Raw genomic sequence first — 57,671 nt, forward strand, 5'->3', positions numbered from 1 at the left:
CGCGCTGAACGCTTTCGACATCACCTTCGACGGCCGACTCTCAGCAGCCCGTCAGTAACCAACAACCCCAGTTACACCGCTCGTTTGACAGACCCCGAGCTGGAGCCCTGTACACGAGGAACGGGGATCCGTCGCGGTGGAAGGTTGAAGGAGTAGTGGACGGCGTGAACATCAGGGTCATTTATGAACCTGCAACGGACCGAATTGTGACCGGCTTCCCGTACCGACCCTGACTGGAGGCGCAGTGGAAGCCGTAGAGTACGCCGCCAAGATCGAAGCACTGCTAGAGGAATCTCCCATCACTGCGCCTTCAGTCGCAGTTGACGTGCGAGACCTTCTGGCGGCCGGAGAGTTCGCCCTAGCTTTCGACACGATGTGCTCATGGATTTACGAAGACGAGTTGTCGATTAGCGAGGAGTATTACGAGCGGCTTGTTCGGCTGTCGGGAGACCTCGGATCTCGTGATCTAATCGCGCGAATGCGTGAGCTGGTAACGGGATAAGCGAGTGCGTGCGCTCCCGCTGACGGCAGTAGCGACGGCAACACCCACGGATTTCCCTGCACAACCACGGACACCAGCGGAACCCGAAACCGCTGCTGATCTGCGAATACGCAGATAGAGAGGGGCCGCGTAGCACACGTACTATGTGCTGGCGGGGGCCACGCCGGTTCTGGTCCACAATTCCAACTGCACGGTTTACCGGACGCAGACTTCCCACCCTGATAGTCAGCGCCTTGGGATCGATGCGGACGGAAACGTCTCGTTGAGTGGAGAAGGGCGCCTGTACTTGAACATGAGTGGCGACGCCTCGCATTCACTGCAGTTCCGTGGTGCTGACGGTCAGGTTTTGGGATTCGATGTGGATAGCTCATTCGTTAACCGGGTGCGAGAGTCGGCTCTTCCGCAGCGAAAGCCGCGAGGATTCGCAGGAAGTACACGAGAGTGGAATCAGCTCCGAAGGACGCGTCCGGACATTGCGGACCCCTCAGTTTCACCTGGGCTATATGGAATCCCGTCGAATATGTTCGGTGATCTCATGGGGTCAATCGCTCAAGGTTCTGGTCGGGTGATTCGATGAGCACCAGTAAGTTCGTTGACGAACTGGAGCGAATCGACTTTCCGCCCGCGAAGGGGGCCGAGGGGCCGCCGGTCTTCGCTACGTTCCTGGTCACCGCCAACGTCGACGCGGTCGACTACGTCACCAAGTTCCGGGCGGTATTGTCTGCTGCAATCCGTACGGCGAATCAGGCTGACTTCGATTCGGAAGTCATTCCAGAAACCCTGATCCCTGATTGGTTCGCAGAGGTGACTCGTGGCTCCGTTGTGGTTGGTCGTGACCATGCGGCATCCTCGGGGAGTCAGTATTATGTTTCCCGTCGCGGTGAAGAGCCGTGGGAACTTCAGGATTGGCTCTTCTGCTTTGATCCACAGTTGAGGGGTTGGGCATGGTGGGATGTGACCCAACTTTCGAATGATTTGGTGCTGCTATGGGTTGACTCGTCTGGCGAGCCAGCGTTTCCGTGTGAAGAGTTCCGCTGGCTGGCTTATGCCTGTGGCGCGAAGAACGTTGAGGGGCCTGTCCTCATGCGACTCTCGGAATGGCAGCAATCACACCAAGATCCGACGACGTAGAGAAGCGCTCCCTTGGCCCCTCTGGCGCGTTCTACAGAGGGGCCAAGAGCACTCGAGTGGCGGAGATCGTGGAAGCGGACGTTCGGAGTCCGGCGTTGTGGAGGAGGCGACGGAAGCGGCGGTTGAGGTTGCCAGGGTCGAGCGGCCTGCCCTTTGAGGTGGTGAAGACGAGCCCGTTGTTCGTCCAGCCCGTTCCGGCTGCCTGGCGTTCTTCCTGCTGCTGTTCCTGTTGGTTCTTGAGGGAGTTGATGCATTCGGTGGGGAGGGCGATGCGGCGTTCCGAGGCGAGGGTCTTGGTGTGCAGGACGGTCAGGCCCTGGCTGCGGGTGCGCTGGAGGGAGCGGTGGATGGTGGCGGTGCCGCCGTCGAAGTCAAGGGCGTCCCGCTGACGCGGGCCGCCGCCCGCTCCTGTCTGCCGCCCCGCTGGCGACGGCCCCCGTCCGCTCAGCGCGCAGTGTCAGGCAAGCGAGCTGATGATCTAGGAAGTAACAACATCGTGCGCAGCGCCGCCAGGAAGACTGCGCCGAACACCACGCAGCGCCACGTCGGGCCGCCGCAGCCGGAAGCCGCGATTGTCTCTGTCAGGCGGGTCGCGAGCGAGGGCACGGCTGAGCAGCCCAGGCCACTGCCACCGGTCAGGTGGAAGCCGGGCGGATGCCGTGACGGATCGAAATGGCGTGGCTGAGGCCGGCGCGGATTGCTTGAGACACACGTGGCGGGTGATCTCTCGGCGCACCCGCCGTCGTGGCTGACTTTCTGTGGCTGAGCTTGAAGCCGGGGCGGGGATCAGGCGACCAGCGACGGTGGTGCGATTGTCCGTGCTCGCTCATACAGGTCGCGGGCCGCCGCGTTCTTCAGGTGAGGGCGCAAGAGGCCGAACATCGACTTCACGCGGTCGTCGGCGCGGCCGGACTGCACCTTGGGGTAGTCGTCGAGAGCCTGGTGCCAGGTGGTGCAGGCCGCTTCCAGGTGGCCGAGTTCCAGCTGCCGCTCAGCCAACAGACCACGACGGTGTACTCGCGTGCGTTGGTAAACGCTGGGGCGGAGCCGGTCGGCTTGTTGCATGGCTTCGACGGCTCCGGACCTGTCGCCGAGTTCGTAACGTACCTGGCTGACGTGATAGTTGAGCGAAGAGGGGTCGTACGAGCCGAACGCCTTGCCGCGCGACTCAGCACGGTCCATGGCCGCCTCAGCCTCCCGGATGTAGCGCAGCGCGCCAGTACGGTCGCCGGTCTGCGCGGCGGCATGAGCCTGCTGACCGGAGAGGAAGGCCAGCATCCGGGGGCCGGCCTTCGGGGAGGCGGCGGCAGCGACGTCGGCCAGTTCCATGGCTTTCGCCCCATGGCGGAGGTCGACTGCCTGGACGCTCATGCCGCGCAGGGTGGTGCAGTAGGTCAGGTGGTCCTCGGCCGCCCCCGCCAGTTCGAGGGCCTTGACGTAGTAGCGCTGCGCCAGGCCGTGTAGTCCTTCGTCCACGGCCATGTAGCCGGTCAGGTACAGCAGATCCGAAGCCCCGGACAGCATCGCTTTTCGCACGTCCTCGGGGGCGTCGGCGCGGAGGTAGGAGGCCACGGTGTTGACCATGAACGAGGCCGCCATGGGCCGTGCGTGGCGACCGCCGAACTGGTCGTCCAGTTCTGAGACGCGCTCGGTCATGGCGATGACCATGTCCACTTCGTTCATGCCGATGTGGGTGGTGCGGCCGGACTGGATGGCTTCGGCCCGTGCGATCACGTCGGGCCATCCAGGGATGGTGAGGGCCACGGAGAACAGACTGGCTCCCAGGACGCTGCGGCGGGACGGGTCCATGTCGTGCCTCCCCAGGTCGATCACCCCTTCCACGGTATCCGCGGCAGTGGGGGAGTGATCGCGGGGGACGGGCAGTCCGGCTTCGCCATGGGTGACCGGTCGGCCGAGGCGGCGGGCGAGGGCTTCGAGGATGCATGCGCGCACCGCACAGCGGGGGACGGTGCCGCTGAGCCAGTGGCTCACCGCCGATTCGTCGTAGCGCAGGGGAGTGCCGGTCTCGGTGCCGACGCGGTTCACCGCCCGCGCGAACTGGCGGTGGGTCCAGCGGCTTTCGGCGAGCAGGCGCCCGAGTGCCACGTTCGGTTCACGCTTGGCCATGCCCTCAACTCCCCGCGCCTTTGCGAACTTTCAAGGCTTTCAAGTCCTGCTGCTGCGCAAACGGTACCGCTGTGCGTGGTCACACGGTTGCGTAGAGACAGCAGGGAAACGGCGAGACCTCGCCGCAGCCGTCGTCTGAGGGACTGATGGATGAGAAGCGAAGCACGGGCCCGCCTGGCCCGAATGACCGAGGAGCTGGGCACGGACGGGGTGTTGAGGATCGACACCTACGAGGGCGCGGATCTGCCGCCGGGTTCGAATCGGTTTTCGCCATGCCGCTGCCCGCAGCACCGGCGCACCACGCCTGAGGATGGGGCGAAGTTGAGCGCCGCAGTACGCGAGGTCAACGAGCGCAGCCGTGGAGAGCGACTGTGAAGGGGCTGGCCGCAGTCGTCGGCCGCTACGCCGGACCGCTCCTGATCCTCACCATCTCGGGATCGGTCGGCTTCGGCGGCATGGCCGCCGCGTCCACACCCACCTGACTCCTCCCCGTCACGCGTCCAGGCTCCCCGCCTGTGACGAGGGAGGGCCCACCGCTTGAAGCGGCGGGCACCCCGTCCGGCTGCCTTCTTCGCAAGGGTCCGGCAGCCGGACGGGTCCAACTCCGCAGCATCAGCCGCGGAGTCCACTGAAAACCGTAAGGGAGAAAGCGATGAACGTGGACGAGCTGTTCACCGGCGACCTGATCACCGGCGTCCCGACCGTCGAGGCCGCGCTGTTCGACAAGATGCCGGGCGGCGGCGACAACAACGGCGACCACTGCAGCAAGTGATCCAGGACTGACACCAGGCGGGGCGGGGCCATTCGCGGCCCCGCCCCGCCGCACGACATCGGAAAGGGACGACATGCTGTCGATGCGTTTGCGCCTGACCGATCTCCAGGATCCCAAGTGGAGTTCGCAGGGCGGCCGTTGGATCAACGGCGAGAGTTGGATCGAGCCCGCCAACGTGTCCACGCTGGTCATGGAGGTCAACGACGACCAGGCACCGCGCGTACGGGTCCGAGTGAAGGAGTGCAAGCGGGACGAGGCCGACTTCGTCGAACTCACCATGGAGCCCGGACAAGCCCGCCTGTCGGCAGGCGCCTTCGGCACAACTCCGCTCTACCTGACAGAGAAGGCCGGCGAACTGCACGCGTCATGGGACCTGACGATGCTGCGACCGCATTTGCGGGCTGACCGCCTGGTGTCGCGCGTCGTCGCCCGAACGCTGACGAGGCAGCACCGCTACACGTCCGAGACGCTGTTCGAAGGCGTCTACCGCCTCACCGAGCGGGCATCGGCCACGTTCACCACCTCGGGACTCAGAATCCACTATCCGAAGCCTGCCGAACACGTCCTTGAGCCGCGTACGCTGCGGCCCGGTGTTGATCCACTCGCGGCTCTGGACGAGTTGCTGACCGACGTGATCCGCCAGGCGCCGACAGCAACTGGATGCGTGGGCGTCGAACTGTCCGGCGGCGCGGACTCCGGGAATGTCGCCCTGGCTGTGAAGGCCGCCCGCTTCCCCGAGGTGCACAGCTTCGGCCTGCTGGTGGGAGGAAGCACCGGCAGGCAACAGAGCGAGCGACGTCGGGCCTTTGCGGAGCACTGCGACTTCCGGGACACGGCCACCCCCGCCATGCAGCACCCGCCCTTCTGCCCCGGAGGCGTACGCGCCCTGCGCAAGCCGCACGATCCGGCGGGAGCCTTCTACCAGGAGGCGTTCGACGTCGTACGCGAGCAGGCAGCCGCCCGGCGGTGCGAGGTCATGTTCACGGGCAGCGGTGGGGACGAGATCAACGCCCACCACTCCCGGACGCAGGCCGAACTGCCGAAGCCGGAACCCGTGCCATGGCTCGGCAACTTCGCGACCCGGTCGCTCGCCGAGGCGAACGAGCACCTGGCCCCCATCCCGGTGCTGCCCGTACCGACCCTGATGGCGTTCGGGATGCACAACCCCGGATTCCTCCGGGCCCGGGTCTGGCCGGTGAGCCCGCTCGTGCACCCGCGGATCGTGCGGTTCATGGAGCAGCTACCGCATGAGCACAAGCGCGGCAAGGCGCTGTTCCGTGAACGGATCAGGCGGGCCGGGCTGCCCGGGTGGGTGGCAGCGCCGGCCGAGCCGGAGAACTTCCTGGCCGTCCTGCAGAAGGGCCTGCGTTCCTACGGCCTGCCCGTCCTGGACGACATGGTGAAGGCGTCCATCCTGGTGGATCTCGGATACGTTGACGGCAAGGCTCTAGACCAGGCACGCAAGGACGCCGATGCCGCCTCGGTCGTGCCTGACCCGCTGTGCGATGTGCTCGCCCTGGAGGTCGGACTGCGGAGCCTCATGTGACCAGCCCCAACATGGAAGCCGAGCACGTGGAAGCTACGAACCTCCTCTATCGGGACCCGGCGCTTTACGACGTGGTCCAGTCCGACAGCACGAGCGCCGAGACGTGCCAGACCCTGATCGAGTCGTACAGGCCACACGCCCGAACACTGGTCGACTTCGGATGTGGCACCGGCCGCGATCTGGAGATCCTGGCCAAGCGCTTCGAGTGCATCGGCGTGGACATCCAGCCCGGCATGGTCGACCACGCCCACCAGGCCCGGCCGAGGCTGGACATCCGTGCCGGGGACATGCGCACCGTACGACTTGGCAAGCGGATGGACGTGGTGACCTGTATGGGCAACAGCCTGGCCTACGTGCACGACAACGAGGAGATCAGCCAGGTCTTCGCCACCTTCGCGGACCACGCCCGGCCGGGCGCGCTGCTCGTACTGTGCTCCCCCGTCGCCCCGATCACCCGACCCGAGCCGGCCACCGCCACGGTGGACACCCCGAGGGGATCCGCGACAGTCACCATCCGCCACGCGTGGGACCTGCGGACCCAGATCAACACCATGCACCGACACTGGGCGCTCCCCTCGGGCGACGAGGCCCAGGACGAGATCCGCAGGCGCGTTCTGTTCCCCCGCGAACTGGAGCACTACGCGGAGGGCGCCAGCTTCGAGGTCCTGGACATGACCGACGGCATAGGAGAAGGGCTCACCGGCCCGACCGCGTACACGGTGGCCCGATACACCCGGCGGTGAGCAGCCGGGGCGGACGACAGCTCCAGTGCCCGCTGCCCGCGCCCCTGGCGGCAGTAGCGACGGAGGGCGTTGCCGAGGAGGTCGATGGCGTCGCGTTGGAGGCGCAGTCGAGTCGGCACCACCGTCCGCCAGTTCAGCGTGCAGCTCTCCGCCACCCGCAGAGGCGCCCGTCTCGCACGTTTGCTTGCGACCGAGCAACTCCGCTCCTGGGGGCTGCGGTTCGGGACGGCGGCACAGGTGGTCGCCGAGCTGGCCGCAAATGCCGCGCTGCACCGGCGCGTACCGGGACGGGACTTCCGCCTCGCCCTCACTGCCACCGAACGCAATCTCCGTATCGAGGTGACCGACACTCGCGGTGACCGTCTCCCCGTCGCCCGGCACTCCGCAGACGACGAGTCGGGACGCGGCCTCATCCTCGTCGACGCCTTCGCCGACCGCTGGGGAGTCGCCCGGGGCCCCGCACCCCGCAAGACCGTATGGGCCGACTTTGATCTTGAACCCTGACGTCGACCCCCGGCCGGGACGAACGATCCCGATCGAGGACCTGGCCTGCCGGAGGAGTCGGCAGGTGCCGGATGGCAGGGCCAACCACTTTGAGCGAGCCGTACTCCCGCCACCTTGGTGGCAAAGTACGCGAGCTCCGGTTCACCATGGACGGCAATGCTGTGCGCATCACATACTGGCTCGCCCCCGACCAGCGCATCGTGTTACTGACAGTGTTCCGCAAGACCAGACAGCGCGAGGCCGCTGAGGTCGAGCGCGCCCGGCAGGCCCAGAAGGTGTGTCAAGCGGATCACGGTCCCGCCGAGCACAGCTACGACCGGATCAAGGAGGAAAGCCCATGAACCACTCCCCGTGGAAGACCCGCCGGAGCAGGAAGCTCATGGGCGAGTCGGTCGAGGAGTCCCCGGCCTACGTCGAGGCCGGGTATGCGTTCGCACTTGGCCAGGCGGTCTACGACCGGAGAACCGGACTCGGCCTGTCACAGACGGAACTGGCCCGGCGTGCCGAGATGACACAGCCGCAGATCTCCAACATCGAGGGCGGCGACTCCGTACCGACCCTGCCCCTGCTGACTCGCCTGGCCAAGGCCCTGGACGCGTCGCTGACCATTGACCTGGACGGCGACACCTCGGCATTTGCCTTCATCGCGCACGACAGCCACCAGCCTGATGAAGCGTCGCCGGATGGGCGCTCCTCAGCGGCTTGACGCGACTACGCCACCCCCAGCGGGCCCCTCGCGGCATGAAAAAGCGCTCGCCGTGGCGTCGTTGAAGACACCACGGCGAGCGCTCAGAAGCCGCTCAGGAGCCGAACTACCGCACAAACACTCCCGCCTGGCTCGCCAGGTCCAGGAAGTACTGCGGCGCCACACCCAGCACCAGCGTCACCGCCACACCCACCGCGATCGTCGTCATCGTCAGCGGCGACGGCACGGCGACCGTCGGGCCGCCCTCCTTCGGCTCGCTGAAGAACATCAGGACGATCACCCGGATGTAGAAGAACGCCGCGATCGCCGAGGAGATCACACCGACCACGACCAGCGCGCCCGCGCCGCCCTCCGCCGCCGCCTTGAAGACCGCGAACTTTCCGGCGAAGCCCGAGGTGAGCGGGATTCCGGCGAAGGCGAGCAGGAAGACCGCGAAGACGGCCGCCACCAGGGGTGAACGGCGGCCCAGGCCCGCCCACTTGGACAGGTGCGTCGCTTCGCCGCCCGCGTCCCGTACCAGGGTGACCACCGCGAACGCGCCGATCGTCACGAAGGAGTACGCCGCCAGGTAGAAGAGGACGGACGAGACGCCCTCGGGCGTCGCCGCGATGACACCGGCCAGGATGAAGCCCGCGTGCGCGATCGAGGAGTACGCGAGCAGTCGCTTGATGTCGGTCTGCGTGATCGCGACGATCGCGCCGCCCAGCATCGTGACGATCGCGATGGCCCACATGACCGGCCGCCAGTCCCAGCGCAGGCCGGGGAGGACGACATACAGAAGGCGCAGCAGCGCACCGAACGCGGCGACCTTGGTGGCCGCTGCCATGAAGCCCGTGACCGGAGTCGGCGCGCCCTGGTAGACGTCCGGCGTCCACATGTGGAACGGCACCGCGCCGACCTTGAAGAGCAGGCCCATCAGGATCATCGCGCCGCCGATCAGCAACAGCGCGTCGTTGCCCATGGTGTCGGCCAGCGCCGGGTCGATCGTGCGGACGCTGCCGTCGACGACGTCCGCGATCCTGGCGTAGGAGACCGAGCCCGCGTAGCCGTACATCAGCGCGATGCCGAAGAGCAGGAAGGCGGAAGAGAAGGCGCCGAGCAGGAAGTACTTCACCGCCGCCTCCTGCGACATCAGCCGCTTGCGGCGGGCGACGGCGCACAGGAGGTAGAGCGGGAGCGAGAAGACTTCCAGCGCGATGAAGAGCGTCAGCAGATCATTGGCGGCCGGGAAGATCAGCATGCCGGTGATGGCGAACAGCACCAGCGGGAAGACCTCGGTCGTGGTGAATCCGGCCTTGACCGCGGCCTTTTCGCTGTCGCTGCCGGGCACGGAAGCGGCCTGCGCGGCGAAGGAGTCGATGCGGTTGCCGTGCGCCGCGGGGTCGAGCCGGCGTTCGGCGAAGGTGAAGACCGCCACCAGCGAGGCCAGCAGGATCGTGCCCTGCAGGAAGAGCGCCGGGCCGTCGACCGCGATGGCGCCCATCGCGGCGAGATGCGCCTTGGTGGTGCCGTATCCGCCGGCCGCGAGGGCCACGACCGCCGCGAAGGCGGCGGCGAGCGCGACGACGGTCAGGAACACCTGGGCGTAGTAACGGGCCTTGCGCGGGACGAAGGCCTCCACGAGCACACCCACCACGGCGGCGCCGACAACGATCAGCGCGGGTGCCAGCTGGGCGTATTCGATATGAGGGGCCGGGATCTTGTCGATCGGCCCGGCCGCCGTCGTCCACAGGCTGTGGACAGCCGTAGTGCTCACTTGGCCGCCTCCGCGTTTTGAATAGGCACAGTGGGCTGGGGGTCCTTCTGCTGTACGTCCGACATCGTTCGCTCCACGGCCGGGTTGATGATGTCCGTCAGCGGCTTCGGGAAGACGCCGAGGAACAGCAGCAGTGCGATCAGCGGTGCGACCACCACCAGCTCACGTGCCCTGAGGTCGGGCATCTTCGAGACCTCGGCCTTCACCGGGCCCGTCATCGTCCGCTGGTAGAGCACGAGGGTGTAGAGCGCGGCGAGCACAATGCCGAAGGTCGCGATGATTCCGGCCACCGGATAGCGCGAGTACGTGCCGACCAGGACCAGGAATTCACTGACGAAGGGCGCGAGGCCCGGCAGTGAGAGGGTGGCCAGACCGCCGATCAGGAAGGTGCCCGCGAGTACCGGGGCGACCTTCTGCACTCCGCCGTAGTCCGCGATGAGCCGCGAGCCGCGCCGGGAGATCAGGAATCCGGCCACCAGCATCAGCGCGGCGGTCGAGATCCCGTGGTTGACCATGTAGAGCGTCGCGCCCGACTGCCCCTGGGAGGTCATCGCGAAGATGCCCAGGATGATGAAGCCGAAGTGCGAGATCGAGGCGTACGCGACCAGACGCTTGATGTCCCTCTGGCCGACCGCGAGCAGCGCGCCGTAGACGATGCTGATCAGGGCCAGTACGAGGATCACGGGCGTGGCCCACTTGGATGCCTCCGGGAAGAGCTGGAGGCAGAAGCGGAGCATCGCGAACGTGCCGACCTTGTCGACGACCGCGGTGATCAGCACGGCGACCGGGGCGGTCGCCTCACCCATGGCGTTGGGCAGCCAGGTGTGCAGCGGCCACAGCGGCGCCTTCACAGCGAAGGCGAAGAAGAAGCCGAGGAACAGCAGCCGTTCGGTGTTGGTCGCCATGTCGAGCGAGCCGTTCGCCCGGGCCGCCGCGATCTCGGTGAGCGAGAAGCTGCCCGCGACGACATTGAGCCCGATGACGGCGGCCAGCATGATCAGTCCGCCGACCAGGTTGTAGAGCAGGAACTTCACGGCCGCGTACGAGCGTTGGGTCGCCGCCGCCTCGTCGCCGTGCTCGTGGGCCCGGTCTCCGAAGCCGCCGATGAGGAAGTACATCGGGATGAGCATGGCTTCGAAGAGGATGTAGAAGAGGAAGACGTCGGTGGCCTCGAAGGAGAGGATCACCATCGCCTCGACGGAGAGGATCAGGGCGAAGAAGCCCTGCGTCGGCCGCCAGCGCGAGGATTCGGTCTCCAGCGGGTCGGCGTCGTGCCAGCCCGCCAGGATCACAAAGGGGATCAGCAGGGCGGTCAGCGCCAGCAGCGCGACCCCGATGCCGTCCACGCCCAGTTCGTAGCGGACGCCGAAGTCCTTGATCCAGGTGTGGGATTCGGTCAGTTGATACCGGTCGCCGCCGGGCTCGAAGCGTACGAGCACGATCGCGGCCAGCACCAGCGTGGCGAGTGAGACGAGCAGCGCCAGCCACTTGGCGGCGGTGCGCCTCGCGGCCGGGACGGCGGCGGTGGCGATGGCGCCGACCGCCGGGAGCGCCGCCGTCACCGTCAGGAGTGGGAAGGACATATCAGACCGCCCTCATCAGCAGGGTCGCGGCGATGAGGATCGCCACACCGCCGAACATCGAGACCGCGTAACTGCGGGCGTAGCCGTTCTGCAGTTTGCGCAGCCGGCCGGAGAGCCCGCCGAACGAGGCGGCCGTGCCGTTGACCACGCCGTCGACCAGGGTGTGGTCGACGTAGACCAGGGAGCGGGTGAGGTGCTCGCCGCCGCGCACCAGGACGATGTGGTTGAAGTCGTCCTGGAGGAGATCGCGGCGGGCGGCCCGGGTGAGCAGCGAACCCAGCGGCGCGGTGACCGGCACCGGCCTTCGTCCGTACATCGCCCAGGCGATTCCGGCGCCGATGACCAGGACGACCATGGTGGCGCCGGTGACGGTGGCCGCGCTGACCGGCGAGTCCCCGTGGCTGTGCCCGGTGACGGGCTCCAGCCAGTTCAGGAACCGGTCGCCGATGCTGAAGAACGCGCCGGCGAAGACCGATCCGAAGGCCAGGACGATCATGGGGATGGTCATGGACTTCGGGGACTCGTGCGGATGCGGCAGCTCACCCGGGTGCGCCTCGACACCGGGCTCGATGCCGGGTGTCTTGGCCGGGTCGGGGGCGGGCTGCCAGCGCTTCTCGCCGAAGAAGGTCAGCAGCATCACGCGGGTCATGTAGAACGCGGTGATGGCCGCGCCCAGCAGAGCCGCGCCACCGAGGATCCAGCCCTCCGTGCCGCCCTTGGCGAAGGCCGCCTCGATGATCTTGTCCTTGGAGAAGAAGCCGGACAGACCCGGGAAGCCGATGATGGCCAGATAGCCGAGACCGAAGGTGACGAAGGTGATCGGCATGTACTTCCGCAAGCCGCCGTACTTGCGCATGTCGACCTCGTCGTTCATGCCGTGCATGACCGATCCGGCGCCGAGGAAGAGCCCGGCCTTGAAGAAGCCGTGCGTCACCAGGTGCATGATCGCCCAGACGTAACCGATCGGGCCGAGGCCCGCCGCCAGGATCATGTAGCCGATCTGCGACATCGTCGAACCGGCCAGCGCCTTCTTGATGTCGTCCTTCGCGCAACCGACGATCGCACCGAAGAGGAGCGTCACCGCACCGACGACCACGACCGCCAACTGGGCATCGGGCGCGGCGTTGAAGATCGCGCCGGACCGGACGATGAGATACACGCCTGCGGTCACCATGGTCGCCGCGTGGATCAGGGCCGAGACCGGAGTCGGGCCCTCCATCGCGTCCCCGAGCCAGGATTGCAGCGGCACCTGGGCGGACTTGCCGCAGGCGGCCAGCAGCAGCATCAGCCCGATGGCCGTCAGCTTGCCCTCGCTCGTCTCACCGGTCGAGGACAGGACCGGCCCGAAGGCGAAGGTCCCGAAGGTGGTGAACATCAGCATGATCGCGATCGACAGACCCATGTCGCCGACCCGGTTGACCAGGAAGGCCTTCTTCGCCGCCGTCGCCGCGCTGGGCTTGTGCTGCCAGAAGCCGATCAGGAGGTACGAGGCGAGGCCGACGCCCTCCCATCCGACGTACAGCAGCAGGTAGTTGTCGGCGACGACCAGCAGAAGCATCGCCGCGAGGAAGAGGTTCAGATAGCCGAAGAAACGGCGGCGGCGCTCGTCGCGCTCCATGTACCCGATGGAGTACATGTGGATCAGCGAACCCACGCCGGTGATCAGCAGGACGAACGTCATGGACAGCTGGTCCAGCTGGAAGGCGACGTCCGCCTGGAAGCTCTCGACGGGGATCCAGGTGAACAGCTTGACGTGCAGGGCGCGGTCGTCCGCGTCCTTGCCGAGCATGTTGACGAAGAGCACCGCGCCGATCACGAAGGACGCGGCCGCGAGCAGCGTGCCGATCAGATGGCCGCTGCGGTCGAGCCGCCGCCCGCCGCACAGCAGGACCGCCGCTCCGAGCAAGGGCGCCGCGACGAGCAGCGCAATCAAGTTCTCCACGATTCAGCGACCCCTTACAGCTTCATCAGGCTGGCGTCGTCGACCGAGGCCGAGTGGCGTGAACGGAACAGCGACACGATGATCGCGAGCCCGACCACGACCTCCGCGGCGGCGACGACCATCGTGAAGAAGGCGATGATCTGGCCGTCGAGATTGCCGTGCATCCGGGAGAAGGCGACGAACGCGAGATTGCAGGCATTGAGCATCAGCTCGACGCACATGAAGAGGACGATCGCGTTCCGCCGGATCAGCACTCCAGCGGCGCCGATGGTGAACAACAGCGCCGCGAGATACAGGTAGTTGACGGGATTCACCGAGTGGCCTCCTCTTCGTCCCGGTCACGGCCGAGCCGCTCCTCCGCGCGCTGCTCCAGCGCCTTGAGGTCGTTCAGCGCGTCGGTCGACACATCGCGGATCTGGCCGCGCTCCCGCAGCGTCTTGCTGACGGTGAGCTGGGAGGTGGTGCCGTCCGGCAGCAGGCCGGGGACGTCCACGGCGTTGTGCCGGGCGTAGACACCGGGCGCGGGCAGGGGCGGCAGGTGCTTGCCTTCCCGTACGCGCTGTTCGGACATCTCGCGCTGGGTCTTGGCCCGCTCGGTGCGCTCCCGGTGCGTGAGCACCATCGCACCGACGGCCGCGGTGATCAGCAGCGCGCCGGTGATTTCGAAGGCGAAGACGTACTTGGTGAACAGGAGCGCCGCGAGTCCCTCGACATTGCCGCCGTATGCGCTGTTGGCCGCGCTCAGTCCGTTGAAGTTCTTCAGCGAGGCATTGCCGATACCGGCGATCAGCAGCACACCGAAGCCGAGACCGCAGGCCGCGGCGAGCCAGCGCTGGCCCTTCAGCGTCTCCTTCAGCGAGTCGGCGGCGGTGACGCCGACCAGCATGACGACGAAGAGGAACAGCATCATGATCGCGCCGGTGTAGACAATGATCTGGACGACTCCGAGGAAGTACGCCCCGTTGGCGAGATAGAAGACCGCCAGGACGATCATGGTCCCGGCGAGGCTGAGGGCGCTGTGCACGGCCCGCTTCATCAGCACCGTGCCGAGCGCCCCGGCGACGGCGATGATGCCGAGGACCCAGAACTGGAAGGCCTCACCCGTCGAAGTGGCAGTGGCCGCGAGGGTGTTCATACGTCCGCCTCCTCGCTCTTCCCGGCCTTCTCGTCCTTGGAGACGGCGGCCTGCTGGACGGTGCCGGGAGCGGCCTCGGTGACCAGACCCCGGTAGTAGTCCTGCTCGTCCATGCCCGGGAAGATCGCGTGCGGGGAGTCGACCATGCCCTCCTCGAGACCGGCGAGCAGCTGCTCCTTGGTGTAGATGAGGTTCTCGCGGGTGCTGTCTGCCAGTTCGAACTCGTTGGTCATCGTCAGCGCCCGCGTCGGACAGGCCTCGATGCACAGCCCGCACAGAATGCAGCGTGCGTAGTTGATCTGGTAGACCCGGCCGTACCTCTCGCCCGGGGAGTAGCGCTCCTCGTCGGTGTTGTCCGCGCCCTCCACGTAGATGGCGTCCGCCGGGCAGGCCCAGGCGCACAGCTCGCAGCCGACGCACTTCTCGAGCCCGTCGGGATGACGGTTGAGCTGGTGCCGGCCGTGGAAGCGCGGCGCCGTGACCTTCTGCTGTTCCGGGTACTGCTCGGTAAGCCGCTTCTTGAACATGGCCTTGAAGGTCACGCCGAAGCCGGCAACCGGATTCTGGAACTTGTCCTTGGGTTCCTCAGACATCGTCAGCCTCCTTTCCGTCACCAGGACCGTCACTTTGAGTATCCGTGCCACCACTGACAATCAACTCGCGCTCACGGCGCGGCCGCCTGCGCGGCACCGGCGGCAACTCCTGCCCGGGCAGCGGCGGTACGGGGAATCCGCCCGCCATCGGGTCGAAGGCAGGGGGCTCGCCCTCGGCGGCTTCCGCCTCTTTCTCCTTCTTGCCTCGGAAGATGTCGGCGACGAAGGAGAGCAGCAGGACCGCGATGACCGCGCCGCCTACGTACAGCACGATCTGCTGGAAGTCGTAGTTCTCGTTCCGCAGCGCCCGTACGGTCGCGACCAGCATCAGCCAGACCACCGACACCGGGATGAGGACCTTCCAGCCGAGCTTCATCAGCTGGTCGTAGCGGACGCGGGGCAGCGTGCCGCGCAGCCAGATGAAGAAGAAGAGCAGCAGCTGGACCTTGATGACGAACCAGAGCATCGGCCACCAGCCGTGGTTCGCGCCCTCCCAGAAGGTGGAGACGGGGTACGGAGCCCGCCAGCCGCCGAGGAACAGGGTGACCGAGACCGCGGAGACGGTGACCATGTTGACGTACTCGGCCAGCATGAACATCGCGAACTTGATCGAGCTGTACTCGGTGTTGAAGCCGCCGACCAGGTCGCCCTCGGACTCCGGCATGTCGAAGGGGGCGCGGTTGGTCTCGCCCACCATCGTGACGACGTAGATGATGAAGGACACCGGCAGCAGGATGATGTACCAGCGGTCCGCCTGCGCCTCGACGATCGCCGAGGTCGACATCGACCCGGAGTAGAGGAAGACGGAGGCGAAGGCCGCGCCCATGGCGATCTCGTACGAGATCATCTGCGCGCAGGAGCGGAGTCCGCCGAGCAGCGGGTAGGTCGAGCCGGACGACCAGCCCGCGAGGACGATGCCGTAGATGCCGACCGAGGCGACCGCGAGGATGTAGAGCATCGCGATCGGAAGGTCGGTGAGCTGCATCGTGGTGCGGTGGCCGAAGATCGAGACCTCGTTGCCGGACGGCCCGAAGGGGATCACGGCGATCGCCATGAAGGCCGGGATCGCGGCGATGATCGGCGCGAGGACATAGACGACCTTGTCCGCGCGCTTGACGATCACGTCTTCCTTCAGCATCAGCTTGATGCCGTCGGCGAGCGACTGGAGCATGCCCCAGGGGCCGTGCCGGTTGGGGCCGATGCGCAGCTGCATCCAGGCGACGACCTTGCGCTCCCACACGATGGAGAAGAGCACGGTGACCATCAGGAAGGCGAAGCAGAACACGGCCTTGATGGCGACGAGCCACCAGGGGTCGCGGCCGAACATCGAGAGATCCTCAGCCGCGAGGACGCTCCGCTGGGCTTCGGCGAACTGAGCGAGGGCGGTCATGCGCGAACCTCCGCGTCCGTGGCGGCAGCCTCCGGCGCCGCCGGGCCGATGCGGACCAGCTGTCCGGGTACGGCTCCGGTGTCCGAAGTGACGCCGCCGCCCACGGAGTTCAGCGGCAGCCACACCACCCGGTCGGGCATCTCGCTCACCTGGAGCGGCAGCCGCACCTCACCGGCGGGCCCGCTGACGGCCAGGACGTCGCCGTCCTTCACGCCCGTCTCGGCCGCCGTGACCGCGGAGAGCCGGGCGACCGCGGCGTGGCGAGTACCCGCCAGCGCCTCGTCGCCCTGCTGGAGCAGGCCCAGGTCGAGCAGCAACCGGTGGCCTGCGAGAACCGCCTCGCCCTCGCCCGGGCGGGGCAGGGACTGGGCACTCTTTGCGATAGAGGGGCCGACCGGATCGGTTGCCCTGGGTCCGTCCCAGTTGCCGAGCCGGTCCAGCTCTCTGCGTACGGACTTGAGGTCCGGCAGCCCGAAGCTGACGTCGAGCGCGTCGGCGAGCATGTGCAGCACCCGTGCGTCGGTCGGCGCGAGGCGGCGGGTCATCTGCTCGGGCTTGAGCGCGGCCTCGAACAGCCTCGCCCTGCCCTCCCAGTTGAGGAATGTGCCGGGCTTCTCGGCGACGGCCGCGACCGGGAAGACCACGTCCGCCCGCTCGGTGACCTCGCTCGGCCGCAGCTCCAGGGAGACCATGAAGCCGACCGCGTCGAGTGCTTCACGCGCGCGTGCCGGGTCGGGCAGGTCCGCGAGCTCGACACCCGCCACCAGCAGAGCGCCCAGTTCGCCGGTGGCCGCGGCCTCGACGATCTGGCCGGTGTCGCGGCCGTAACGGTGCGGGAGTTCGCGTACGCGCCAGGCCGCCGCGGTCTCCTCGCGCGCCCTCGGGTCGGTCGCCGGACGGCCGCCGGGCAGCAGCGAGGGGATCGCGCCCGCCTCGACGGCGCCGCGCTCACCCGCCCTACGCGGGATCCATACCAGCTGCGCGCCGGTCGCGGTTGCGGCCCGTACGGCGGCGGTCAGTGCGCCGGGCACGGCCGCCAGTCGCTCGCCGACCACGATCACCGCACCTTCGGTGCGCAGCGCCTCGGCCGCCTTGGCGCCGTCACCGTCGAGACCGGTGCCTGCGCCGAGTGCGTCCAGCCACTCGGTCTCGGTCCCGGGGGCCGCGGGCAGCAGCGTGCCGCCCGCCTTCGTGAGGCCCCGCGTGGCGTGGGTGGCCAGGGCGAAGGTGCGCTGGCCGTGCTTGCGGTTGGCCTTGCGCAGCCGCAGGAAGACGCCGGGGGCCTCCTCCTCCGACTCGAACCCGACGAGCAGGACAGCCGGTGCCTTCTCCAGCGAGGTGTACGTGACGCCCTCGCCGTCCAGGTCCCGGCCGCGGCCTGCGACTCGGGCGGCCAGGAAGTCGGCCTCCTCGCTGCTGTGCACGCGTGCCCGGAAGTCGACGTCGTTGGTGTCGAGCGCGACCCGGGCGAACTTGGCGTACGCGTAGGAGTCCTCGACGGTGAGCCGGCCGCCCACCAGGACACCGGCCCGGCCGCGGGCCGCGCTCAGCCCGCGGGCCGCCGCCTCCAGCGCCTCGGGCCAGCTCGCCGGTTCCAGAACGCCCGCGTCATTGCGTACGAGCGGAGTCGTGAGGCGGTCCGGCTTCTGCGCGTAACGGAAGCCGAAGCGCCCCTTGTCGCAGAGCCACTCCTCGTTGACCTCGGGGTCCTCGGCCGCGAGGCGCCGCATGACCTTGCCGCGCCGGTGGTCCGTGCGCGTCGCGCAGCCGCCCGCGCAGTGCTCGCACACCGAGGGCGACGAGACCAGGTCGAAGGGGCGGGAGCGGAAGCGGTACGCGGCCGAGGTCAGCGCGCCGACCGGGCAGATCTGGATGGTGTTCCCGGAGAAATACGACTCGAAGGGGTCGCCCTCGCCGGTGCCGACCTGCTGCAGCGCGCCCCGCTCGATCAGCTCGATCATCGGGTCGCCCGCGACCTGGTTGGAGAAGCGGGTGCAGCGGGCGCAGAGCACGCAGCGCTCACGGTCGAGCAGCACCTGTGTGGAGATCGGTACGGGCTTCTCGTACGTGCGCTTCCTGCCCTCGAAGCGGGTGTCCGGGTCGCCGACCTGCATGGCCTGGTTCTGCAGGGGGCACTCGCCGCCCTTGTCGCAGACCGGACAGTCCAGCGGGTGGTTGATCAGCAGCAGCTCCATCACACCGCGCTGGGCCTTCTCGGCGACCGGCGAGGTGAGCTGCGACTTGACGACCATGCCGTCGGTGCAGGTGATGGTGCAGGACGCCATCGGCTTGCGCTGGCCCTCGACCTCGACGATGCACTGGCGGCAGGCGCCGGCCGGGTCGAGGAGGGGGTGGTCGCAGAACCGCGGGATCTCGATGCCGAGCAGCTCGGCGGCCCGGATGACCAGGGTGCCCTTGGGCACGCTGATCTCGATGCCGTCGATCGTCAGCGTGACGAGGTCTTCCGGCGGAACCGCCGCCTCCCCGCCCCCGGAGGGAGCGCTGTTTGTCGTGACCGTCATGCGTTCACCTCCAGGTGCTTGTCGGCCCAGGCGGTCGACTTGGCGGGGTCGAAGGGGCAGCCCTTGCCGGTGATGTGCTGCTCGTACTCCTCACGGAAGTACTTGAGCGAGGAGAAGATCGGGGACGCGGCACCGTCGCCGAGCGCGCAGAACGACTTGCCGTTGATGTTGTCGGCGATGTCGTTGAGCTTGTCGAGGTCGGACAGGACGCCCTTGCCCGCCTCGATGTCGCGCAGCAACTGCACCAGCCAGTACGTGCCTTCACGGCATGGCGTGCACTTGCCGCAGGACTCGTGGGCGTAGAACTCCGTCCACCGCGTGACGGCCCGCACCACACAGGTCGTCTCGTCGAAGCACTGCAGCGCCTTGGTGCCGAGCATCGAACCGGCCGCGCCCACGGCCTCGTAGTCCAGCGGGACATCGAGGTGCTCGTCGGTGAACATCGGGGTCGAAGAGCCGCCCGGCGTCCAGAACTTGAGCCGGTGTCCGGGGCGCATGCCGCCGCTCATGGAGAGCAGCTGACGCAGTGTGATGCCGAGCGGGGCCTCGTACTGGCCGGGGCTGGCGACATGGCCGCTGAGCGAGTAGAGCGTGAAGCCCGGGGACTTCTCGCTGCCCATCGACTTGAACCAGTCCTTGCCCCGATTGAGGATCGCGGGAACGGACGCGATGGACTCGACGTTGTTCACCACAGTGGGGCACGCGTACAGACCGGCGACCGCGGGGAAGGGAGGACGCAGCCGGGGCTGACCGCGACGGCCCTCGAGGGAGTCCAGCAGCGCGGTCTCCTCACCGCAGATGTACGCGCCCGCGCCCGCGTGCACGGTGAGTTGGAGGTCGAGTCCGCTGCCGAGAATGTTCTTGCCGAGGAAGCCCGCCTCGTACGCCTCGCGTACGGCTTCGTGGAGCCGCCGCAGTACGGGGACGACCTCACCGCGCAGATAGATGAACGCGTGAGACGACCGGATCGCATAGCAGGCGATCACGATGCCTTCGATGAGCGAATGCGGGTTGGCGAAGAGGAGCGGGATGTCCTTGCAGGTCCCGGGCTCCGACTCGTCGGCGTTGACAACAAGATAGTGAGGCTTGCCGTCGCCCTGCGGAATGAACTGCCACTTCATTCCGGTGGGGAAGCCGGCGCCGCCGCGGCCGCGCAGACCGGAGTCCTTGACGTACGCGATGAGGTCGTCCGGCGACATGGCCAGCGCCTTGCGGAGCCCCTCGTATCCCTCGTGCCGCCGGTAGGTGTCGAGCGTCCACGACTCGGCCTCGTCCCAGAACGCCGACAGGACAGGGGCGAGAAGCTTCTCGGCGCTCGTTTCTCCCCCAGCCTCCGGCTGGGAGGTGCCCCCATGTTGAGTGGACAAGGTCATCACTCCCCCTCCTCGGCGACGGGACCGGCCGGGTGGTCGGGGTCGGAGGCCGATGTCTGCTGCGGTGCGTCGTGCGAGCTGAGGTGCTCGGAACCGGGCTGCGGAGGCTCGTGGCGGGCCTCGGCGCGCGGCGAGACCACGCGGGCCGCTGTCGACTCGCCCTTGGCGAGCCGCAGGCCCACCAGCGAGGCGGGGCCCGCGCCGCCGCCCGCCTCGACCGCGCCCGGGCGCTCGTCGGGGAAGCCGGCCAGGATGCGGGCGGTCTCCTTGTACGTGCACAGCGGTGCTCCGCGGGTGGGAGTCACCTGCTCCCCGGCCAGGAGGTCGTCCACCAGTTGCTTCGCGGACTCCACGGTCTGGTTGTCGAAGAACTCCCAATTGACCATCACCACGGGGGCGAAGTCGCAGGCCGCGTTGCACTCGATGTGTTCGAGGGTGACCTTGCCGTCCTCGGTCGTCTCGTTGTTGCCGACACCGAGGTGCTCCTTGAGCTCCTCGAAGATGGCGTCGCCACCCATGACCGCACACAGCGTGTTGGTACAGACGCCGACCTGGTAGTCGCCGCTCGGCTTGCGGCGGTACATCGAGTAGAAGGTGGAGACCGCGGTGACCTCGGCGGTGGTCAGCTCCAGCATCTCGGCGCAGAACCTGACACCGGTGCGGGTGACGTACCCCTCCTCCGCCTGCACCAGGTGGAGCAGCGGCAGCAGGGCCGACCTGCTGTCGGGGTAGCGGGCGATGATCTCCTTGCCGTCCGCTTCAAGCCGGGCGCGCACATCGGCCGGGTAGTCGGGCGCGGGGAGCTGTGGCATCCCCAAGCTGGTCGGGGGTTCGGGGGTTGCCCCCCGAGAAGGCACAGTTGTCACCGGTCGACGCCTCCCATCACGGGGTCGATGGACGCGACGGCGACGATGACGTCGGCGAGCATGCCGCCTTCGCACATCGCCGCCATGGCTTGCAGGTTGGTGAAGGACGGGTCACGGAAGTGGACCCGGTAAGGGCGCGTGCCGCCGTCGCTGACGACATGGGCTCCCAGTTCGCCCTTGGGCGACTCGACGGCGGCGTAGGCCTGTCCGGCCGGGACCCGGAAGCCCTCGGTCACGAGCTTGAAGTGGTGGATCAGGGCCTCCATGGAGGTGCCCATGATCTTCTTGATGTGGTCGAGCGAGTTGCCGAGTCCGTCCGGGCCGAGCGCGAGCTGCGCCGGCCAGGCGATCTTCTTGTCGGCGACCATGACCGGTCCCGGCTCAAGCCGGTCCAGGCACTGCTCGACGATGCGCAGCGACTGCCGCATCTCCTCGAGGCGGATGAGGAAGCGGCCGTACGAGTCGCAGGTGTCGGCGGTCGGGACGTCGAAGTCGTACGTCTCGTAGCCGCAGTAGGGGTCGGTCTTGCGCAGATCGTGGGGGAGGCCCGCGGAGCGCAGGATCGGGCCGGTCGCGCCGAGCGCCAAGCAGCCGGTCAGATCGAGGTAACCGACGTCCTGCATACGGGCCTTGAAGATGGGGTTGCCGGTGGCGAGCTTGTCGTACTCCGGCAGGTTCTTGGTCATCTTCTTGACGAACTCGCGCACCGCGTCGACCGCGCCCGGCGGCAGGTCCTGGGCGAGTCCGCCGGGACGGATGAACGCGTGGTTCATGCGCAGGCCGGTGATCAGCTCGTACAGGTCCAGGATCATCTCGCGGTCCCGGAACCCGTAGATCATGATCGTGGTGGCGCCGAGTTCCATACCGCCGGTGGCGATGGCCACCAGGTGCGAGGAGAGCCGGTTGAGCTCCATCAGCAGGACCCGGATGATCGTCGCCCGGTCCGGGATCTGGTCGGTGATACCGAGCAGCTTCTCCACGCCCAGGCAGTACGCCGTCTCGTTGTAGAACGAGGTGAGGTAATCCATGCGCGTGACGAACGTGGTGCCCTGCGTCCAGGTCCGGTATTCGAGGTTCTTCTCGATGCCGGTGTGGAGGTAGCCGATGCCGCAGCGGGCCTCGGTGACCGTCTCGCCGTCGATCTCCAGGATCAGTCGGAGCACGCCGTGCGTGGAGGGGTGCTGCGGGCCCATGTTGACGACGATGCGCTCGTCGTCGGCCTTGGCCGCCGACTGGACGACCTCGTCCCAGTCACCGCCGGTGACTGTATACACAGTCCCCTCGGTGGTCTCGCGTGCGTTCGCAGATGGGGTGGTCACGAGTACGACCTCCGCTGGTCCGGAGCCGGGATCTGGGCGCCCTTGTACTCGACGGCGATGCCGCCGAGCGGATAGTCCTTGCGCTGCGGGAAGCCCTGCCAGTCGTCCGGCATCATGATCCTGGTGAGGGCAGGGTGGCCGTCGAAGACGATCCCGAAGAAGTCGTACGTCTCGCGCTCGTGCCAGTCGTTGGTCGGATAGACCCCGACCAGGGACGGGACGTGCGGGTCGCTGTCCGGGGCGGAGACTTCGAGCCGGATCAGCCGCCCGTGGGTGATCGAGCGCAGATGGTAAACGGCGTGCAGCTCGCGGCCCTTGTCCTGCGGGTAGTGGACCCCGGATACGCCCGTACAGAGCTCGAAGCGCAGTGCCGGGTCGTCGCGCAGGGTGCGGGCCACCTGGAGAAGGTGCTCGCGGGCGATGTGGAACGTGACCTCGCCACGGTCGACGACCGTCTTCTCGATGGCGTTCTCGGGGACGAGTCCTTGTTCTTCCAGTGCGCCTTCGAGCTCGTCGGCGACCTCGTCGAAGTAACCACCGTAGGGGCGGTGCGAGGCGCCCGGCAGGGTCACGGTCCGGGTGAGCCCGCCGTAGCCACTCGTGTCCCCACCGTCGCCGGCGCCGAACATGCCCTTGCGTACGGCGATGACCTCGGCGGAATCGTCGCGCGGCGCGGGGATGTTGTTACCGTTGGTGTTTTCGCCGTCACTCACCGGAGCAGCCCCTTCATCTCGATGGTGGGGAGCGCCTTGAGGGCCGCTTCCTCCGCCTCGCGGGCCGCTTCCTCCGCGTTCACACCGAGCTTGGAGCTCTGGATCTTCTGGTGGAGCTTGAGGATCGCGTCCATCAGCATCTCCGGACGCGGCGGGCAGCCTGGCAAATAGATGTCAACGGGAACAATGTGGTCAACGCCCTGCACAATCGCGTAATTGTTGAACATTCCGCCAGATGACGCACAAACACCCATGGAGATAACCCACTTGGGGTTGGGCATCTGGTCGTAGACCTGTCGCAGGACGGGAGCCATCTTCTGGCTGACGCGTCCGGCGACGATCATCAGGTCGGCCTGGCGCGGCGAGCCGCGGAAGACCTCCATGCCGAAGCGGGCCAGGTCGTACCGTCCGGCGCCCGTCGTCATCATTTCGATGGCGCAGCAGGCCAGACCGAAGGTGGCCGGGAAGACGGATGACTTGCGCACCCAGCCCGAGGCCTGCTCGACCGTGGTCAGCAGGAAACCGCTCGGCAGCTTCTCTTCGATTCCCATTGGTGTGCCCCTCAGCCCCTCAGTCCCATTCCAGGCCGCCGCGCCGCCACACATAGGCGTAGGCGACGAAGACGGTGAGCACGAAGAGCAGCATCTCCACGAGCCCGAAAATCCCCAAGGCGTCGAAGGTGACCGCCCAGGGATAGAGGAAGACGATCTCGATGTCGAAGACGATGAAGAGCATCGCCGTCAGGTAGTACTTGATGGGAAAGCGGCCGCCTCCGGCCGGCGTGGGAGTGGGCTCGATGCCGCACTCATACGCTTCCAGTTTCGCGCGGTTGTACCGCTTTGGGCCGATAAGCGTGGCCATGACCACGGAGAAGATCGCAAACCCTGCCCCGAGGGCGCCGAGCACAAGGATGGGCGCGTAAGCATTCACCCTCCCCGCTCCTTCCAGTCGTCCTTGACCGTTGGACCGCACCGGGCATCCGCCTCGCCGCCTCGCGAAGATCGCGTACATGTGAGGCAGTTCACAAGCCCGACTGCTCCGCATCCTATGCCTGCCGGTCTGTGATCTGCGACACGGGGTAGGTCACCGCCTTTGTGATCTCCACCACCTGGCGAACGATCATGAAGTCGGATGAGCGGTGATCTTCATACGCGAAGCGCCCGAGTGATCACCAGACGTGACATCCAGTGGTGTTACCGCTGGTCGGGGAGGTGGAGCTCTATCAAGGGGTGTCCCGTACAGGCAAATTGGCGATGGACCGCATCGGGTGATAGTGGACGCCCCCTCACCCGACCGGGCGCCAGGGTGGATTGAGGTGGACGCGTGCGCGCGTTCACGAGCGCGCACCCGTCCCGGCGGTGACCTTTCTGTGACCTGCACCACTCGCTCACGGCTTCAACAAAAGCGGGCTTGGCCAAGGGTGTGAAGCGATGGTAAGCGCCAGGCAATTCGGACCTTTCACGGAAAGCCCATGATCACAGCCCTGATCGCGGCCGCCCGTTTTGCCCGTTACGGCGTCAATAAGGGCGCAAGGCAAGCGGATTCAGACGTTCCGAACCTAACTGTGGCGCAACACACGTTTCTTGAAGGGAACCGCGAGCCCCTGATAGCGGTTGTACTCATGTCCCACACCGCTCACATACCCAGCCACCGGAAGCCCCGCCGCAGCAGCTCGAAGCTCGCGCTGCGGGCCGGAGTTGCCGGTGGCGTCCTCAGCACCATCGCAGTGGCTTCAGGTGCCGGGGCGGCGACCGCCGACCCGGTGACCGAGACCATTGAGATGCCCACGCTCACCTCCGGCCTCTCCGCCGCCGTCGCGCAGTCGGCCGAGGCCACTCAGCAGGTCGCGCTCGACCTCGAGTTGCAGGCCCAGGAGGACGCGGCGGCCGCCAAGGCCGCGAAGACCGCCAAGCAGGCCAAGGCCGAGGCCGACCGCAAGGCCGAGGCCAAGAAGGCCGAAGCGAAGAAGCGCGCCGAGGCCGCGGCGCAGGAGCGCGCCTCCCGCTCCTCGGAGCGCACCACGCTCTCCGCCCCCAGCAGCAGCTCCTCGACCGCGACGGGCTCCGCCGCGACCGTTGTCGCCTTCCTCAAGGCGCAGCTCGGCGACGCCTACGTCATGGGCGCCACAGGACCCAACTCCTGGGACTGCTCCAGCCTCGTCCAGGCCGCGTTCCGTCAGGTCGGCGTCGACCTCCCGCGCGTCTCGCAGGACCAGTCGGTCGCCGGTACCCAGGTGGGCACCAGCAACCTCCAGATCGGCGACATCCTCTACTGGGGCGGCGCCGGCAGCGCGTACCACGTCGGTGTCTACATCGGTGACGGCCAGTACCTCGACGCCGCCAACCCCGGCAAGGGCGTCGTGATCCAGGACCTGTCGGGCTACCCGGCGAGTGGCGCGGTCCGCGTTCTCTGAGCGCATCAATGCCTTGAAGGGCCGCGCCTCCCCCGCTCGGGGGTGGAGCCGCGGCCCTTCGGCCGTTCACCCGGGTCAGCCCAGGTCGAAGGTGTTGGGCAGGCCGAGCCGGAAGCGGGCCTCGTCGATCCGCTTGAGCGGCTCCAGCTCCGGCGGCCGGTAGTGGCCCCAGGTGGTGCAGCGTGCGGCGGCCGAGGCATCGGCGTCCAGCAGCGCGTTCACGGCGTGCCTGGCCGCTTCGTTGGCGCCCTCCATGGACGCCAGGTTCATGCCCGTACGGATGTAGTCCCCGGCGAGGAAGAAGTTCGGCACTCTGGTCCTGGCCGACGGCCGGTCGTAGAGGGACCCCACCGGGTGGATCAGCAGCTGCTCGCGGTTGGCCGGGGCGGGGCCGCCGAGGCCGGTGACGGCCGGGTCCAGGAACCAGCCGAGCCGGTCCTCGTCCCGCAGCACCGGGTCGCCCGCACTGCCCACCGCGTCCTGGAGCTGGGCCCAGACCTCGGCCACGAACTCCTCACGCGTGCACTGTTTCGCGATCTTCCCATAGAGAATGCCTGGCTTGTCCCATTCCGACGCGATCGCCGATACGCAGTCGACGGCTCGGCCGTCGCCGTATTCGGCGGGGAAGTCGTGCGCGTCCCAGAACTGCGCCTGCCCGACCGCCGTGACCGACCACGGTGAGTCCAGACAGTTGACGTGCCCGTGCACCATGGGGCTGGGCCTACGCAGATAGAACTGCACCCCCACCATCCAGTCGGTGCGCAGGGCGTCGCAGCGCGCCAGCTGCGGATCGGCCGCCCGCAGCGCGGGACCCCAGGTCGGCCTGGCGTGCTCGACCGGCAGCGCGGAGACGTAGTGGTCCGCGGTGACGACCCGGCCGCCGGTGCCGTCCGGAGCGCCGACGCGGACGCCGGTGACCAGGCCGTCTCCGTGGAGCACCTCGCGTATCTGCGTGGAGAGGACGAACTCCACGCCGAGAGATCGCAGATGGGACACCCACGCATCGAGCCAGGCCTCGTTGGTGGGGCCGTTGAGCACCCGGTCGATGTCGCCGTCACCGTCGTGGCCGAGCCCGAGCAGGCCGAAGACCAGGAAGTTCTCCATGTAGACCCCGGCGACCGTGCGGGTCGAGGACTCTTCCGCCTTGGTGGCCGTGAGATTGCGGCTCTGCCCGATGCCGAAGATCCGCTGGTACTCCTCGCTGAAGTCGGCCGCCCGGATGAAGTCCCACCACGGGACCCGCTCCCACTGCTGCTCGCGGCGGACCTCGCAGCTGGTGAGGTAGACGAGGAGCCGGTTGACGAAGTATCCGAGCTCGTACGCGGGCATGTTGGTGGCGAGCTGCAGGGCGGAGAGAAGCTGGTCGCGTATCCAGTCGGGGGTGATGTCCTGCGGCCGGGGCGAGGTGGTGACGCGGCGCAGCGGGAAGTGGAGATCGGCCCGGCCGCCGGAGCGGGCGAAGAGGGTCTCCGTGCCGCTGCGCAAATTGTCGTGGACGCCGTTCGCGTTGCCTGGATACGGGATGCGGCGCAGGGTGTCCGGGAGGTTGCGGTAGAAGCCGGGGACGAACCTGAAGCCGTGCTCGCCGGGGAGCGGCTTTCGGCCGCCGCTCGCGGTGCCGGGCACGTCCATGGAGCGGGCCTTGCCGCCGAGGGTGTCGTAGTACTCGTACACGGTCACGGCGTAGCCGCGCTCGGCGAGTTCATGGGCGGCGCTGAGTCCGGAGACGCCGCCGCCGAGGACGGCGACGCGCTTGCCGGATGCGGCGGCCCCGGTGCCGGTGGCCGCCGAGGCGGTGCCTGGCTGCGGGACTGCGGCGGCACCGAGGGCTCCGCCCGTGGCGGTCAGGAAGCGTCTGCGGGTCTGTCCACTACGCGTCATGGACACGTAAGGCTAGGGAGCCGCGAGGGTCCCCGGAAGCCCGTGTGCGGAGGCGGCCACAGCATCCTTACACCGTGTTCGCCGCCTCCGCCCGGAAGTCAGGCCTTCGGGGCCACCTTGCTCAGCCCGTTGATGATCCGGTCCATCGCGTCGCCGCCCGTCGGGTCGGTGAGGTTGGCCAGCATCTTCAGCGTGAATTTCATCAGCATCGGATGCGTCAGCCCGCGCTGCGTCGCGATCTTCATGACCTTCGGGTTGCCGATGAGCTTCACGAACGCGCGGCCCAGCGTGTAGTAGCCGCCGTAGGTGTCCTTGAGGACCTTCGGGTAGCGGTGGAGCGCCAGCTCGCGCTGCGCCGGGGTCTGCCGGGCGTGCGCCTGGACGATCACATCGGCGACGAGCTGCCCGGACTCCATGGCGTACGCGATGCCCTCGCCGTTGAACGGGTTGACCAGCCCGCCCGCGTCGCCCACCAGCAGCAGACCCCGCGTGTAGTGCGGCTGGCGGTTGAAGGCCATCGGGAGGGCGGCGCCGCGGATCGGCATCGTCATGTTCTCCTCGGTGTACCCCCAGTCCTCGGGCATCGAGGCGCACCAGGCCTTCAGCACCTCGCGCCAGTCCAACTCCTTGAAGGACGCGGAGGTGTTGAGCACGCCGAGGCCGACGTTGGAGGTGCCGTCGCCCATGCCGAAGATCCAGCCGTAGCCGGGCAGCAGCCGGTCCTCGCCCGGGCCGCGCCGGTCCCACAGCTCCAGCCAGGACTCCAGGTAGTCGTCGTCGTGGCGGGGCGAGGTGAAGTACGTCCGCACGGCCACGCCCATCGGGCGGTCCTCGCGCCGGTGCAGCCCCATGGCGAGGGAGATCCGGGAGGAGTTGCCGTCGGCGGCGACGACGAGCGGGGCGTGGAAGGTGACCGGGGTCTTCTCCTCGCCCAGCTTGGCGTTCACACCGGTGATACGGCCCGTACGGTCGTCGATGACCGGAGCGCCGACATTGCACCGCTCGTACAGCCGCGCGCCCGCCTTCTGCGCCTGCCGGGCCAGTTGCTCGTCGAAGTCGTCCCGCTTACGGACGAGTCCGTAGTCCGGGAAAGAGGCGAGATCCGGCCAGTCGAGCTGGAGCCTGACACCGCCGCCGATGATCCGCAGGCCCTTGTTGCGCAGCCAGCCCGCTTCCTCGGAGATGTCGATGCCCATCGAGACGAGCTGCTTGGTGGCGCGCGGCGTGAGGCCGTCGCCGCAGACCTTCTCGCGCGGGAACGCGGTCTTCTCCAGGAGCAGGACGTCCAGTCCGGCCTTGGCCAGGTAGTACGCGGTCGTGGAGCCGGCCGGGCCTGCCCCGACGACGATCACATCGGCGGTGTGTTCGGAGAGGGGCTCGGTCACGGCGGGTTCTCCCGAAGACTCGATATTGCGTACCGAAGGGCACTGGACATGTGCAGTCTATGGGTGCGTACTGATCCACAAACTGAAGGGCACCCCCTATGAGCAGGCCCCTCCCCGCCGTACAGCTGCGCGTGCCCACCGACGAGGACGCCGTGGCCTGGCACCGGATCTTCGACGACCCGGAGGTCATGGAGTTCCACGGCGGGAAGGCGGCGGAGCTCTCGCTCTACGAGGAGCTGACCGCCCGGCAGCGCAGACACGACGCCGAGCGCGGTTTCTGCTTCTGGACCATGCTCGACGAGGACGGTCGGGTCATCGGCTTCACGGGGGCGCAGCCGTGGCCGCACGAGACCTTCGGCCCGGTGGGCGAGATCGAGATCGGCTGGCGGCTGGCGCGCGGTGCGTGGGGCAAGGGGTACGCGACGTCCGCCGCCCGCACCACGTTGGAGCGGGTACGGGCGGCGGGGGTCGAGCGGGTGGTGGCGATGGTGAACGCCCGCAACGAGCGCTCGATCGCGGTGATCAGGCGGCTCGGCATGGAGCTCGCCGAGACCTTCACGACACCGGCGTCCGAGCAGCAGGGCTACTGCTTCCGGCTGGAGCTCAGTTCACCGTGAACGTGCGGGTCGCGGTCGAGAAGACCACGTCCTTGCTCGCGTCCCACAGATCGGCGCGGTCGGCCGCGAGGATCGCGTACTCCGTGCCGTCCGCGGCGACGAAGGCCTGGTCGATGACGTGCCGCCGCAGGCTGCCCTCGTCGGGCTCGGGGATGTGGGTGAACTCCCAAAGGGCGCCCGGCCGTCCCTGATAGGTGTTCTGGATCAACTGACCACGCTGGTAGTCCGTTTCCGGGGTTTCCTGGTGCTTCCGCTCCAGGCCGAGGAAGTTCTCGTACGAGTTCGTCGGCGTGTTCTTGATGACGCCGATCTGGAGGTACGAGCCGCCCGTGGGGGCCTCGTAGAAGATCTGGCTGCCCGCCTGGCGGCGCTTCCAGCCGTCCATCACGCCGACGGTGAAGCCGGCGGGGTCCTGCTTGAGCACGAAGCCCGCGGGGAGGGTTGCGTCGCCCTGCGACGCGGACGGGGGGGCGGACGGGGAGGCGGACGCCTCCGAGGAGGGCGACGGGGACGCCGACGGCTGCTGGTTCTGCCCGGGGGTGGGTGACTGCGAGGCGGCGGGCGGCTTGTTCTGTGCCTGGTCGGACTCGTCGTTGTTCTTCTTCAGGAGCAGGGCCCCGGCCGTCGCGCCGCCGCCGATGGCGAACGCGGCAGTGAGGGTGGCAGTCCATATGAGGACCTTGCGCTTGCGCTCGGGCGAGGGGGCCGCGGCGGGCGCCCCGAGGGCCGGTGCGGCGCCGATGTTCATGGTGTGGGGGTCGACGGCGTACGGAGCGGAGGGCGCGGCGGCGACGGTGGCGGGGTGATCGGGGGCGGACGGGATCGCCGCAACGGGAGCGGGCGGGATCGCGGGGTTCGCCGGGTTGGCGGGGTTGACCGCCGCCTGGCCTGCCGGGGCTCCCGGAGCCCCCGGGTCCGGCGGAGTGTGGGGAGCCGCAGGCAGAGGCGCGTAGCCGGACACCGGACCGTACGCCGGAGGCATCGGCGGAGCCTGCGGGACCAGCGCCGGTTTGCCCACCAGCCGCAGCACGTACGGGCCCAGGAACGTCGCCCCGCCCACCCACAGCAGCCCGAACAGCAGCCCGTCCGGAACGCTCGGTGCAAACTCCGACGTGCCCGAGCCGCCCCAGTCCGCCAGGCCGCCCGCGAGTTTCGCCGAGACCCCGCTGACGCCGGTGAACAGCAGGACGAGTCCCAACGAGAAGCCCCCGGCGAGCAGTTGCTCGCGACGGTCCGCCGAGCGGCGTGCTGCCCAGACGCCGAGGGTGAGCGCGCAGACCACACCGAGGCTCAGCGCCCCGGCGACCGCCCCGTTGCCCCACACGTCGCCGATCTCGAACAGCCCGAAGCTGCCGTGCTCCGTGCTGGAGCCGACCATGCTGAACTGGCCCTCGATGTCGTACTTCACCGGCGCACCCCAGCTCAGACCCAGCACGGCGAAGCCGATGTTGGGCAGAATCGGCAGCGCGATCAGCAGGGCCGTGCCGTCCACATCGTCCGCGTTGGCGTACGCGACGAAGCCGACCAGCGAGCAGAGCGCCACCACCGCGCCCAGCGCGCGCACCGCTGTCCCGAAGGCGCGCACCGCCGACCGGACCCCGGGCCGCTGCGCCAGCCATGCCGTGAGGTCGTCGCGCTGCAGCACCCCGCAGCTCACCGCGAGCGAGATCGCCAGCGCGCCGAGCGCCGCGAGCAGCGGGGACGAGGAGATCTCCACACCCTGGATCTCGGGCTGCGCGAACAGCCCGAGGACCAGCACCAGTCCCGTGACCAGCAGCGAGAGCCGTACGGCTGCTTCCAGCCCGGCACCGCGCGTACGCAGCATCCGCGCGCCCAGGTAGAGCGCGCCGATCCACAGCAGGGTCACGGTCAGCGGCACGAGGGAGAGCGACGCCGCGCCCATCGCGTCCGTGCCCGAACCGCCGAAGATCCCGTCCGAGGAACCGGAGCCGGAGTCGAACCCGGAACCGGATTCGGAGCCGGAGTCGGAGTCGGAGCCGAACGGCGACGAACCACCGCTTGCCTTCACATCGAAGCCGCCGCCGAACCCCTGCAACAGCATCGCCAGCGCGATCCGCAGCCGGTCGCTCCAGCCGACGACGACCTCGTCGTCCTGGCCGTACGAGGGGACGGCGAGCGCCACCGCGAGCGCGAGCAGCAGCCCGGCAGGCCAAGCCGCGGCCTTCACCGAGGACACCCAGTCCCCGCGGAACACCCGCCCGAAGAACGCCCCCACGGGCGAGGGCTGAACGGGACCCGGGACAGTACCGGGAGCGGTACCCGGGCCGTACGCGGGCGGCGGTGGCGGAGGCGGCGCCGCAGCGGCACCGGGCAAACTCTCGCGCCCGCACGTCATGCAGAAGCGAGCCTCATCCGGGGATGGGTTGCCGCAGTGCGGGCAGTACGACGCCATGGGAAGACTCCGAGGTGAGACGCGGGGACGGGCGGGGAGATAAGAAAGCCGTAAACAAAGGTCGTAAACAACGGACACATCTTCCCCGGCCGCCGGTTCCCGTCAACTCGCAGCCCGGAACGGCCCCTTCGGGAGGACGCCCCCTTCAGGAGGGCGTCAGAAAACGGAGAGCCCCGTCAGCGTTGTGAAGCGGTCCAGTGCCGCAACTCCCGCCACCGAGTTCCCCCGTGCGTCAAGCCCCGGGCTCCACACGCACAGCGTGCAGTGCCCCGGCACGACAGCGACGATCCCGCCGCCCACGCCGCTCTTGCCCGGCAGCCCGACCCGGTAGGCGAACTCGCCCGCCGCGTCATACGTACCGCACGTCATCATCACCGCGTTGATCTGCTTGGCCTCGCTGCGCGTGAGCAGGCGCGAGTCGTCGGCGCGCAGCCCGTGGCGGGCCAGGAAGCGGGCCGCCAGCGTCAGATCGGCGCAGCTCATCTCGATCGAGCACTGCCAGAAGTAGTGGTCGAGGAGCGTGGGCACGGGGTTGGCGATATTGCCGTAGGAGGCCATGAAGTGGGCCAGCGCGGCATTGCGGTCGCCGTACGCGGACTCCGACTCGGCGACGTCCGGGTCGAAGGCCAGCTCCGCGTTCCCGCTCTCCTGCCGCAGGAATTCGAGGAGTTCGCTGCTCGCGTCGCCGGACAGGGTCAGCAGCCGGTCGGTGACGACGAGCGCGCCCGCGTTGATGAACGGATTGCGCGGAATCCCGTTCTCGTACTCCAGCTGCACCAGCGAGTTGAAGGGATTGCCGGACGGCTCACGGCCGACGCGCTCCCAGAGGCTGTCGCCGCCGTGGGCGAGCGCCAGCGCGAGCGTGAAGACCTTGGTGATCGACTGCGTGGAGAAGGGGTGCTGCCAGTCCCCGACTCCGTACACCTTGCCGTCCACGTCCGCGATGGCCATGCCGAAGCGGTGCGGGTCGACGGAGGCGAGCGCCGGGATGTACTCGGCGGGCCTGCCGCTGCCGACCTGGGGGGCGATGTCCGCCGCGATCCGTTCCAGGACCGCCTGGTAGTCCATGGCGTGCGGCTTACCGGGGCTTGGTGCCGCGGTGCAGTGCCACGATCCCGCCGCTGAGATTGCGCCACGCGACCTGGGACCAGCCCGCCCGCTGCAGCCGCTTGGCAAGTCCTGCCTGGTCGGGCCAGGCGCGGATGGACTCGGCGAGATAGACGTACGCGTCGGGGTTGGAGGAGACCGCGCGCGCCACCGGTGGCAGGGCCCGCATCAGATACTCGGTGTAGACGGTGCGGAACGGCGCCCAGGTCGGCTGCGAGAACTCGCAGATCACGACCCGCCCGCCCGGCTTGGTGACCCGGTACAGCTCACGCAGCGCCGTATCCGTGTCCTGGACATTGCGCAGCCCGAAGGAGATCGTCACGGCGTCGAAGACATCGTCGCGGAAGGGCAGCTTCGTCGCGTCGCCCGCGGTGAGCGGCAGCCACGGGTGGCGCTTCTTGCCCTCGCGCAGCATGCCGAGGGAGAAGTCGCAGGGCACGACGTACGCACCGGTGGCGGTGAAGGGGAGCGAGGACGTGCCCGTGCCCGCGGCCAGGTCCAGGACCTTCTGCGCCGGGCGGGCGTCCACCGCCTTGGCGACCTCCTTGCGCCACCGCCGGTCCTGACCGAGCGAGAGCACATCGTTGGTGAGGTCGTAGTTCGCCGCCACGTCGTCGAACATCGAGGCGACTTCGTGCGGCTGCTTGTCCAGGGTTGCTCGGGTCACGCACCCCATTCAAGCAGGCGGGGTCAGCTGCCCTTGCGCAGGAGGTACGCCATGTAGCCGAGGCCCGCCAGAAGCAGGGCGCCGAGTCCGGCGAGGCAGGTCCACCTGGACAGCCCGGAGAGCCCGGACCCGCCGTCCTCGCCCTCGTCGTCCCAGCCGTTCTCCTTCTCGTACCGCTCCTCGGCGGTGCCGGTGGCGACCGCGTCCACGAAGCGGGGCAGCGAGACCCGCAGCGGGTCGCCGTACTCACCGAGCAGCGCGGCCGTCTCCGCGTCCCGCTCGACGCCGTACTCCTGGGCGACCAGATCGTCGCCGTCCTCGTCGGCGGTCACATACACGCCGTCGCGCCGCAGCCGGTCGTGGACGAAGGCAAGCAGGACCTCCGGGTCGCCCTCGTACGGGTCGCTGCCGTGGTGGTTGCTGGGCGTGACCACGACATAGATCGGCACCTTGGACGTGCCGAGCCGCTTGCGGAGCTGTGCCTGTACGGGGGCCTTGAGCTGCGCGGATCCGGCCGGGTCGACATAGAGCGGATCGCGGGCGAGCCGGTCGGCGATGGCCCTGGCGCGGTCGGGCGGCTGCTGCGCCGTGACGGGCGTCCCGAGGAGGGACGCGGCCAGTGCCGGTACGAGCAGCAGTCTCACCGGACCCCCTCAAGGCGGTCGTCGAGCGCGGCCCCGGCCCGGCGGACCGCACGGGTCGGGGTGGGCCTTCGGCGTACGAGACGGACGAGCAGCAGGACGACCGGCCGCAGGACATATCCGCCGACCAGGGCGCCGGGGATCAGAGCGGTCACGATCTTCGCCCAGTCGTCGCCGGAGAGCCGGTCGTCGGGATGCCCGCTCGCGGTCTGGTCGTCCGAGGGGTCGTCGGCCGGACCGTCCCAGGTCGTCGCGCCGGTGAGCTTCCCGGGCGGCCTGTCCGGGAGGCGGTCGGTGGCCCGTGCGTACTCCAGCGCCAGATCGCGGATTCTGGCGCTGTCGCGCTCGCACTGCTGTGGGATCTCCAGGGGCTTCTTCTTCCCCAGCGTCTGGGTGTTGACGCCGAAGCAGCCGTCCTCCATGACCAGGATGTACGCGCCGTTCCTGCCGGTCTGCTTCGCCAGCGCGCGGATCCGCGCGTCGTTGATGTACCCCTGCGGCACGCCGGGCATGGCGGCCACGTACACCGGGGCCTTCAGCTTCTTCAGCCCATCCTCGATCTTCTTGCGGTCCTCGGCCGTGAGGAGTTGGCCGACATCCGGGTCGACATACACCGGCCGCTCCCGCAGCGTCCCGGCTGCGCGCTCGACAGGGTCGTACGGAGCGGCCGCCCCTAGGGGGTGTCTTTCGGATCTTGCCGGGCTCGCGTGCCCTGGCACGGCACCTCGCTGCGTTGTCGTCAGTCGCCGACGCTCCGCGTCGGCTCCTTCCTCCGCCTTGCGATGCTCCCCCGTAGCCCTTGGCACGGGAGGTGCCCCCATCGCCAGACCCGCTCCCTGATCCGGCCTGATCCAAAGAACACCCCCTAGCCCGAGCAGTGCGCCGGCGACGAGCACAATCCCCGCCACTCGCCTCATGCGTCGTCCTCCTCGTCGGACTCGGAGTCGGAGTCCGAGTCCGAGTCGACCCAGGTGGCGAAGACCGCGAGGAGCCGTTCCGCGTCCCAGTCGGGCGTGGCGGCCCCGTAACCGGTCGTCTTCCACACCGCGTTGACGTCGTCCGACTCGTAGTACGGCGCCGTCCTGTCCCCGGACCGCACGAGCAGCGGATCCGGGCCGTGCTCGGCACAATCGGCGCAGAGCGTGACGTCTGCCCGGCGCACGGTCCCCCGCTCGTGCAACGGGTTGTGGAAACAAGGCGGTTGGAGGTCGAACGGCACCCCGTCGCGCAGCGCCGCCAGCGCCCGCATCCCCATCCGGCTGATCTCGATCGCGGCGACGACATCGGGCAGATCGATGGCCTCGACGACCTCCAGCCCCTCCGCGTCCTCGGTCTCGAAGTCGCCGGGGATGCAGCAGATCACCAGATCGTCCGCGAGGTCCCAGGCGACCGCGGCAATGGAACCCTCCACGGCAAGCCCGGCCGCACGCGCCGTCATCAGGGCCGCCCCGAGTGCGTCGCGGCGGCGCTCGGCCAGCTCGTACAGCGTGCGGTACGTCAGGTCGGGGAGTTCGGGCGCGGACCGCCAGTCCACGGCCGGGGTCTCGGCGACGGACCGTCTGCGCCGGGGCCACAGCGGCAGATCAGTGAACCGGTGCAGCAGTCCGAGCAGCGCCACGACCACCGCGCCCGCGCTCCCGACGGCGAGTGCGGCCTTCTCCGCGCGGTACTCGGGTGCGCGGTAGGCCATGTCGTCGCCGGTCGTGTACCCGTGCCCGCCCGGTACTTGGCCGGTACGCAGCCCGTTCAGCGCGGCGACGGTGATGTCGCCGAGCGAGACGGTGCCGTCGTCGCTCCAGCCGCGCAGCCGGTTCTCGACGCTGGTGACGTCGCCGGCGGGGCTCACTCCGTACGCCCGCAGCCGGGCCCGTCCGCTCTGGTCGACATGGACGTACGCGCCGTCCTTGCGCAGCCGGTCGTGCAGCAGGGCGAGATAGGCGATGCCGTACTTGCCGCTGCCGTCGCCCTCCCAGACCGGGCTGACCGAGACGTACACGGGGATGCCCGCGGCCTTCAGCTCCCGGGCGGCGGTGCGTATGCGCTCGGAGTCCCGCGGACCGATCGCGCCCTCGTCGAGGTGCGGGCTGAGATAGACGGGGTCTTTGCGCAGGGCGTCGGCGGCGATGTCGGCGCGGGTGGGCGGCGGTTCGGTGGCGGCCTGTGCGGCTGCGGCCCTGCTCGCGGTGCCTCCGGCAAGGACGCCGACGAGGATGGCCGCACCCACGACCCGTATCGCATACGCCACTTGGAGCCCTCTCATCCGCTTGCGGGCCCAAACTTACGCTCGCCGGAACACCAGGCGTCCATCGAGGGCGGTGACCAGACAGCGGCCGTCCTCCGCGAAAACCGCAAAGTCGGCGACACCGGACTTGACCAGGACCCTGGGCCAGGGCTTCGGGGGCGCCACCGGGTAGTACCGGATGCCGGAGCGCTCGACGGCCGCCCGGACCGTGGGACGGGTGAAGGGACCCGCGAGCACGGTGGTCCCGGCCGCCAGCAGGTGCTGCACCCCGCGCCGGGCGCTCGCGCCCCACCGGGTGCCGGTCATCCCGAGCGCGGCCAGCGCCTCCCCGGTGAGCGGCTCGGTGCCCAGCTCGTCGGCCTCACGCGGGTCGGGCCAGTACGCGGACTCCAACAGGGCGACGGCGTCCGGTTCGTAGCGCCCGGGGCTGAGGATCCCGTCCCACTCCCGGACCCTGGCCCGGTCGCCGTACGCCGCGAACAGCTCCTCGTACGGCCCGATCGCGGCGAAACGCGACCCCTCGACGACGACGCCGTGCCCGAGGTCGGTCTCCATGGCGCGCGGGGCGTCGGCGGCGAGCCGTACCCCGCGGGCCCGGTGAAGTGTCAGCACGGAAGGCTCAGTTGGTGCTGAGCAGCTTCAGCTCGGGATGCGCCGTACCGCCCTCGATCGCCGTCGACGAGATGTGGGAGGCCACGCGCTCGTCGACCGGGTCGTTCGCCGGGTCGTCGTGCACAAGGATGTGCTCGTACGTCGTCGTCCGCTGCGCCGGGACCCGGCCCGCCTTGCGGATCAGGTCGATGATCTCCAGCCGGTTCGAGCGGTGCTTGGCGCCCGCCGAGGAGACCACGTTCTCCTCCAGCATGATCGAGCCAAGGTCGTCCGCGCCGTAGTGCAGCGACAGCTGGCCGACCTCCTTGCCCGTGGTCAGCCACGAGCCCTGGATGTGGGCGACGTTGTCGAGGAAGAGGCGCGCGATCGCGATCATCCGCAGGTACTCGAAGAGCGTCGCCTGCGTCTGGCCCTTGAGGTGGTTGTTCTCGGGCTGGTACGTGTACGGGATGAAGGCCCGGAAACCGCCCGTCCGGTCCTGCACGTCGCGGATCATCCGTAGGTGCTCGATCCGCTCGGCGTTGGTCTCGCCGGTGCCCATCAGCATCGTCGACGTCGACTCGACGCCCAGACCGTGCGCGATCTCCATGATCTCCAGCCACCGCTCGCCGCTCTCCTTGAGCGGGGCGATCGCCTTGCGCGGCCGCTCGGGCAGCAGCTCGGCGCCCGCGCCCGCGAAGGAGTCGAGACCGGCCGCGTGAATACGGGAGATCGCCTCCTCCACCGGGACGCCGGAGATCCGCGCCATGTGCTCGACCTCGGAGGCTCCCAGCGAGTGGATGACCAGCTGCGGGAACTCCTTCTTGATCGCGGCGAAGTGCTGCTCGTAGTACTCGACGCCGAAGTCCGGGTGGTGCCCGCCCTGGAACATGATCTGGGTGCCGCCGAGCTCGACGGTCTCGGCGCAGCGCCGCAGGATGTCCTCGAGGTCGCGCGTCCACCCCTTGGCGGTGTCCTTGGGCGGGGCGTAGAAGGCGCAGAACTTGCAGGCCGTCACGCACACGTTGGTGTAGTTGATGTTGCGCTCGATGATGTACGTCGCGATGTGCTCCGTACCGGCGTAACGCCGCTTGCGCACGGCGTCCGCCGCCGCGCCGAGTGCGTGCAGCGGTGCGGAGCGGTAGAGGTCGAGCGCCTCTTCGGGCGTGATCCGCCCACCCTCGGCAGCACGGTCCAGCACGGACTGAAGGTCGGCCTTCTCGGTCACCGGGTGTCACCTTTCGGCGGTGTTTCAGAGCATCTGCGGGCCGATCCAGCCTACGCCAGCCGCTTCGGCGACTCGCGGGCGCGGTCGGCGGGTCAGCCCTTACGCTCCAGCGTGGCGCGCGGGTCGCCCGCCCGCGGCTCGTGCGAGGTGTATTGGACACGGGCTCCGTCCAGTCGCAGCTTCACCGTGTGCGTGCCTGAGGTGCACTTGTTGCCCGGTTTGCCGCTCGACTTTCCGTCGGCGACCAGTTCCTTCGGGCTCCCGCCGCGCAGCACGAGACTGTCCTCGCAGGAGAGGTTCCCGAGCGCGTCGAACTGGCTGACCGTGGCGAACTTCGCACCCGTCTTCCCCGCGCGGATGGCGACCGAGAATGTCCCGGCCTCCAGCTCGCTGCCCGCAAAACTGACCTTGAACGTCCCCTCCCAGGTGCCGATGAAGGCCTTCGGTACCTCTTTCACCTTCTCGCCCGGCTCGGACGACGCGGTGCCCTCGGACGCCGCCGGGCTGCTCGCGCTCGGCGGGCCGCCCGCCGAGTCGTTGGTCTTGTCGGCGCCCGCGCCCGGCCACAGGTCGAGCACGAATCCGGCGCCGATCGTGACCGCAGCCAGCGCCGCGGCCACCGTCAGCGTCACCGTGCAGCTGACCTTCCGGCGGCCGCGTGCGGGCAGGCTCTCCTGTGGGCTCGGCGACGCGTCCTGGGGCGCCGCCGGCGCAGCCACGGGCCCCATGTCCTGCGGCGGCTCGACCGGCGGTCCGAACGTCCCGATCGCCGGGCTGCTGAACGCGACCGGCCCCGACACCGCCGGATCCGCCTGTGCCGGCTCCAGGTTCAGCAGGCTCACCGCCGACCGGCTGACCTGCTCGACCAGCGGGCCCGGCAGCCAGCCCGCGCCGACCAGCGAGACCGCCCCGCCCGGGGCCAGCCGGCTCGCGATCTGCGCGGGCGCGGGCCGCGCTGCCGGGTCCTTGGCCAGGCAGTCGGCGACCAGCTCCCGCAAGTCGCCCTCCAGGGAACCCAGTTCGGGCTCTTCGTGCACCACCTTGTAGAGCAGCGCGGCCGACGAGTCGCCCGGGAAGGGCGCCGCGCCCGTCGCCGCGTACGCGAGCACCGCGCCCAGCGAGAAGACGTCGGCCGCGCCTGTGATGCCCTTGCCGAGGATCTGCTCCGGCGACATGTAGCCGGGCGAGCCGACCGAGACCCCGGTGGAGGTGAGCGAGGCGGTGCCGTCGGTGGCGCGGGCGATCCCGAAGTCGATCAGCCGCGGGCCGTCCAGCGTGAGCAGCACATTGGACGGCTTCACATCCCGGTGCACCAGTTCAAGACGGTGCACGGCCGCCAGCGCCTCCGCGAGGCCCGCGCCCAGCACCCGTACCGAAGGCGAGGGCAGCGGTCCGTGCTCGGCGACCGCCTGCGACAGCGCGGGACCGGCCACGTAACCCGTCGCCACCCAGGGCACGGTCGCCTCCGGGTCGGCGTCGAGGACGGGCGCGGTCCACTCGCCGCCGACCCGCCGCGCCGCCTCCACCTCACGCCGGAAGCGTGCCCGGAACTCCTCGTCGAGCGCGAAGTGCGGATGGACGACCTTCACCGCGACGGTGCGGCCGCCTGCGCTGCGCCCGAGATAGACGCGGCCCATTCCGCCCGCCCCGAGCCGGCCGAGCAGCCGGTACGCCCCGATGCTCTGCGGCTCGCCCGGATCCAGCGGCTGCATCTGTACTCCCCCGATTGCCCTGTCTGCTCTGGCCCTTCAGCGTAGGGCCCGCCGTGTCCGGCATCACGAGGATTCCCGCCGCCCGGCAGCCAACCGAACCGGGCATCCCGTCATCTCTCCGTACGTAAATCACACCGCTTGTCCGAAAGCCGCCTGTGCCGCAACGCCTCGGCCAGAACCCTCGGAGTCCGTTCATGAAACGCCTGCCCAAAGCCCTCATAGCCGTCGTCGCCCTCGGCTCTGTCGCGCTCGGCTCTTATGCGCTCGGCGCAGGCTGGTGGGAGGAGGGCGAGCCGCTCACCTTCGACGGCCCCACCGCCGCGGCCCCCGTCCGGCAGGGCGGCGGCGCCCAGGACACGGGCGACAAGGCGGCCGACGAAGCCGCCGCGAAGACGCTGATGCCCACCGGTCCGAAGGCCTCGTTCACCACGCAGAACAGCCTCGACGACGGCACCAAGATCGGCGTCACCAGGCTGGTGGGCAAGAAGTCGGGCTTCGAGGGCAAGGTGTGGGTCTGGGCCCCCAAGGAGTACTTCGACCCCAAGTACGCGGGCAGCGGTTTCCCCGTGCTGATCGCGCTGCCCGGCGGCAACGGCTACCCCAAGAACTACTGGATGGGCACCGACCTCAAGCTGCAGAGCAGCATCAGCAAGTGGTCGAAGGAGGGCAAGAGCCTGCCCTTCATCGTGGTCATGCCGGTGCTCAACCCGGACGCCAAGTACTACTACGACGGCAGTGACATACCGGGGCAGCCGAAGATGGGCACCTGGATGACGGAGGACGTCCCCGACTTCGTGAAGGCCAACTTCCGTACCTTCAAGTCCCGTGACGGCTGGGCCTTCATGGGCTCATCGTCCGGCGCGTTCGTCGGCCTGAAGTCGGTGCTCCAGCGCCCGGACAAGTTCAAGGCCGTGATCGCCTCCGGTCCCGACACCGTCCCGGACTCGCCGCTGTGGGCGGGCCACGAGACGCAGCGGCAGGCCAACAACCCGGAGAAGCTCGCCAAGGCTCTGGCCGCCAAGCCCGACTCCAAGGACAACGACGTCTATCTGGCCTTCCAGATAGGCACCAAGGAGCGCGGGGTGAACAGCCTCAAGCGCTTCGTCCACGACTACTGCAAGGGCCCGGTCAAGAGCCGCCTCCAGCTCATCCAGGACGGCGAACACAACGCCAAGACCTACGTGAAGGGCATGGGGGACGGATCCATCCAGTGGATCAGCGAGCACATGCAGGCCCCCATACCCACCTCCTGAGCGGCTCCCGCCGTCACTGGCCGAGCAGCTCCACGCGTACGTCCGCCGGGAACCCGGTCGTCGGTCCGGTCCGGCGCGCGAATTCCCGTACGCCCGCGAGTTGCTCGGGCCCGAAGCGGAAGTCCAGCGTCGTGAAGTACCGCTCGAGCAGCGCCGCGTCGAAGGTCTCCCAGCGCGCCGCCTGCTCGGCGACCTTGGCGACTTCCTCCAGCGATACGTCCCGCGAGGCGAGGAAGGCCTCGTGCACCTTCTGGACGACGAGGGGCTCGCGCGCCAGATAGTCCTTGCGCGCAGCCCACACCGCGAAGACGAAGGGCAGCCCGGTCCACTCCTTCCACATCAGCCCCAGATCGTGGACCTGGAGGCCGAGCCGGGGAGCGTCGTGCAGCGAGGCACGGAGCGCGGCGTCCCCGATCAGCACGGCCGCCTCCGCCTCCTGCATCATCAGGCCGAGGTCGGGCGGGCAGGTGTAGTAGTCGGGCGCCACCTTGTACTGCTCGCCCAGGAGCAGCTGCGCCAGCCGCACCGACGTACGCGAGGTGGAGCCGAGCGCGACCCTCGCACCGTCCAGCCGCTCCAGCGGAACCTGGGACACGATCACGCAGGACATGACAGGGCCGTCGCAGCCGACCGCGAGATCGGGAAAGGCGACGAGCTGATCGGCATTGCGCAGGAATTCGACGAGGGTGACCGGCGCGATATCGAGATCGCCGCGCACCAACTGCTCGCTGAGCTTCTCCGGGGTGTCCTTCGTCAGCTCAAGATCGAGGAGAGTTCCGGTACGGGCCAGCCCCCAGTACAGGGGGAGACAGTTCAGGAACTGGATGTGGCCGACGCGGGGCCGGCTGCGACGGTGGTCGGTAGCTGTGCTTTCTCCAAGACTGTCCACATCGCGAGGCTAGACCTGTGGCTCGCGGGCGACCGCGCCGGGGCGGTGCGCGCCCCTCCCGAGCTGCGATTCGTCATCGAATCATGATCCCTTCAAACCTCCGGGTGACGTGATCTTTCCCCCTACCGCTGCGCACACGCTGCGTGCTAGGCTCAACGCAAGTTGCAGTTTGGTTTCCCTTGCAGTACAGAGCCTGCGGAGCATGTAACCCGCAGGCTTTTGTAGTTTTCAGACTTCTTGCAGGTTCTGGAGCAGGGCAACCCTTTGGCCCAAGGAGGGCTTATGGCTACCGGAACCGTCAAGTGGTTCAACGCTGAAAAGGGCTTCGGCTTCATCGCCCAGGACGGCGGCGGCCCGGATGTCTTCGTCCACTACTCCGCGATCAACGCGACCGGCTTCCGCTCCCTCGAGGAGAACCAGGTCGTGAACTTCGACGTCACTCAGGGCCCGAAGGGCCCGCAGGCGGAGAACGTCACCCCGGCCTAGTCAGCCAGGGTCGGCGATCGCGCACGACTTGCAGTACCAAGGAGCCCCGTTCCGCATGGACCGGGGCTCCTGCCTTTTGAAGCCTCGGAAGTATTCGATGGAGACGTTCTCGCCCCGCCTCCTACAGTGACCTGACCCGATGTCGTCACGGAGAGCGGTCATGCGTGTTCACTACCCCCGTACGCCGCATCTCCCGTGGTCACCAGGGGCGGCGCCGGACGACGTTCGTGCCGGTGAACTGTGGGGGCTGCGCGGCCGTGAGGTCGTGGTCACCGAGAAGCTCGACGGCGAGAACACCACCCTCTATGCCGACGGGCTGCACGCCCGCTCGCTGGATTCGGCGCACCATCCCTCGCGGGCCTGGGTGAAGGCTCTTCAGGGGCGGATCGGCGCGGAGATCCCGCAGGGGTGGAGGGTGTGCGGCGAGAACCTCTACGCGCGGCACTCGATCGCGTACGAGGACCTGGAGAGCTGGTTCTACGGATTCTCGGTCTGGGACGACCACCGTCGCTGCCTGGACTGGGACCGAACGGTCCGTTTCCTGCGGCAGTTGGGCGTTCCCGTGCCGCGGGTGCTGTGGCGGGGCGCCTTCGACGAGCGCGCGCTGCGGGCGCTGCGGCTGGACACCTCCCGTCAGGAGGGCTACGTCGTTCGAACCGTCGAGGGGTTCGGCCCGGAGGAGTTCGGGCAGCGGGTGGCCAAGTGGGTACGCGGCGGCCACGTACAGACCGATACGCACTGGATGCACGCCGCGGTCGTGGAGAACGGGCTGAGCCCGAACGCCGCGCTGTGGGCGGTGCGTTCGGGGGCGGCGCCCGATGCGGAGTCCCTGGCGGCCGCGCTGGGCGTGGCTCCCGGAAACCCGGCCGCCGCGGGAGCGGCAGTCGCCGATGTGTCCGCGAGGCTCGATGCGCTGGAGCGGTCCGGGGACGCCCGGCTGGCGGGCGTACTGGCCGCGCTGCTGCACGGCACGCGCCGGGGCCCGCTCGCCGGCCGGCTGGTGGCCCCGCTGGGCATGCCGCTCGCGCGGCAGGTCGGCGACCTGGTCGGGCTGCACCCGAACCTGCACCGGCCCTGTCCCGACGAGGACCGCCGGACCGGTCTTGTACGGATGTCGTTCGCAGCAGACCTGGGCGTGCTGCACGCCGTTGCCGGAGCGGTGGCGACGGACACCGCGGCGCGCGAGCAGGTCGACTGGTCCGCGCTGTACGCCGAGGACGCCGGACTGCTGGGCGGGGCGGAGGTGCCGGAGGGATTGCGGGAGGCGTTCACCGGCCTGGACACCGAGCCCGCCGACCGCTGTTGGGCCGAGGCGCGGGAAGCGTATGCGCAGGGGCGGATCCGGACCGCCGAGGAGGCCGTCGCTGCGACCTGGCGGTGGCGGACCGGCGACTTCCCCAGGCTGATCCACCTGGTCGGTCCTTCGGGCAGTGGGAAGAGCACGTTCGCTCGCGGCCTGAACGGAGTCGATGCGTACGTATCCCTCGACGAGCTGCGCGAGGAGCGCGGCTCGCGCGCGGACCAGCGCGCCAACGGGGACGTGCTCCGCAGGGGCCTCGACCGGCTCGACTCCGCGCTCGCCGGCGGCGGGACCGTGGTGTGGGACGCCACATCCCTCAACCCGCACCAGCGTTCCCTGGTGCACGCGGTCGCGCACCGTCGCGATGCGCTGACCACGCACGCGGTGGTGCTGGTCGACGAGGAGGAACATGTCCGGCGCAACGCTGTGCGGCCGCATCCAGTGCCGCCGGACGTGCTCACCTCGCAGCTGCACCGGTTCGTCCCGCCCTACCCGGGCCAGGCACATCGCACCTGGTACATCGGGCCGGGCGGAACCGTCGAGGACACCGAAGGCACGGTGGCGTGATGCGTACCAGCGACGAGATCTATCACCGGGTGCGCTGGGACCCGCGGTTCGACCCGGCCCGATTCGTGCTGGGGATCAACCAGCGCGGTGCCGCCCCCAAGCGCGTCCCGCTGCCCGCCTTCGTACCCGGGGGCGACATCCCGTGGCACCGGGTGCTGTTCTTCGAGGCGGACGGCGAGCTGGTCTGGGACCGCGCCACCGGTGTGGACCGTCTCGGCAGCTCCGACGCGGGCCGGGCGCGGGACCCGCGCCTCCTGCGCGCGCCGTTCTTCACGCCCGCAACGCCCCACGTATGGGACCCGGCTGAGGGGTGGCGGCCCGCGGACGGTACATCCCCGGCACCCGTGCCGCCGAGGGCGAGTCTGCGCGTACTGACGTGGAACACGCTGTGGGACCGGTACGACAGCGACCGCATCGACACCGCCCGGCGCAGGCCGCTGCTGCTCGCGGCCCTGGAGGAGGCGGACGCGGACGTCATCGCCCTTCAGGAGGTCGAAACCGGGCTGCTCGCCCAGCTGTTGCAGGCGTCGTGGGTCCGCGCGGGCTACACCCTGGGCACCGACCCGGGCGGCAAGGACGTCGACGACAGCGGTCTGCTGCTGCTCAGCCGACTGCCCGTACGGGAGGCGGGACGGCACGAATTCGGACCGCACAAGGCCGTCACCGCCATCACCGTGGAGAGCGGCTCCGGCCCGCTCGTGGTGGCGGCGACCCATCTGAGCAGCGACCACTCCGACGACGGCGCCGCCCGGCGGGATGCCGAACTGACCAGCCTCGCCGAGGGACTCGGCGGCGTGGACGGCGAGCTGATCCTGCTCGGCGACTTCAACGACGGCAGCGACGGACCGGCTCTCGCGCTGGGGCTGCGGGACGCCTGGACCGAGGTGCACGGGCCCGGCGACCGGACCCCCACCTTCGATCCCGGCGTCAATCCGCTGGCCGCGGTGTCCTCACTGTCCGGCCGGGCATCCCGGCTGGACCGGATCTTCCTTCGGGAGGGGCCGCTGCGGGCGAACCGGGTGTACCTGCGCGGCGACGCGCCTACACCGGACGGGCTGTACATATCGGATCATTACGGAGTGGAAGCAGACCTGACCGTCGGCGGGACCGAGCCCGCCGACGTCCTCGCCGTCGCGCCGACGGCACGCACGGCGGTGGCATGGATCCCGCCCCGGGAGCTGTGGCCGTCGATCCAGCACATCCGCCAGGAACACGACCGGCAGATCCACCGCTGGCCGCCGCACGTCAATCTGCTCTTCGGTTTCGTGCCGGAGTCCGACTTCGAGCGGGCGGCCCCGCTGCTGGCCGAAGCAGCGGCGGAGACCGCGGCGTTCACCGCCCGGCTGGAGGGTGTGCACACCTTCGGTCACCGGGAGGACGCCACGGTCTGGCTCGACCCGGCTGCCGCCGACGCGACGCCATGGGCAGAACTGCGCCGTGCGCTGGAGCAGCGTTTCCCGCTCTGCGGGGGCCGCGCCCGCGGCTTCACCCCGCACCTCTCGCTGGGCCGTACCCGCGATCCGCACCAGCTCGCCGCCCACTGCGCCGACCTGCTCGACGGCATGTCGGCACGAGTGGGGGAGCTGGTACTGCTCTCCCGCCGGGGCGACGAGCCGATGCGGCCGCGGGCCACGATCGCGCTGGGGACGGGTGAGGTGCGGTGGCTGTCCGAGTCGGCCGAAGCCACCGAGTCACCCAAGTCACCCAAGTCCCCCACGTCCCCCGGAGCCGTCATCGCCGAGCCGCTCGCGGACCGGGCCGTGCAGCGCATCTCCGAGGCCCTGGGCGAAGGAGTCGTCCACACCGTCGGATCGCGCCGCATGGGCTGCGAACTGGCGGGCGCGGACCTGGACCTGGTCGCGGCACTGCCGGGCGCCGTCGACATGGCTGACGTCCGGGCGCGGGTGACCGCCGGGCTGCCGGACGCCACCCGGGTACGGGAGGTGACCGGCGCCCGGGTCCCTGGCCTGCGACTGCGCGCCGGTGATCTCGACGTGGACCTGGTCGTGGTCGCGACCGGAGCGATCGCTCCGGCCGAAGCGGTCGCTCGCCGGGCCGAGTTGGGCGAGGCGGCCGCGATCGCGCTGAGTGCGGTGAGCGACGCGGACGCGGTACGGGCCGAGGCCGGCGCCGACCGAGCCGACCCTGAAGCGTTCGCCCGGCTCGCCAGGCAGGTGAAGGCCTGGGCGAGGGCGCGCGGCCTGGACGCGGCCCCCTTCGGTGGACTGCCGGGCCTGGCCTGGTCGGTGCTCGCGGCCCGTACGACACGCGAGGCCACGGGCTCCGCCGACGAGGACCTGCTCGGTGAATTCTTCGGCACCTGGGCCGCCTGGGACTGGCGTGAACCGGTGGGCCTCGCAACTGCCGTTGCGGGACCGCACGCAGCGGTGACCGTCATGACCCCCACGGCGCCGGTCCGCAGCTGCACCGCACAGGTCGGCACCGGCTTCCGGAACCTGCTCACCGACGAGCTCTACCGGGCCTGGACCGTCCTGGAGACGGCCGCGGAGACCGGCTCCGACCCCTGGCCCGAGCTGCTGTCACCGCCGCCCCTGCACCGGCGGCACGCGGCCTGGGCGATCGTGACCGTACGCCCGGGCCCTGCCGAGGAGTTCGAGGAGACCCTCGGCCGCGTCCGGGGCCACCTTCGCGCGCTGCTCACCGCCCTGGAGGACGCGGGGGCGGCGGATGCGCACGCCTGGCCACGCCCGTGCGAGACGGGCCCGGCGTTGGCGCGGTACGCGATCGGCCTCGGCCGTACGCCGCCGGACGCGGCCCGGCTGGCCCAGATCGCGGAAGGGTGGGTCCGGGGCCTGCGCGGGGTCGGCGTCGCGTGGGCGGAGTGCGGTGTGGTGCCGACCCTGCGCTGACCGTTGCAGTGCTCAGACTCGTCGTGCTCCGCAGCGCCGGATGGTACCCGTACCGCTACCGTCGATGACTATGGGCAAGCGGACGATCACCGTGCACCATGTGCGGGCCGTGCTGCGCGGCGCCGAACGGCGTGGCCTCGACACCGTCCCCCTCCTCCGGACCGCCGGCATTCCCCCGCTCCTGCTGGGCGACGACCGCGCCCGCGTGACGCGCGCCCAGTTCGCTCTGCTGTTCCGTGCGCTGTACCGGGCCACCGACGACGAGTTCCTGGGCCTCGGCTCCGCGCCCAGCCGCCCCGGCACCTTCGCGATGATGTGCTACGCCTCGCTGGGCTGCCGCGATCTGGGCGCGGCGATCGAGCGCGGGATCAGGCGGGCCGACGCGAGTTGACCCGAAGTCAGTGAAGCTGAGCTTCCCGGTCAGGACGGAACTTACTCACCGGTCACTACCTTCTCCCCAACTGCCCAGCACCACTGGACCGTTGGGAGAGCCGCAATGCACGTACGTACCCGGGTGCTCGCCGTCCTGGCAGCACTCGCCCTCTCGGCAGCCACCCCCACAGCCTCCGCCGACGGCACGTCCGAGCCCTCGGCAGGTCGCCCCGGCGACATCGTCGGCTCGGCGCCGAGCGCCTTCCATCCCCTGCCCGGCCAGCCCACCAACACCAAGGCCTGGCGCATCGAATACCGCTCCACCACCGCCAAGGGGACCCCGAACGTCGTCTCCGGCACCGTCATCGTCCCCCAGGACGGCCGCACCGGGCCGCGGCCGCTGATCACCTACGCCGTCGGGACGGTCGGCCTGGGCGACAGCTGCGCTCCGAGTTCCGGATTCCCGTACGGCACCACCTTCGAAGCCAATCTCATCCAGCAGCTCACCCTGCGCGGCTGGGCCGTCGCCGTCACCGACTACGAAGGGCTCGGCACCCCCGGCGACCACACCTACACCGTGGGCCGCTCGGCCGGGCAGTCCATGCTCGACGCCGCCCGCGCGGCGATCCGGCTCCCGGCGGCCGGTCTTTCACCGGACTCGCCGGTCGGCATCATGGGCTACTCGCAGGGCGGCCAGGCATCGAGCTGGGCGGCCGAGCTGCACGACTCGTACGCACCGGAACTGAAGGTGAAGGGCACCGCGACCGGCGGCGTCCCCGGCGATCTGATGAAGGTCGCCGACTTCAACAACGGCTCCTACGGCTCGGGCCTGATCTTCATGGCCGCCGCGGGCCAGAACGCGGCCTTCCCCGAGCTGAACCTGGACTCCTACCTCAACCCCGCGGGTAAGGCACTCGTCGACTTCTTCAGGAAGAACTGCGTGGCGATCGACTCGACGGTCGGCTCGTTCAAGAAGATCTCCGACCTCACGGTCAGGAACCCCCTCGACCAGCCGGACTGGCAGCAGCGCCTGCGCGAATCGTCCGTCGGCACGCACGCGCCGGACCGACCGGTGTACCTGTACCACGCGCTGGGCGACGAGCTGATTCCGTATGCGGAGGGCAAGAAAGTCCGGTCGCAGTGGTGCGCCGCAGGCGCGACCGTCCAGTGGAAGACGATCCCGATCGGCGAACACGTCAGCGGCGTGATCACCGAGTCGGTCCCGGCCGCCAACTGGCTCGCGGACCGGTTCGCGGGGAAGCCCACGGGCGGCAACTGCTGAGGCGGCCGCCGTACGCTGGAGGCATGACTGAGCGGAAACCGCCGGGCGTCAGCTTCGAGTCGTGGGTCGACAAGCAGATACGGGACGCCTCGGAGCGCGGAGACTTCAAGGATCTGCCGGGCTTCGGCAAGCCCCTCCCCGACGAGACGGCTCCGTACGACGAACTGTGGTGGGTCAAGGGCAAGATGCACCGCGAGGGCGTTTCCGTCCTGCCGCCGACGCTGGCGCTGCGCAAAGAGGCGGAGGACGCACGGGAGGCGGCGGGGCGGGCGGCGACGGAATCCCAGGTGCGGCGCATTCTGACCGAGGTCAACGAGAAGATCGAAGCGGCGATCCGCAGGCCGCCGGCGGGTCCGCCGCTGGGTATTCACCCGTTCGACGTCGAGGCGGTCGTAGCCGAATGGCGCGCTGCGCGTTAACGCTGGATGTGCGGCTCGGCCGCACATCCAGCCCCGCCGGCGTTTGAGGCGCGGGGTCTGGGGCGGAGCCCCAGTTCGGGAAGGGGCGGGGTGGGGTGGGGTGAAGCCCGCCGCAGGCGACCCGCACCACAGGCGCAACCCGTCAGCGCCGCGCCTGCGGCAACGCCGGAAGTTTCTCGTCGTACAGCCACATCCTGAACAGCCCGTCCAGCGGATGCTCGGAATACCGCTGCGCAAGCGCGATGAACTCCTCCGTCGTCACCACCCCATGCCGGTGCGCCGTCGTCCACTCCCGCATCACCGCCACAAACGCGGCATGCCCGATCACCGTCCGCAGCGCATGCATCGTCAGCCCGCCCCGCTCGTAGAGCCGGTCGTCGAACAGCCGCCGCAAGCCGGGGTCGCCGATCTTGATGTCTTGCCGCATCAGGGCCAGCTTGGCCCGGGACTTGGCCGCGAGGGCCGCGGCCGAGGGCCCGCCCGACACCTCGGACCACAACCACTCGGCGTACTTCGCGAAGCCCTCGTTGAGCCAGATGTGCCGCCAGTCGGCCACGGTCAGGCTGTTGCCGAACCACTGGTGGGCCAGTTCGTGTGCGATCAGGCGCTCGCTGCCGCGCCGCCCGTCGACGTGGTTGGATCCGAAGATCGAAAGACCCTGCGCCTCGACGGGCACGTCCAGTTCCTCGTCCACGACCACGACGGCGTAGTCGTCGAAGGGGTACGGGCCGAAGAGATCCGTGAAGGCGGTCATCATCTGCGGCTGCCGCGCGAAGTCGTGTTCGAAGCGGCCGAGCAGCTCGCGCGGCACGGCGGCGGGCTGGGGCACGCGTCCCGCGTGTGCCACGTCGACCAGTTCGTACGGCCCGATCTGGACGGTCGCGAGATACGTCGCCATCGGCGCGGGCTGCTCGTACACCCAAGTCGTCGTGGAGGCGCTGATCGTACGGGAGGTGAGCGTCCCGTTGGCGACGACGGTGTACGGCGAAGGGGCGGTCACCGCGATCCGGTAGACGGCCTTGTCGCCCGGGCGGTCGTTGCACGGGAACCAGGAGCGGGCGCCGCTCGGCTGGGAGGCCACCAGCGCGCCGTCCTCCAGCTGTTCCCAGCCGAGGTCCCCCCAGTCCCGGGTGCGGACGGGATGGGGGACGCCGGTGTAGCGCACCTCGACGGTGAAGGCGGCCCCCGCGCGCAGCGGCTTGGCGGGCCGTACGCGCAGCTTGTCGGTGCGGTGGGTGTACCGGGCCGGGCGGCCGCCGTCGACGAGGACGCGGTTGATGCGGAACTGGCCGAGGTCCAGGGCGACTTCGGCCAGATCCCGCTCGGCGACGGCGCTGATCCTGGCCCGGCCGGAGAGCCGGCCGGTGTGCGGGCGGTAGTCCAGCTCCAGGTCGTACTCCGTGGTGCGGTAGCCGCTGTCACCGTGCTGCGGCAGGTACGAATCCCTCACCGTCGTGCGCCCTCGCGTTTCTTGCTGTCGTGCGTGTGCCTGTGCCTGTGCGTGTGCCCGAGTCTGAACTACGGCTTCCAGGCCGCGATCGGATTGCCCAGCCAGCGGGTGCCCGCGGGCACCCTCTCCCCACGCATCACCAGCGACGCCGGACCGACCGCGGCGCGGTCGCCGACGACCGAGCCGGGCAGCGCGATGCCGTGCGGGCCCAGCGTCGCGCCGGATCCGAGAACGACATTGTCCATACGCATGATCCGGTCATGGAAGAGGTGCGTCTGAACAACACAGCCACGATTCACACTGGCGCCGCCGCCGACGGTGACAAGATCGGCCTCCGGCAGCCAGTACGTCTCGCACCAGGCGCCGCGGCCTATGCGGGCGCCGAGGAGACGCAGCCACCAATTCATCAGCGGCGTGCCGCCGGTCGCGCCGACCAGCCACGGCACGGCGAGCACCTCGACAAAGGTGTCCGCGAGCTCGTTGCGCCACACGAACGACGACCACAGCGGGTGCTCGACCGTCTTGAAACGGCCTACCAGCAGCCACTTCGCCGCGATCGCGACCAGGCAGGCCGCCAGGCCGCCGACGAGCAGCAGCCCGCCGGTGGAGAGCACAGCGAGGCCCACACCGATGCGGGAGGCCAGCAGCGCGAAGGCCGCGAGCGCGAGCACGGCGAGCGCCACGCCGCACATGACCGGCACGATCCGGCAGACCTCGACGGCCGCGCGCGCCCACACCAGCCGCTTCGGCGGGTCGAAGGTACGGCTCTGGTCGCCCTCTTCGGCCGCCCGCGGCAGCTTCATCGGCGGCATGCCGAGCCAGGAGCTGCCCGCCTTGGCGCGCTTCGGGGTCGAAGACAGCACGCCGACCAGGCCCCGCTTGGGCACGGAACGGCCCGCGGCCGTCATCCCGGAGTTGCCGAGGAAGGCCTTCTTGCCGATCCGCGCCTCGGCGATCCGCAGCCAGCCGCCGCCCAGTTCGTACGAGGCGACCATCGTGTCGTCGGCGAGGAACGCGCCGTCACCCACCGTCGTCATCGCGGGCAGCGCCAGCACGGTGGACACCTCGACCCTGCGGCCCACTTTCATGCCCAGCGCCCGCAGCCACACGGGCGTGAACAGGCTCGCGTACAGCGGGAAGAGATGTACCCGGGCCATGTCCATCAGCCGCTCGGTCGCCCACGCCTGCCAGGCGACGCGGCCGTGGACGGGGTGGTAACCCTCGCGCAGGCCGATGCTCAGCAGCCGCACGCCGGCCAGGACGATCAGTGCGTACGTGACCACGGCGACGACCGTCGCGAGCGGCACGGCGGTCAGGGCCGCGGTCAGCGCCTCACCGAGGCCGGTGCTGCCGCGCACGAACAGGCCGATGACCAGCAGGCCGGGCAGCGCGGCGATCGCGGGCAGCAGCCCGAGAAGCAGCGAGGTCAGCGAATAGACCCCGATCCAGCGGCGCCTGCGCGGCGGACGGCCGTCGGGGAGACGGCGGTTGGCCTTGCCCTTGCGGGACGCGGGCACACCCGACCAGCGCTCGCCCGCCGGGACCGTGCCCGTCACACCCGAACCGGGCGCGATCTCGGCCCGCTTGCCGACCCGCGCACCGGGGAAGAGCGTGCTGCGGGCGCCTACCGTGGCCCCCGCACCGATGCGTACGGAGCCGATGTGCAGCCGGTCGCCGTCGAGCCAGTGCCCGGACAGATCCACCTCGGGCTCGACCGCGCTGCCCTTGCCGAGCCGCAGCATGCCGGTGACCGGCGGCAGGGCATGCAGATCGACGTCCTCGCCGATCCGCACGCCGAGCGCGCGTGCGTAGTACGTGAGCCAGGCGCCGGCGAGGCTGGTCGCGCCGCTCATCTCGGCGAGGCGTTCGGCCGTCCACAGCCGCAGATGTACGCGGCCGCCGCGCGGATACGTGCCGGGGCGCAGGCCGCGCAACAGCAGTCGTGCACCGCCCGCGGCGATCACGATCCGGCCGACCGGGCTGACGAAGAGCAGCCAGCCGAGCGCCACCCACCACCAGGACACGGTCGGCGCCCAGGGCGCGCCGATCACATTGCCGACCGCGGCCGCGACCACGCCCCAGCGCAGCCCGGCCACACCGAACAACGGCAGCATGAGCAGTGTCTGCGCGATTCCGGTGCGCCGCGGCACCGGCTGTACGTCGCGTGCCTCGGTCCCGCCCGCCGTGGACGCCTCCAGCGTCCGGGCGAGCGCGCCGAGGGTCGGGTTCTGGTAGATGTCGCCGACCGAACCGGCGGCGAAGCGCTCACGAATCCGCGACACCAGCTGCGCGGCGGCCAGACTGCCGCCACCGTTCGAGAAGAAGTCGGCGTCGGGCCCGGTCACGGGCGCCCCGAGCAGTTCGGTCCACTGCTCGGCCAGCCACGCCTCGGTCTCGGTGAGCTCGGCCGCCTCCGCGTCCGCGGTGTCCAGGGCGGGCAACGGCCAGGGCAGCGCGGCCCTGTCGACCTTGCCCGAGGTACGAGTGGGGAGGGTGTCCACGACGGCGATGAGCGGCACGAGCGCGGCGGGCAGCTCTGTGCGCAGCCGCGCGACGGCGTCGGCGGAGTCGAAGGGCACGGTGTCGAGGCGCAACGCGTCGCAGACGCTGTCGACGTCGGGCCGGGCGCCGTCGCGCCGCAAGCCGTCGGCGTCCGCCGGGCCGGAGCCGGTGACCGCCTCGGCCCCGGCGTCGGGTACGTCGGCGTCGTCAGCCGGGCCGGAAGCCCCACCGTCCACAGCGGCCGCAGGCCCACTCGGCACCACGTACCCCACCAGCAGTTGATGCCCCGCGCCCGTCGTGCGGACCGCCGCCGCCGCGCCCGCAACCCCGGGGAGCGACTGCAACGCGGCGTCGATCTCGCCGAGTTCGATACGGCGGCCGCCGAGCTTGATCTGCTCGTCCGCGCGGCCGACGAAGAGCAGGCCCTCCTCCTCCGCCTTGACCAGGTCACCGCTGCGGTACGCGCGGTCCCAGCCGAGGGCGGGCAGGGGCGCGTACTTCTCGGCGTCCTTCTCCGCGTCCAGGTAGCGCGCGAGGCCCACGCCGCCGATGACCAGTTCTCCGGTCTCGCCCATGGGCACGACCTCGCCGCGGGCGTCCACGACGGCGAGCTCCCAGCCGTCGAGCGGCAGCCCGATCCGTACCGGCCCTTCGCCGGTCAGCGGCGCGGCGCAGGCGACGACGGTGGCCTCGGTCGGGCCGTAGGTGTTCCAGACCTCACGGCCCGGGACGGCCATGCGCTCCGCCAGCTCGGGCGGGCAGGCCTCGCCGCCGAAGATCAGCAGCCGTACGTCGTCGAGTGCCTCGGCGGGCCAGAGCGCGGCGAGCGTGGGCACCGTCGACACGACGGTGATGCGCTGCTCGACCAGCCAGGGGCCGAGGTCGAGGCCGGTGCGTACGAGGGAGCGGGGGGCGGGCACCAGGCAGGCGCCGTGGCGCCACGCGAGCCACATCTCCTCGCAGGAGGCGTCGAAGGCGACGGAGAGCCCGGCGAGCACCCGGTCGCCGGGGGCGAGCGGCTCCTGGGCCAGGAAGATGCGGGCCTCGGCGTCGACGAACGCGGCGGCGTTGCGGTGGGTGACGGCAACGCCCTTGGGCTTGCCGGTGGAGCCGGAGGTGAAGATGATCCACGCGTCGTCGTCGGGCCCGGGACGGCGGCCGGTGTCGCCGCCGCACGCACCGCGCGGCGTGATCTCACGCCCCGCGCCGATCACGGCGCTCACGGCCGCCTCGGTGAAGACCAGTTCGGCGCGCTCGTCGGGGTCCTCGGCGTCGACCGGGACATACGCGGCGCCTGCGGCGAGCACGGCGAGGATCGAGACGTACAGGTCGGCCGTGCCGGACGGCACGCGTATCCCGACGCGGTCGCCGATGCCTGTTCCGGTGTCGGCGAGCCGCAGTCGCAGCTTCTCGACCTCGTCGATCAGCGCGCGGTAGCTGAGGGGCGCTTCGCCGTCGTCGACGGCGAGTGCGTCCGGGTGACGGCGTGCGCTCTCGTCGAGAATGTCGAGGAGGGTGCGCTCGGACGCGGCGGCGCCGGCGGTGAACAGCGCGGTCGCGGGCGCATCGTCAAGCAGCGGATCGAGGAGAGCCGGAGACTCCGGGGCCATAGTCATACAGCGCACCGATCGTCGGCCGACAGGTCGCTTGGTGCGGGTTCGATCCGGTGGATGTCACGCGGGCTCGTACGCATCTCTCACTCTCCGTAGGTCGTGTCGAGTGCGCTGCGAATCCCCATTCCGCGCACGGCAAACGAGGAGTTTATCCACCGTTCACCCGACTCGCCTGTTGTACGTAGGAGAGGCGACCGGCACCCGCCGACGGGACCGGTCATGGCCCAAGCGGCATAGCCCCTGCTCGGGAGGGTCGCGACCACCGCTCTACCGACGGGTATCCGGAGCGCCCACAGACACGCGACTGTGGCGAAGGGCACTCGTCTGTCACCCGTTGTTCACCGTGAGAGATGGCCTGCGCGGCTCTCGACCAACTCCTGACCCACAAGTAACCTTACTCCGGAGTAAATTCATCAGAGAGTCAGGAGTTCAGGACAATGGCCGACCGCTCTCTGACTGTTCTGGCGCGGGGCGCCCTGACTTCGCCCCTGAAGCGGAACATCCACGCCCGGGCCCCGCTGCCCACGACCCGGCTGGTAGAGCGGAATGTACGGATCGATCCCGCCCGCCTCGCCGCGTACGCACGGATCTGCGGCTTCCCCGCGACCGGGCCGCTGCCGCTCCCGTATCCGCACATCCTCGGCTTCCCGCTCGCGATGCGGCTGATGGCCGACCGGAACTTCCCGCTGCCGCTCCTCGGGCTCGTCCACACCCGTATCGAGGTCACCGGCCATCACGCCCTGCACCCCGAAGACACGCCTGAACTAACCGTGTACGCCGAAGAGTTGATACCGCACCGGCGCGGCACTGAGGTCACGGTCGTGACGCAGGCCCGGCTGGACGGCGAGCTCGTATGGGAGTCACGCAGCGGCTATCTGGCCCGGCACCGCACCTCGTACGACAGCCCCCGCGATGCCGGACCCGAGCTGCCGCTGCCCGCGATCGCCGAATGGCGGCTCCCGGCTGATCTGGGACGCCGCTACGGCGCGGCCTCCGGCGACCGCAACCCCATCCATCTCTGTCCGCTCACCGCGCGGCTCTTCGGCTTCCCGCGCGCGATCGCCCACGGCATGTGGACCTTCGCCCGCTGCCTGGCCGAAGCGGACATGTCTCAAGTGACCTTCGTACGAGCCGACTTCAAGGCACCCGTCCTGCTGCCCGGCACCGTGACGTACGCGGCGGATGGTGATGCCTTCCAGCTCCGCAGCAGCGAACGGATCCACCTCGCAGGACGCACGGCGCGGCCCTGAACGCCACACGATTCAGCGGGAGGGCGACCAGCGATCCCCGCTCATCAGATTCCCCAGCCCCATCCACGCGAAGTTCATCAGCGTCCCGGCCGCTTCCTTAGCCGAGACGTCCCCCGACTCGTTCGCCCACCCCGCGAGCGACTCGGCGGCCCCCACCAGCGCCTGCGCGAGCCCCGCCACATCCCGGTCCGCGAGCTCGTGATCCCGGTGCGCCTCGCGCGCTGCGGCCCCGATGAGCCCGGTCACCACCGCCACGATCGCGTCCCGCATCACGACCACCTCGGCGGCGAACGGCTCCCCGTGCGTACGCGCCTGACGGTGCAGCACCGCCCAGCCGTCCGGATTCTCCGCGGTGTGCGTGAAGAACGCCGCGAGCCCCGCCCACAGCTGCCGGTCCGCCGCGAGCCCCGGCTCGACGGCCACCTGCACGGCGGCGATCAGCGCCTCCGCCTCACGCCTGATGCACGCAGTGAAGAGCTCTTCCTTGGAGTTCAGATACAGATAGACCAGCGGCTTGGAGACCCCGGCGAGCTCCGCGATCTCATCCATCGAGGCCGCGCGGTAGCCCCGCTGCCCGAAGGTCTGCACGGCCGCGTCCATCATCTGCCGCTCGCGCACGGCACGCGGCATGCGTTTGCTCTTCGCGCCTTTCACAGCACCCATGTCAGACACCTTCCCGCCCCACACACTTACTCCGCGGTAAGACTACGACCCACGGGGAGACAGTTGTGCGGGCATCGGGGTCAGGCGTCCACGAGCTCCTTCGAGCCGAGCTTGCGCCGGCCGACCGCGGGCTACTGGACGGCGCCGTCCTCCTGCGAACGGTTCGCCTCGAGGCGGGCCTTGGCCCCCTCGACCTTGTGGACGATCTGCTCGGACATCGCGTCGCGCTGCTTGCGCAGCAGGACGAAGCTCAGTGGCGCGGAGAGCACGAGCGCGAGCAGCACGACCCAGACGAAGTTCGAGTCACCGAGTCCCTTGGGCAGCGCGCCCACCTGGACCAGGCCGCCGACGAGGACGAAGCAGCCGATGAAGATGGCCAGGCGCAGGGTGGTGTACCGGATCGCGGCGGTCGACTTCGCGGACACGGGGGCCTTCTCTCTTCGTACGACAGGTCATGCCCGTCCAGTGAAGCACGTCCCCTTTGGGATCAATTCAGCGGGAGCAGCATCGTGATGTCATCGCGGTCGTCGCCCTCGGCGACCCGGATCGCACCGGGCACGCGCCCGACCTCCTTGTAGCCGCAGGCGGCGTAGAACCGGTCCACGCCGGTGCCGCCGCGGCAGGTGAGCCGTATC

At 69.5% G+C, this 57,671-nt stretch carries 48 protein-coding genes and 4 pseudogenes (1 of these 52 running past the window's edge); 18 read left to right on the forward strand and 34 right to left on the reverse strand.

Translation table 11 applies throughout. The features are described from left to right. The first annotated feature begins 244 nt into the window (after positions 1-244). The gene (locus tag ABZS64_RS23270) at positions 245-502 is read left to right on the forward strand and encodes a MafI family immunity protein (protein WP_355832787.1); all 258 of its coding nucleotides are present in this window, start codon (positions 245-247) and stop codon (positions 500-502) included. 573 nt (positions 503-1,075) lie between these two features. Then, a complete protein-coding gene (locus ABZS64_RS23275; RefSeq protein ID WP_355832790.1) occupies positions 1,076-1,633 on the forward strand; it encodes a hypothetical protein in 558 nt (185 codons plus the stop codon). Here the strand turns inward: ABZS64_RS23275 and ABZS64_RS23280 are convergent. Together ABZS64_RS23280 and ABZS64_RS23285 are read right to left on the reverse strand one after the other, a co-directional pair. Then, a pseudogene (locus tag ABZS64_RS23280) lies at positions 1,546-2,015 on the reverse strand (tyrosine-type recombinase/integrase); the annotation flags it as partial. The gene ABZS64_RS23275 and the pseudogene ABZS64_RS23280 overlap by 88 nt on opposite strands. A gap of 404 nt (positions 2,016-2,419) precedes the next feature. Further along, complete coding sequence (locus ABZS64_RS23285) at positions 2,420-3,760, reverse strand: tetratricopeptide repeat protein (RefSeq protein ID WP_355832792.1); 1,341 nt, start codon at positions 3,758-3,760, stop codon at positions 2,420-2,422. 150 nt (positions 3,761-3,910) lie between these two features. Between ABZS64_RS23285 and ABZS64_RS23290 the strand changes: the two genes are divergently transcribed. The 6 genes and pseudogenes from ABZS64_RS23290 (at position 3,911) to ABZS64_RS23315 (ending at position 8,031) form a co-directional block, all read left to right on the forward strand. After that, entirely contained in the window at positions 3,911-4,135 is a 225-nt protein-coding gene (locus ABZS64_RS23290; protein ID WP_355832795.1) for a hypothetical protein, read from the forward strand. Between the two features lie 470 nt (positions 4,136-4,605). Next, entirely contained in the window at positions 4,606-6,078 is a 1,473-nt protein-coding gene (locus tag ABZS64_RS23295; RefSeq protein ID WP_355832798.1) for an asparagine synthase-related protein, read from the forward strand. After that, positions 6,075-6,821, forward strand: coding sequence for a class I SAM-dependent methyltransferase (locus tag ABZS64_RS23300; protein ID WP_355832800.1), 747 nt, complete (start codon positions 6,075-6,077; stop codon positions 6,819-6,821). Before ABZS64_RS23295 ends, ABZS64_RS23300 begins: the two co-directional genes overlap by 4 nt. Before the next feature lie 84 nt (positions 6,822-6,905). Then, on the forward strand, positions 6,906-7,325 hold the full coding sequence (locus tag ABZS64_RS23305) for an ATP-binding protein (RefSeq protein ID WP_355832803.1): 420 nt from the start codon (positions 6,906-6,908) through the stop codon (positions 7,323-7,325). An 80-nt stretch (positions 7,326-7,405) separates the two neighbouring features. Continuing rightward, positions 7,406-7,666, forward strand: a pseudogene (locus ABZS64_RS23310) (type II toxin-antitoxin system RelE/ParE family toxin); the annotation flags it as partial. Further along, entirely contained in the window at positions 7,663-8,031 is a 369-nt protein-coding gene (locus tag ABZS64_RS23315) for a helix-turn-helix transcriptional regulator (RefSeq protein ID WP_355832807.1), read from the forward strand. The pseudogene ABZS64_RS23310 and the gene ABZS64_RS23315, both read left to right, overlap by 4 nt. Positions 8,032-8,137: 106 nt before the next feature. On the opposite strand, the gene nuoN is transcribed toward ABZS64_RS23315, so the two are convergent. Genes nuoN through ABZS64_RS23385 form a run of 14 tightly spaced genes read right to left on the reverse strand, consistent with a single transcriptional unit; the run spans position 8,138 to position 24,153 of the window. After that, positions 8,138-9,787 carry an NADH-quinone oxidoreductase subunit NuoN gene (gene nuoN, locus ABZS64_RS23320; protein WP_355832810.1) on the reverse strand — a complete coding sequence of 550 codons (1,650 nt, stop codon included), beginning with the start codon at positions 9,785-9,787 and terminating at the stop codon, positions 8,138-8,140. Next, complete coding sequence (locus tag ABZS64_RS23325) at positions 9,784-11,370, reverse strand: NADH-quinone oxidoreductase subunit M (RefSeq protein ID WP_355832813.1); 1,587 nt, start codon at positions 11,368-11,370, stop codon at positions 9,784-9,786. Before ABZS64_RS23325 ends, nuoN begins: the two co-directional genes overlap by 4 nt. A gap of 1 nt (position 11,371) precedes the next feature. Beyond that, positions 11,372-13,312 carry an NADH-quinone oxidoreductase subunit L gene (gene nuoL, locus ABZS64_RS23330; protein ID WP_355832816.1) on the reverse strand — a complete coding sequence of 647 codons (1,941 nt, stop codon included), beginning with the start codon at positions 13,310-13,312 and terminating at the stop codon, positions 11,372-11,374. A 14-nt stretch (positions 13,313-13,326) separates the two neighbouring features. Next, positions 13,327-13,626, reverse strand: a complete 300-nt coding sequence (gene nuoK, locus ABZS64_RS23335) for an NADH-quinone oxidoreductase subunit NuoK (protein WP_355832819.1) — start codon at positions 13,624-13,626, stop codon at positions 13,327-13,329. Next, on the reverse strand, positions 13,623-14,447 hold the full coding sequence (locus ABZS64_RS23340; protein WP_355832822.1) for an NADH-quinone oxidoreductase subunit J: 825 nt from the start codon (positions 14,445-14,447) through the stop codon (positions 13,623-13,625). The genes nuoK and ABZS64_RS23340 overlap by 4 nt, the downstream gene beginning before the upstream one ends. Beyond that, positions 14,444-15,040 (reverse strand): NADH-quinone oxidoreductase subunit NuoI, encoded by a 597-nt coding sequence (gene nuoI / locus ABZS64_RS23345; RefSeq protein WP_355832825.1) that lies wholly within the window; start codon positions 15,038-15,040, stop codon positions 14,444-14,446. Before nuoI ends, ABZS64_RS23340 begins: the two co-directional genes overlap by 4 nt. Continuing rightward, positions 15,033-16,430 (reverse strand): NADH-quinone oxidoreductase subunit NuoH, encoded by a 1,398-nt coding sequence (gene nuoH / locus ABZS64_RS23350; RefSeq protein ID WP_355832828.1) that lies wholly within the window; start codon positions 16,428-16,430, stop codon positions 15,033-15,035. Before nuoH ends, nuoI begins: the two co-directional genes overlap by 8 nt. Then, positions 16,427-18,952, reverse strand: coding sequence for an NADH-quinone oxidoreductase subunit G (locus ABZS64_RS23355; RefSeq protein ID WP_355832831.1), 2,526 nt, complete (start codon positions 18,950-18,952; stop codon positions 16,427-16,429). The genes nuoH and ABZS64_RS23355 overlap by 4 nt, the downstream gene beginning before the upstream one ends. Continuing rightward, positions 18,949-20,325: an NADH-quinone oxidoreductase subunit NuoF gene (gene nuoF / locus ABZS64_RS23360; protein ID WP_355832834.1), complete on the reverse strand. Its 1,377-nt coding sequence runs from the start codon at positions 20,323-20,325 to the stop codon at positions 18,949-18,951. The genes ABZS64_RS23355 and nuoF overlap by 4 nt, the downstream gene beginning before the upstream one ends. Further along, positions 20,325-21,137, reverse strand: coding sequence for an NADH-quinone oxidoreductase subunit NuoE (gene nuoE / locus ABZS64_RS23365; RefSeq protein WP_355832836.1), 813 nt, complete (start codon positions 21,135-21,137; stop codon positions 20,325-20,327). Before nuoE ends, nuoF begins: the two co-directional genes overlap by 1 nt. 50 nt (positions 21,138-21,187) lie before the next feature. Next, positions 21,188-22,510, reverse strand: a complete 1,323-nt coding sequence (locus ABZS64_RS23370; RefSeq protein WP_355832838.1) for an NADH-quinone oxidoreductase subunit D — start codon at positions 22,508-22,510, stop codon at positions 21,188-21,190. Then, complete coding sequence (locus ABZS64_RS23375; RefSeq protein WP_355832841.1) at positions 22,507-23,223, reverse strand: NADH-quinone oxidoreductase subunit C; 717 nt, start codon at positions 23,221-23,223, stop codon at positions 22,507-22,509. The genes ABZS64_RS23370 and ABZS64_RS23375 overlap by 4 nt, the downstream gene beginning before the upstream one ends. Further along, positions 23,220-23,774, reverse strand: coding sequence for an NADH-quinone oxidoreductase subunit B family protein (locus ABZS64_RS23380; protein ID WP_355832844.1), 555 nt, complete (start codon positions 23,772-23,774; stop codon positions 23,220-23,222). The genes ABZS64_RS23375 and ABZS64_RS23380 overlap by 4 nt, the downstream gene beginning before the upstream one ends. A 19-nt stretch (positions 23,775-23,793) precedes the next feature. Continuing rightward, positions 23,794-24,153, reverse strand: coding sequence for an NADH-quinone oxidoreductase subunit A (locus tag ABZS64_RS23385; protein WP_003992243.1), 360 nt, complete (start codon positions 24,151-24,153; stop codon positions 23,794-23,796). A 691-nt stretch (positions 24,154-24,844) separates the two neighbouring features. On the opposite strand from ABZS64_RS23385, the gene ABZS64_RS23390 reads away from it, so the two are divergent. Next, complete coding sequence (locus tag ABZS64_RS23390; protein WP_355832847.1) at positions 24,845-25,636, forward strand: C40 family peptidase; 792 nt, start codon at positions 24,845-24,847, stop codon at positions 25,634-25,636. A 75-nt stretch (positions 25,637-25,711) separates the two neighbouring features. Here ABZS64_RS23390 and ABZS64_RS23395 read toward each other — a convergent pair whose 3' ends face one another. Both ABZS64_RS23395 and ABZS64_RS23400 read right to left on the reverse strand, forming a co-directional pair. Then, positions 25,712-27,517: an FAD-dependent oxidoreductase gene (locus tag ABZS64_RS23395; RefSeq protein WP_355832849.1), complete on the reverse strand. Its 1,806-nt coding sequence runs from the start codon at positions 27,515-27,517 to the stop codon at positions 25,712-25,714. A 98-nt stretch (positions 27,518-27,615) separates the two neighbouring features. Continuing rightward, positions 27,616-28,902 (reverse strand): geranylgeranyl reductase family protein, encoded by a 1,287-nt coding sequence (locus ABZS64_RS23400; protein ID WP_355832852.1) that lies wholly within the window; start codon positions 28,900-28,902, stop codon positions 27,616-27,618. A gap of 98 nt (positions 28,903-29,000) precedes the next feature. On the opposite strand from ABZS64_RS23400, the gene ABZS64_RS23405 reads away from it, so the two are divergent. Then, the gene (locus ABZS64_RS23405; RefSeq protein WP_355832855.1) at positions 29,001-29,519 is read left to right on the forward strand and encodes a GNAT family N-acetyltransferase; all 519 of its coding nucleotides are present in this window, start codon (positions 29,001-29,003) and stop codon (positions 29,517-29,519) included. Here the strand turns inward: ABZS64_RS23405 and ABZS64_RS23410 are convergent. The 10 genes and pseudogenes from ABZS64_RS23410 to ABZS64_RS23455 form a co-directional block, all read right to left on the reverse strand. After that, positions 29,506-31,755, reverse strand: a complete 2,250-nt coding sequence (locus ABZS64_RS23410) for a hypothetical protein (RefSeq protein ID WP_355833044.1) — start codon at positions 31,753-31,755, stop codon at positions 29,506-29,508. The two genes, ABZS64_RS23405 and ABZS64_RS23410, sit on opposite strands and share 14 nt — an antisense overlap. Positions 31,756-31,863: 108 nt before the next feature. Then, a pseudogene (locus tag ABZS64_RS23415) lies at positions 31,864-31,932 on the reverse strand (zinc-ribbon domain-containing protein); the annotation flags it as partial. A gap of 156 nt (positions 31,933-32,088) precedes the next feature. After that, entirely contained in the window at positions 32,089-33,000 is a 912-nt protein-coding gene (locus tag ABZS64_RS23420) for a glutaminase (protein ID WP_355832858.1), read from the reverse strand. A gap of 10 nt (positions 33,001-33,010) precedes the next feature. Then, a complete protein-coding gene (locus ABZS64_RS23425) occupies positions 33,011-33,706 on the reverse strand; it encodes a demethylmenaquinone methyltransferase (RefSeq protein WP_355832861.1) in 696 nt (231 codons plus the stop codon). A 23-nt stretch (positions 33,707-33,729) separates the two neighbouring features. Further along, positions 33,730-34,350: a hypothetical protein gene (locus ABZS64_RS23430; protein WP_355832864.1), complete on the reverse strand. Its 621-nt coding sequence runs from the start codon at positions 34,348-34,350 to the stop codon at positions 33,730-33,732. Continuing rightward, complete coding sequence (locus tag ABZS64_RS23435) at positions 34,347-34,961, reverse strand: hypothetical protein (RefSeq protein ID WP_355832866.1); 615 nt, start codon at positions 34,959-34,961, stop codon at positions 34,347-34,349. Before ABZS64_RS23435 ends, ABZS64_RS23430 begins: the two co-directional genes overlap by 4 nt. 299 nt (positions 34,962-35,260) lie before the next feature. Continuing rightward, positions 35,261-36,571 carry a hypothetical protein gene (locus tag ABZS64_RS23440; protein WP_355832869.1) on the reverse strand — a complete coding sequence of 437 codons (1,311 nt, stop codon included), beginning with the start codon at positions 36,569-36,571 and terminating at the stop codon, positions 35,261-35,263. Positions 36,572-36,625: 54 nt separating this feature from the next. Further along, positions 36,626-37,201, reverse strand: coding sequence for a hypothetical protein (locus tag ABZS64_RS23445; protein WP_355832872.1), 576 nt, complete (start codon positions 37,199-37,201; stop codon positions 36,626-36,628). 7 nt (positions 37,202-37,208) lie between these two features. Beyond that, positions 37,209-38,408, reverse strand: a complete 1,200-nt coding sequence (mqnC, locus tag ABZS64_RS23450) for a cyclic dehypoxanthinyl futalosine synthase (RefSeq protein ID WP_355832875.1) — start codon at positions 38,406-38,408, stop codon at positions 37,209-37,211. 92 nt (positions 38,409-38,500) lie between these two features. Beyond that, complete coding sequence (locus ABZS64_RS23455) at positions 38,501-40,120, reverse strand: protein kinase (protein WP_355832878.1); 1,620 nt, start codon at positions 40,118-40,120, stop codon at positions 38,501-38,503. Between the two features lie 194 nt (positions 40,121-40,314). Here ABZS64_RS23455 and ABZS64_RS23460 point away from each other — a divergent pair, with 194 nt between their 5' ends. Next, the gene (locus ABZS64_RS23460; RefSeq protein ID WP_355832881.1) at positions 40,315-41,373 is read left to right on the forward strand and encodes an alpha/beta hydrolase-fold protein; all 1,059 of its coding nucleotides are present in this window, start codon (positions 40,315-40,317) and stop codon (positions 41,371-41,373) included. 13 nt (positions 41,374-41,386) lie between these two features. On the opposite strand, the gene ABZS64_RS23465 is transcribed toward ABZS64_RS23460, so the two are convergent. Further along, the gene (locus ABZS64_RS23465; RefSeq protein ID WP_355832884.1) at positions 41,387-42,262 is read right to left on the reverse strand and encodes a menaquinone biosynthesis protein; all 876 of its coding nucleotides are present in this window, start codon (positions 42,260-42,262) and stop codon (positions 41,387-41,389) included. Positions 42,263-42,544: 282 nt separating this feature from the next. Between ABZS64_RS23465 and ABZS64_RS23470 the strand changes: the two genes are divergently transcribed. The 6 genes and pseudogenes from ABZS64_RS23470 (at position 42,545) to ABZS64_RS23495 (ending at position 49,558) form a co-directional block, all read left to right on the forward strand. Continuing rightward, complete coding sequence (locus tag ABZS64_RS23470; RefSeq protein WP_017948713.1) at positions 42,545-42,748, forward strand: cold-shock protein; 204 nt, start codon at positions 42,545-42,547, stop codon at positions 42,746-42,748. A gap of 160 nt (positions 42,749-42,908) precedes the next feature. Then, a complete protein-coding gene (locus ABZS64_RS23475) occupies positions 42,909-44,615 on the forward strand; it encodes an RNA ligase family protein (protein WP_355832888.1) in 1,707 nt (568 codons plus the stop codon). Beyond that, positions 44,615-47,485 carry a poly(A) polymerase gene (locus tag ABZS64_RS23480; RefSeq protein WP_355832890.1) on the forward strand — a complete coding sequence of 957 codons (2,871 nt, stop codon included), beginning with the start codon at positions 44,615-44,617 and terminating at the stop codon, positions 47,483-47,485. Before ABZS64_RS23475 ends, ABZS64_RS23480 begins: the two co-directional genes overlap by 1 nt. Before the next feature lie 70 nt (positions 47,486-47,555). After that, positions 47,556-47,855 (forward strand): annotated as a pseudogene (locus ABZS64_RS23485) (AraC family transcriptional regulator ligand-binding domain-containing protein); the annotation flags it as partial. Between the two features lie 126 nt (positions 47,856-47,981). After that, positions 47,982-49,139 (forward strand): lipase family protein, encoded by a 1,158-nt coding sequence (locus ABZS64_RS23490; RefSeq protein WP_355832893.1) that lies wholly within the window; start codon positions 47,982-47,984, stop codon positions 49,137-49,139. A gap of 23 nt (positions 49,140-49,162) precedes the next feature. After that, complete coding sequence (locus ABZS64_RS23495; RefSeq protein ID WP_355832896.1) at positions 49,163-49,558, forward strand: DUF1992 domain-containing protein; 396 nt, start codon at positions 49,163-49,165, stop codon at positions 49,556-49,558. Between the two features lie 142 nt (positions 49,559-49,700). Here ABZS64_RS23495 and ABZS64_RS23500 read toward each other — a convergent pair whose 3' ends face one another. Beyond that, the gene (locus tag ABZS64_RS23500) at positions 49,701-51,008 is read right to left on the reverse strand and encodes a M1 family metallopeptidase (protein ID WP_355832899.1); all 1,308 of its coding nucleotides are present in this window, start codon (positions 51,006-51,008) and stop codon (positions 49,701-49,703) included. Between the two features lie 68 nt (positions 51,009-51,076). Further along, on the reverse strand, positions 51,077-55,126 hold the full coding sequence (locus ABZS64_RS23505) for a Pls/PosA family non-ribosomal peptide synthetase (RefSeq protein ID WP_355832901.1): 4,050 nt from the start codon (positions 55,124-55,126) through the stop codon (positions 51,077-51,079). Between the two features lie 434 nt (positions 55,127-55,560). On the opposite strand from ABZS64_RS23505, the gene ABZS64_RS23510 reads away from it, so the two are divergent. Then, the gene (locus ABZS64_RS23510) at positions 55,561-56,373 is read left to right on the forward strand and encodes a MaoC/PaaZ C-terminal domain-containing protein (RefSeq protein WP_355832904.1); all 813 of its coding nucleotides are present in this window, start codon (positions 55,561-55,563) and stop codon (positions 56,371-56,373) included. 12 nt (positions 56,374-56,385) lie between these two features. On the opposite strand, the gene ABZS64_RS23515 is transcribed toward ABZS64_RS23510, so the two are convergent. The 3 genes from ABZS64_RS23515 to ABZS64_RS23525 all read right to left on the reverse strand — a co-directional run. Beyond that, positions 56,386-57,036, reverse strand: a complete 651-nt coding sequence (locus ABZS64_RS23515; protein WP_355832906.1) for a TetR/AcrR family transcriptional regulator — start codon at positions 57,034-57,036, stop codon at positions 56,386-56,388. A 131-nt stretch (positions 57,037-57,167) separates the two neighbouring features. After that, positions 57,168-57,461, reverse strand: coding sequence for a DUF4229 domain-containing protein (locus ABZS64_RS23520; RefSeq protein ID WP_355832909.1), 294 nt, complete (start codon positions 57,459-57,461; stop codon positions 57,168-57,170). A 62-nt stretch (positions 57,462-57,523) separates the two neighbouring features. Beyond that, positions 57,524-57,671, reverse strand: the final stretch of a protein-coding gene (locus ABZS64_RS23525) for a GNAT family N-acetyltransferase (RefSeq protein ID WP_355832911.1). It continues 377 nt past the right edge of the window; the window shows 148 of its 525 coding nt (coding positions 378-525); the start codon falls outside the window, past its right edge — the gene reads right to left on this strand; it ends in the stop codon at positions 57,524-57,526.

The sequence above is a fragment of the Streptomyces sp. NPDC005408 genome, from assembly GCF_040606445.1.
Classification (GTDB): domain Bacteria; phylum Actinomycetota; class Actinomycetes; order Streptomycetales; family Streptomycetaceae; genus Streptomyces.

What these genes read in the sequence shown, in the direction of transcription:
- ABZS64_RS23495 (WP_355832896.1), top strand. Translation starts at nt 49,163, where the DNA reads ATGACTGAGCGGAAACCGCCGGGCGTCAGCTTCGAGTCGTGGGTCGAC.
- ABZS64_RS23480 (WP_355832890.1), top strand. Translation starts at nt 44,615, where the DNA reads ATGCGTACCAGCGACGAGATCTATCACCGGGTGCGCTGGGACCCGCGG.
- ABZS64_RS23515 (WP_355832906.1), bottom strand. Translation starts at nt 57,036, where the DNA reads ATGGGTGCTGTGAAAGGCGCGAAGAGCAAACGCATGCCGCGTGCCGTG.
- ABZS64_RS23490 (WP_355832893.1), top strand. Translation starts at nt 47,982, where the DNA reads ATGCACGTACGTACCCGGGTGCTCGCCGTCCTGGCAGCACTCGCCCTC.
- ABZS64_RS23275 (WP_355832790.1), top strand. Translation starts at nt 1,076, where the DNA reads ATGAGCACCAGTAAGTTCGTTGACGAACTGGAGCGAATCGACTTTCCG.
- nuoH (WP_355832828.1), bottom strand. Translation starts at nt 16,430, where the DNA reads ATGACCGCCCTCGCTCAGTTCGCCGAAGCCCAGCGGAGCGTCCTCGCG.
- ABZS64_RS23475 (WP_355832888.1), top strand. Translation starts at nt 42,909, where the DNA reads ATGCGTGTTCACTACCCCCGTACGCCGCATCTCCCGTGGTCACCAGGG.
- ABZS64_RS23505 (WP_355832901.1), bottom strand. Translation starts at nt 55,126, where the DNA reads ATGACTATGGCCCCGGAGTCTCCGGCTCTCCTCGATCCGCTGCTTGAC.
- ABZS64_RS23470 (WP_017948713.1), top strand. Translation starts at nt 42,545, where the DNA reads ATGGCTACCGGAACCGTCAAGTGGTTCAACGCTGAAAAGGGCTTCGGC.
- ABZS64_RS23380 (WP_355832844.1), bottom strand. Translation starts at nt 23,774, where the DNA reads ATGGGAATCGAAGAGAAGCTGCCGAGCGGTTTCCTGCTGACCACGGTC.
- ABZS64_RS23305 (WP_355832803.1), top strand. Translation starts at nt 6,906, where the DNA reads ATGGCGTCGCGTTGGAGGCGCAGTCGAGTCGGCACCACCGTCCGCCAG.
- nuoF (WP_355832834.1), bottom strand. Translation starts at nt 20,325, where the DNA reads ATGACCTTGTCCACTCAACATGGGGGCACCTCCCAGCCGGAGGCTGGG.
- ABZS64_RS23510 (WP_355832904.1), top strand. Translation starts at nt 55,561, where the DNA reads ATGGCCGACCGCTCTCTGACTGTTCTGGCGCGGGGCGCCCTGACTTCG.
- ABZS64_RS23295 (WP_355832798.1), top strand. Translation starts at nt 4,606, where the DNA reads ATGCTGTCGATGCGTTTGCGCCTGACCGATCTCCAGGATCCCAAGTGG.
- ABZS64_RS23315 (WP_355832807.1), top strand. Translation starts at nt 7,663, where the DNA reads ATGAACCACTCCCCGTGGAAGACCCGCCGGAGCAGGAAGCTCATGGGC.
- ABZS64_RS23285 (WP_355832792.1), bottom strand. Translation starts at nt 3,760, where the DNA reads ATGGCCAAGCGTGAACCGAACGTGGCACTCGGGCGCCTGCTCGCCGAA.
- ABZS64_RS23290 (WP_355832795.1), top strand. Translation starts at nt 3,911, where the DNA reads ATGAGAAGCGAAGCACGGGCCCGCCTGGCCCGAATGACCGAGGAGCTG.
- ABZS64_RS23460 (WP_355832881.1), top strand. Translation starts at nt 40,315, where the DNA reads ATGAAACGCCTGCCCAAAGCCCTCATAGCCGTCGTCGCCCTCGGCTCT.
- nuoI (WP_355832825.1), bottom strand. Translation starts at nt 15,040, where the DNA reads ATGTCTGAGGAACCCAAGGACAAGTTCCAGAATCCGGTTGCCGGCTTC.
- ABZS64_RS23420 (WP_355832858.1), bottom strand. Translation starts at nt 33,000, where the DNA reads ATGGACTACCAGGCGGTCCTGGAACGGATCGCGGCGGACATCGCCCCC.
- ABZS64_RS23405 (WP_355832855.1), top strand. Translation starts at nt 29,001, where the DNA reads ATGAGCAGGCCCCTCCCCGCCGTACAGCTGCGCGTGCCCACCGACGAG.
- ABZS64_RS23395 (WP_355832849.1), bottom strand. Translation starts at nt 27,517, where the DNA reads ATGACGCGTAGTGGACAGACCCGCAGACGCTTCCTGACCGCCACGGGC.
- ABZS64_RS23355 (WP_355832831.1), bottom strand. Translation starts at nt 18,952, where the DNA reads ATGACGGTCACGACAAACAGCGCTCCCTCCGGGGGCGGGGAGGCGGCG.
- ABZS64_RS23390 (WP_355832847.1), top strand. Translation starts at nt 24,845, where the DNA reads ATGTCCCACACCGCTCACATACCCAGCCACCGGAAGCCCCGCCGCAGC.
- ABZS64_RS23455 (WP_355832878.1), bottom strand. Translation starts at nt 40,120, where the DNA reads ATGCAGCCGCTGGATCCGGGCGAGCCGCAGAGCATCGGGGCGTACCGG.
- ABZS64_RS23325 (WP_355832813.1), bottom strand. Translation starts at nt 11,370, where the DNA reads ATGTCCTTCCCACTCCTGACGGTGACGGCGGCGCTCCCGGCGGTCGGC.
- nuoE (WP_355832836.1), bottom strand. Translation starts at nt 21,137, where the DNA reads ATGCCACAGCTCCCCGCGCCCGACTACCCGGCCGATGTGCGCGCCCGG.
- ABZS64_RS23340 (WP_355832822.1), bottom strand. Translation starts at nt 14,447, where the DNA reads ATGAACACCCTCGCGGCCACTGCCACTTCGACGGGTGAGGCCTTCCAG.